This is a genomic window from Mesorhizobium sp. CO1-1-11 (assembly GCF_020164995.1).
Lineage (GTDB): Bacteria > Pseudomonadota > Alphaproteobacteria > Rhizobiales > Rhizobiaceae > Mesorhizobium > Mesorhizobium australicum.
The window spans coordinates 1-48,994 of the sequence record NZ_JAIUHE010000032.1 but is presented as its reverse complement, the minus strand read 5'-3'; the positions used below and the strand labels follow the sequence as shown (position 1 = coordinate 48,994).

The following is a 48,994-nucleotide window of genomic DNA, read 5'->3' as shown; positions in this document are numbered from 1 at the left end:
GGGCCGATGCCCTGGCAAGTCCTTACTGCGTCGGCAGCATGCCTTCGACGTCGCTTGCCGCGTCGGTGAGCGCTTCCGTGGGCGTCGCCGACTGGTCGACGATCCGCGACAGATTGTCGACGATGGTCTGCGTCACCTTCACACCGTTGGTCCCCGGAAAGGCATACCACGGAACCATCAGCGGCATCTGGCTGAGCCCGGCCTGGAACAGCGGGTTCTTCTTGTAGAAGTCGCCGAGATATTCCGGCGATTTCGCCGCGAGTTCATTGTTGGGGACATAGCCGGTGCCGGGCACGACGACCGACGCGCCATAAGGGCCGGCGGCGAATTTCGCGAATTTCCAGGCGGCGTCCTGCTTGGCGGAATCCTTGGTCAGGATGACCACGGCATTGCCGCCGGTCGGCAGATGGCCGTTGGCCGGATCGATCAGCGGGATCTTGGCCGTCCGCAGCGTGAACTTGTCGCCGACGTTCTTGATGGTGTTGACCAGCGCGCCGGTGGTCTGGAACTCGAAGCCAACCTTGCCGGCCGCGAACGCCTGCTCGCCAGCCGGCTTGGTGAAGACCGGCATGCCGCCCTCCTTCACCATCCGCTGCAGGATCTCGACTGCCTTCTCGCCCTCCGGCCCGTTGAAGGCGACCTTGCTTTCGTCCTCGTTCAGCATCTTGCCACCGGCGCCGAACAGCAGCGCCGAAAACATCCAGTCATCGCCCTGCCAGCGGAAGTCGATGCCGTCGACGCCATTGCCGAGCGCCTTGATCTTGCCGCCGAGCGCGATGACCTCGTCCCAGGTCTTGGGCGGATTGTCCGGATCACCGCCGGCGGCCTTCACCAGGTCGGCGTTGTAGTACATGATCGGGTTCGAAGTGGCGAAGGCGAGGCCGACCTGCTTGCCGTTGACCTGCGCCAGCTTCAGGATCGTGTCGGAGAAGCCGAGCTCAGCCATGTTGCCTTCCTTCTTGACCAGCGGGCCAAGATCGACGGCGACGTCGCGTTCGTTGAGCATGCGCAGACGGTTGAGACCGATGAAGGTGATGTCGGGCATTTCGTCGGTGCCGGCCTGGCGAAGGATGGTCTGGATGCCTTCCTCATAAGTGGCGGACGGGCTGGCGAACTGGATCTTGATGTCGGGATTTTCTTCCATGAACTTCTTCGAGATCGTGTCCATCACGTTCTTGAAGAAGCCGGGCATCGGATAATGGACCGTCAGCGTCGTGTCGGCATAGGCCGGAAGGGCTGTCGCCAGCGACACCGCCGCCGCGGCAAAAATCCTGGAGATATGCTTCATTGCCTCGTTGCTCCTTGTTGGCCCGGTCAGCCTTTGAGACCGGTCATGGTGATGCCTTCGACGAAGCGCTTCTGTGCGAACAGGAAGGCAACGACGAGTGGAAGGGTGATGATCAGCGTGGCGGCCATCAGCGCGCCGTAGTCGTCGCCGGCCTCGGCGGCGCGGAAATACATCAGGCCGAGTGGCGGCGTGGCGTAGGCCTGCTTGCTGACGACGATCAGCGGCCAGTAGAGATCGTTCCAGTGGGCGACCACCGAGAAGATCGCGAAGGCAGTGACCGCCGGCCACGCATTGGGGACGATGACTCGCGCGACGATCCCGAGCTCGGACATGCCGTCGAGCCTTGCCGCGTGGATGAGGTCGTCGGGCATGGCGCGGAAGAACTGCAGGAACATGAAGATCGCGAACACCGAGATGGTGAACGGCGCCACCAGCGAGGTGTAGCTGTTGAGCAGCGACATCCTGTCGAAGGCGACATAGAGCGGCAGCGCCGTGGCATGGATCGGTACCAGCAGGCCGAGCATGACCAGCACCATCATCAGCCGCGCGGCACGGAATTTCAGCTTGGCCATGGCGTAGGCGCAGGGAATCGCGACCAGCACCTGGAAGAAGAAGATCAGGCCGCACACGACGACGCCGTTCCACAGCAGCGTTGCCATCGGCACCTTGCTCAGCGCCTTGGCGAAATTCTCGGCGAAGTAGAAATGCTGGGGGACGAGCGACAGCGACGAGGTAAAGATGTCGCTCTGCGTCTTGCCCGCGGTCGAGATCATGAAGATGTAAGGCGCGAGGATCATCAACGCGCCCAGCGAAAGCAGCGCGAAACGGATGATGCGGCCGGCAGGCAGGCTGGTCATGTGTAATGCACCCGCCGGTCGAGTACGCGGTATTGGAGAAGCATCAGCACGACCAGGATCGCAAGGAAGACGACGGTCATTGCCGAGGCATAGCCGACGCGCAGGTAGACGAAGCCTTCCTGGTAGATGGTGAACAGCAGCACTTCGGAGGCCTTGTTGGGCCCGCCATCGGTCAGCATCTTCACGGTTTCGAAGACCTTCACCGCATTGGTGATGCTGATCGTGACGACGAACAGCGTCGTCGGCCCGAGCATCGGCCAGGTGACCAGGAAAAACCGGTCGAGCGCCGATTTCGCGCCATCGACGTGAGCAGCGGCGTAGAGCTCGCGCGGGATCGCCGTCAGGCCAGCCAGGAACAGCACCATGTTGAAGCCGACCGACTGCCAGACGCCGATGATCGACAGGCTGTAGAGCACGGTGCTGGAGGCGCCGAGCCAGTTCGGGCCAGGAATGCCGACCAGCGCAAGCAGCGCGTTGAGTGGCCCGATGGTCGGGTGGAAGAGATATTGCCAGACTGTCGCCATGGCGACGATCAGCGATGCGACCGGCAGGAAATAGACGGTGCGGAAGAAACCGCGCGCCCGAGGTTCGCCTTCGATCAGCAAGGCGACGCCAAGGCCAAGCACGATCGAGACCGGTGCGACGATCGCCGTATAGACCGATGTGTTCCACAGCGATTTGCGGAAGGTGCGGTCGGTCAGGAGATGCGCGTAATTCTCGAAGCCGACCAGGCGGAATTTGCCATAACCGAGTTCGAAATCGGTGAAGCCGAGGAAGATGACGGCGACCACCGGCAGCAGCACGAACAGCAGCAAGAGCACGATCGCCGGGGCCGCCAGCAGCCAGGCGGTGCGGTCCTCGCTGCGCCTGTGGAGAGCCGCGGCGCTCGGGATATTGCCAGCCAGCGCGACGCTAGACATAGGCCGGCTCCTGGCGTGCGGGCGCGGCGCTCGCCGTGCGCAGCCGCTTTCCCTCCGGCCCGAAGACCATGGCATGCTCGGGTGGAAGGAGGATACCCACCGGCATTCCCGCAATCAGGTCCCTCGCCTCGTGCGGCGCCAGCTTGGCGATGACGATGTCGCCGGTCGCATCGAGCCGGCAATGGGCAATGACTTCCGAACCGAGGAATTCGAGGCGCTCGATCCGCCCGGCAAGGCCGCTCCGCCCACTGGGAGACAGTTTGACGAATTCGGGCCTGATGCCGACGCTGACCGGGCCGTTTGCCACCTTCTCCATCAGGGCCAACCGGATGCCTTCGAAGCTGACACGGCCATTTTCGGCAAGTGCCGGTATGATGTTGATCCTGGGCTGGCCGACGAAACGGGCGACCTCGATATGGGCCGGATCGTTGTAGATCGCCTCGGGCGCGGCGAGTTGCAGCAGATTGCCGCCGATCATCACCGCCACCCGGTCGGCCATCGAAAGTGCCTCGGCCTGGTCATGCGTCACATAGAGCGTCGGCACGCCGGCGCGGCGGTGCAGTTCGACGATCTCGCCACGGGCGTGCACCCGCAGATTGGCGTCGAGGTTGGAAAGCGGCTCGTCCATCAGGAAGATCGAGGGGCGCCGCACCATGGCGCGCGCCAGGGCGACACGCTGCCGCTGCCCGCCCGACATCTGACCAGGCTTGCGGTCGAGCAGATGATCGATCTTGAGTACCGTCGCCATCTCGCGGACATCCCGCGAAATGCCAGCGCGGATTTCTTTCTGGCCCGGCAATGCGGAGCCGACCAGCGGCAGGCGCTGCGTCCGGCTCAGCCGCTTCATGGCCAAGGGAACCGCGATGTTCTGGCCGGCCGTCAGATGCGGGTAGAGCGCGTAGGACTGGAACACCATGGCGATGTTGCGATCGGCCGCGGCGACCGCCGACATGTCCTTGCCAGCAACGAATATCTCGCCGCTGTCGGCATGATCAAGCCCGGCAAGAATGCGCAGCAAGGTGCTCTTGCCGCAGCCCGAGGGGCCGACCAGGGCGATGAACTCGCCCGCTTTGACATCGAGGCTGACGCCGTTCAGGACGGCATTGCCGCCAAAGGACTTGTTCAAGCCGCGGAGCGAGAGCGCGCTCATGACGCGACTTTCCTGCGGACCTTGTGCGCCTCGTGCGGGTAGACCTCGGCAACCACGTCATCCAAATAGTGGACGGTCATACCGGGTATGGCGGCGATCTCGCTGGCGACCGTGTCGTCGAATTCATGCATGACGGCGCCGAGCAGCCGCTCGCCCGGCATGTCGCGCTCCATGTCGCCGACGACAAAGGCGGCCGACGGACCCCAGACCAGCGCGGTGTTTTCGTATTTGCCTTGCCATGCCCGGTGCAGGTGACCGCTGGCGAAAAGCGCGACGTCATGGGCACCGATCAGATCGTAGAGGCGTTGCCGCTGTGCTGGGCGGACGCTCCAGTAACCGGTGTCACCTTCGCCGGGCGCGTCGATGAAAAGCGGCTTGTGGGCGAAGAGCGCGACGCGCCGGCCGCCACGGCTTTCCAGCGCCGCACGCAGCCATTCGAACTGGGCCTCTTCCTCGGCATCATCAAAGCCCATCAGCAGGCTGTCGAGACCGATAAATCGCCAGTTTCCGGCGTCCTCCGTCCAAAAATCGGGACCAACCAGCCGGCGCCAGCGCTCGAGGCGTTCCGCATTGACCGGCTGCAAGGAGCCCGGCAGATGGCCGACATCGTGATTGCCGGGCACCAGCAGCATCGGGACCGAAATCTCCCGCATCAGCTCCATGCAGAAGCCGATGTCGGCATCCTTGTCGGCGCCATCGACGCTGAGGTCGCCGGTGTGGATGACGAGGTCAGCACCGCTTTGCGCGATCCAGGCGGCCAGCGGCTCCCAATTGCCGTTGAAATGCGGCTTGGTGGGGCTGAAATGGGTATCGGTGATCTGGACGATTTTCATGCCGGCTCCACTGCGAGAGCCGGCTGCCGGGAACCCACCGGCGCGACTTCGCGTGGGTCTCCTTAGTGCCGTTACATGTCACTTCCTTAACAGGCTGGGGACAAATGTTCCCCGCCATGCCGATAGGCTGGCTGACGGCTAGCTTTTCACCTCGAATTGCGGATCGACCGGGATCTGCATGGCCGTGACCAGATGATTGGTCTGGCCGGCGAGCCCGATGATCGACACAAGTTCGCCGTGCTGCGCGTCTGTCATGCCCTTGGCGCGCGCCGCCGCCGTGTGCGAATGCACGCAGTAGGAGCAGCCATTGGCGGTCGAAACCGCGATGTAGATCATCTCCTTGGTCAGCGGATCGATGGCACTGTCGGCGACCATCACGACCTTCAACTGCTCCCAGATCCGCTTCAGTGCCGGCGGATCATTGGCCAGCCCACGCCAGAAATTATTGACGAAATCCGATTTGCGCGTCGCCCTGATGTCGTCGAACACGGCCTTCACGGCCGGGATTATTTCCACCTCGGCATCGCTCAGGAGTTTTGTCGTGGCCATGGCGTTTCCTTTCGTTGGCTCGGTGGATCAGGTCGTTGATTCAGGTCTCGAGCAAAGGGGCTAAACCGGCTTTTCTGGTTCAGTTTTCGATGCGCAAAAGCGTTTGCAGATTTGCCGAAGCACTAAACTTCGTCATCCCTGGGCGAAGCAGGCGCGAAGCGCCGTCGCGGAGACCCTGGGATCCATTCCGTGACGTCTATCGAAGTGTGCAGCAGAGCGAAATTCCGCACCGTAGCAGCGCTTCCGAGCCCCGGCATGGATCCTCGGGTCTGCGCCGCGTCGCTGCGCTCCTTGCTCCGCCCGTGGATGACGAAATGGCGGATGAGGCGGCTAACCTCCGGTGTTCCATCCAACGGTGCGATCATCCGCCTTCCCCGCCCCCTAGTGCACCGCCGCGTACATGATCTTCTCCTCCGTGGCCTCCGCCGGAGAAAACTCCTCGACGATGCGGCCTTGCCGGCAGACGAGTATCCGATCCGACAGGTTCATGATCTCCGGCAAATAGGACGAGATCACCACCACGGCCAAGCCCTCGTCGGCCAGCCGGTTGATGATCTGGTGGATCTCCGCGATGGCGCCGACATCGACGCCGCGCGTCGGTTCGTCGAAAATGACGATGCGCGGCTGCTGCACCAGCCCCTTGCCGATCACCACCTTCTGCTGGTTGCCACCGGAGAGTTCGACCACGCGCGCATTGTCGTTGATCGCCTTGATGTTGAGCGTCTTCGTCCACTCGGCCGATAGCGCGTGCATCTCCTGCTGGTTGATCACCCAGGCCTTTTCACGGCCGGCCGCCAGCAGGCCACCAAACAGGTTCTCGGCGATGCTCATCGTCTCGAAGATGCCTTCGCTCTTGCGGTCCTCGGTGACATAGACGATGCCGTCCGCCACCGCTTCGCTCGGCACGAGATAGCGCACCGGCCTGTCGTCGAGTTCGATTGTACCGCCGCGCAAAAAATCGCGCTTGTAGATGCCCGACACGATCTTGAAGGTCTCGGTGCGGCCGGAGCCGATCAGGCCGAACACGCCGGTGATCTGGCCCTCGAAGATCGAGAAGGAGTTGTTGCGCACGACATTGCTCATCGAAATGTCCTGCACCGACAGCACTTTCCGGCCCGCCTTGCGCAGCTTGGCTTCGTGGCGCTGGCGGTAGATCTGCCCCGACAAAGTGCGCCCGACCATGGCGGCGACGATCCTGTCGCGGTCGAAGGCCGGCGTGTCGTCGGTGATGACCAGCTCGCCGTCGCGCAGGATGGTGATGCGGTCGGCAATCATCAATGCCTCTTCCAGCGCGTGGCTGATGAAGACGATCGAGACACCGTTCGCCTTCAGCCGCCGGATCAGCGCGAAGAAATGGCGTTTCTCCTCCGGCGTCAGGGTCGCCGTCGGCTCGTCGAAGATGATGATCTCGGCCTTGTGGTGCACGGCGCGCGCGATCTCGACCATCTGCCGCTTGGCCGCGCCCAGCGTCGCCACCATGGCGTTCGGATCGACCGGAAAATTCAGCGACTGCAGGAATTGCTGTGCTGAAATATACGTGCCGCGCAGCCGGTTGAGGAATTTTTCAGTACCGAGATAGAGGTTCTGCGCCACCGTCATCGACGGCACCAGGCTGGTCTCCTGGAACACCATGGCGATGCCGGCCTCGAGTGCGGCATGCGGCGAAGCGTAGGCGATCTCCCGGCCCTTGTGGAACATCCTGCCGGATGTGGCATCGACGACGCCAGCGATGATCTTGGTCAGTGTCGATTTACCCGCGCCGTTCTCGCCGAGCAGTGCGTGGATTTCGCCTTTGCGCAGTTCGAAGCTGACGTTCTTGACTGCCGGAACGCCGCGATAATTCTTGGTGACGTTTTCGAGGCGAATAATTGGTTCCATCAGAAACCTCCCGAGGCGAGGTCGACGGCCAGCACGCAATCGCCACCCCTGGAAGCGATGAACAGCTGGCCGCCCTTTTCCACCACGCTGCAAATGCCGTGGCGCGTGCCGTTGGCGCGGCTGTGCAGGCTGAATTGCGGCTGCATGTTTTGATCGAGCTTGACCACCAGCCCGTAGGAACGGCTCGGCGACCACGGCTTGTGGATGCCCATGGTTCTGATGCCGCCACATTGCAGCGGTTCGAGGAAGCTGCGGCTGGAGGCCATCGCCGGCGCGATCCAGTAAGCCGGCGGCACCTGGTCGATCATGTCCTGGCGGTAGTGCGTTTCCTGCAGCACGAATTCGATCAGCCGGTTGCGTGGCGCGAATAAGGTCAGCCACGCCCCGCCATCGCCGGCCGGCGACAGCCGAGCGGGATAGCCGGGCAGATGCGTCATCACGGTCGAGCGATTGCCGGTCGCGCCATCGAAGCGCACGAGTTGGTGACGCCAGCTCTCGCTCACCAGCACATCCCTGCCAAGGGGCTGGAGCCCGTAGGGAAAGGCGATCCCGCCGGCTATCTTGCGGAACTCGCCACCTGCCCCGTCTCGTTTCCAAAGCGAACCGGACGCGCCCTTCTTCATCAGATCGGCGGCCCATTGCGACGGCGTATGCTCGGCCGACCCGTTGGCCAGCCACAGCGCGCCGTCCTCGGCATAGGCAAGTGCTGTTATGCAGCTGATACCAGCCGGCGGCGAAACCTCCTTGCCTGATATCAAGAGCTTGCCGCTTTCGAGCCCCACCGTCAGTTGGCCCGATGGCGACAGAGCCAGCGCCGTGATTGGGGAAGGAAAGGTCTCGACAACCTTCGGTTCAGTGTCGGCGGCGAGCGAATAGATGGCGTTGCCGCTGGAGGCCAGCAGCCGCCCATCGGCAACCAGCAAATTGTCCGGCTCGGTCAGTTCAGCAAACGCAGGCGCCTCATCCAGCCGCGTGTTGGGACGGAAGGCGCCGTCGAGCGGCGGGATGGTCACCGCCTTGCCACGAAACATATCCAGGATCGGGTCGAGGATCATGGCTGCGCTCCCCAATACGAGGCGGAGCTGGTCCAGTTCGGGTCGGCGCCGGAAACCTTGTAGCGGCCGATGCGATTGTTGAGAATGCCGCCGACGAACAGATATCCCTTGTGCTCGCGCATCGAGGTGACCATCGGGTGCGCGCCGCCCGTCAAGTCGCCCATCGCCTCGACGATGCCGCCCTTCTCGTTGAATTTCACCACGCCGCCGGTGTTGATGTTGGGGAACAGCCATTCGTCCTGCGGCAGCCGGCGCGTCATGCGCTTGCGCATGTCGGGGTGGCGCAACGACAGGTCGAAGCTCGGCGTGCGCATGCCCAGCCACGCCATCCAGTAATTGCCGTCCGACGCGCGGTTGATGTTGTCGGGATAGCCCGGCATGTCGCGGATGACGCATTCGGCGGTGCCCGCCTTCGGCCCTTCCAGCCAATAGCGATGCACCCGGCAGGCCCAACTTTCGGCGAAGAACAGCGACTTGCCATCATGCGCCATGCAGACACCATTGGTGTAACGGTAGCCGTCGAGCAGCGTCCTGGTCGACCCATCCCTGGGATCGTAGACCAGGAGGCGGCCGGTGGCGCGGTTCTCGATCGAGTCCAGCGCCCAGTCATGCGCGTCATAGCGCTTGGTCGAGTCCGTAAAATAGATGCGGCCGTCCGGCGCGATATCGCAATCATTGGGATCGCGCAGCCGCGCATCGTCGACGATCGAGGTCCAGGAGCGCGACGTCTCGGCCGACAGCCTTTTGACCGCGCGATCCGGAGAGACGGAATAGAGCCCCATCGCGCCGACGCAGCTGATCAGATTGCCCCCTTTGTCAAAGGCCAAGCCCAGCGGAAAACCGCCAATATGGGCGAACACCTCCGACCTGACATAATCCGGCGCGAAGAAGCGAACGATCTCGCCATGGCGCGTGCCGCAATAGAGATTGTCGTCGCGGTCGAGGATGACGTCTTCCGGCCCTTCCAGTTCGCCGAGCCCGATATGGTCGGCCGCCGACAGCCGGTTGTCGAGCGCGTAAGGCGTGCCCGAGCCCGGCACCGCGGACTGGGTTTCGCCCATCCTGAGATAGACCGGCGCGACATAGACCTCGTTCAGCACCTTGTGGCGGTTCTTGAGCCAGCGAATGTCGATGGTCACCGCCACCGCCAGCATGATGCCGAGCACCATCTGGTTGGTACCGGTGCCATAGCCCAGCCGGATCAGCCCGTTGGTCATGGTCAGCACGATGATGGCGCCCATCAGCCCCTTGATCACCGAGCCGCGCCCGCCGCCGAGGCTGACGCCGCCGACCACCGCCGCCGTCAGCGCCATGATCTCGAGGTTGAGGCCGGTGCCTGGCCCCGCCCCGCTCAGGCGGCAGGCGATGAGAAAGCCGCCGATCGAGGCGCAGAAGCCGGAAAAGACATAGGTCATGAACACGGTACGGCGCACCCGGATGCCGGCATTGTGCGCCGAACGCCGGGAGCCGCCAACTGCCAGCACGTGCCAGCCCGGCCGCGAGCGCGTCAGCGCGATATGGGTGACGATGGCGAGGATGATCGCCAGCCACACCGAGACGGACAGGCCCCAGAAAGTGCTGTCGCCGATGAAATCGAGCACGTCTGATGTAGCGGTCGAAAGCTGCACATCGGCTGCATAGGTGGTGACCAGGATATCGAACAGCGCCCGCCCGAAGATGAAGGTCACCAGCGTGGTAAGGAAGGCACGCAGCCTGAGATAGCCGACAAGGTAGCCGTTGATCGCGCCGAACACCAACCCGGTGGCGAGCGAGGCGGCCAGCGCCAGCCAGATCGACTGTTCGAGGATGAAGAAGACATAGACGGCGGAAAAGCAGGACAGCGCGAAGATCGAACCGACCGAGAGATCGATGCCGCCGCCCAGCATCACCACCGTCATGCCGGTGACGACCATCGAAAACTCGCCGAGCTGGCGCGTCGATTCCTGCAGGGAAGAAAGCTTGAAGAAGCCCGGAATGATCGAGCCGAAGGTCGCCAACGTCACCACCAGCGCCAGGAAGGGAATGGCGTTGTCGGTCCAGCGCTTGGTCAGTATCTCGCCGACGAGGTGGTCGGGCACGAGATTGTAGCGCCAGGACTGGAGGCGTTCGCGAAAGCTCATCGGGTCACTGCTGCCAGGTCTGGGCCACAAGAGAAAGAGGTGGTCGGACGATCCGGCCACCTCGTCGATATCGGTTGCAGACGATCAGCTTACTTCGCCGCTGCTTCGGCCTGCAGCGCCTTCAGGTCCCAGCAGCTGTCGGGCTTGAGGTCGGCCTTGGTCGTCGCCTTCTCCAGCGTGTAGATGTAGGTGTGGGAGGTGCCGGCTGGCTGGCCGCTCTGCAGCAGGAATTTGATGATGGCGTTCATGTCGCCCGATTGGCGGGCAAGATCGGTCATCACCACGGCGCCGTAGGTGCCGTCGTTCAGCTTGTCGCAATCGGCCGCCTTTTCGCCGCCGCCGGTGGTGACCAAAAACACCTTGCCGTCGAGCTTGGCGTCGCGGATCGCGGCCGACGCGCCGGTGGCATCGCCATCCCAGAAGTCGATGATCGAGCAGATGTCCGGGTTCTGCTGCAGCATGGTCGTGGTCACGTTGCGCGAGGTCGTCGCATCCCAGTTGGAATCGGGCTTGGCCACGACCTTGAAGTCGGGATGCTTGTCCAGCACCTTCATGATGCCGGCATATTGGTAAAGGCTGGAGGAGTTGGCCTGGTCGCCCTGCACCAGCCCGATCTTCTTGGACGAGTTCTCGCCGCAGCCCTTGATCGCGGCTTCCGCCTCGAGCTGGCCGAGCCGGTCCCAGTCGCTGCCGACGAAAGCATCGGCGGGAAAATTCGCCGGATTGTCGACCAGGATCACATAGGTGCCGGCGGCCTGCGCCTTCTTCATAAGCTTGGAATAGGAGTTGAGGTCCGGCGCATGGATGATCAGCACATCAGGTCTGGTGTCGGACGAGATCGCGTCGGTGATCGCCTGCGCGCCGGCATCGACGACCCAGTTGGGATCGCGCGTTTCGAACGTGCCGCCCCAGGCTTCGACCTCCTTCTTCAGATAATGCGCCCAGCCCTGCGCCAGGTCGAAGCCCATCGCCAGCGGCACCAGCATGACGCGCTTGCCTTTCAGCGCTTGTGCATAGGCAGCGGGGCCTGGATCGTCGGCGGCAAAGGTCGGCGCCACGAAGGCGGTGACGGCCAGCGCCGTGGCCGCCGCCATGAGTGTTCTGATCAGTTTCATGTCTCATCCTCTGGTTCGGTTTTCATTGCCGGCCGATCGTCCCGATCGGACCGGGTACCCCAGAGCAAGATGGGCTAGCCCATCTGCTCTAAATGTCACCTTGTTGCGCGGTCTGTTCGTCGCGCGGATTGATGATGCCGTCGACGATGATGGCGCCGAGCAGGATCGCCGCCTTGATCAGGTTCTGGTAGAGCAGCGGAATGTCGATGATGGTCATGGCGTTGAGCAGGATGCCGATCAGCGCGGCGCCGACCAGCACATTGCGCACCCCGCCCCGCCCGCCCGACAGCCCGATGCCGCCGATCACCGCCACCAGCACAATGTCGTAAAGCAGCGTCGAATTGACGACACGCGTGTTGATCGAATGCAGGCTGGCCGCGGTCAAAAGGCCGGCGATCAGGGCGACGAATGCCGAGAGCACGTAACGCAGGACCAGCATCGGCCGCACCGGAATGCCGATATTGCGCGCCGCGACCGGATTGTCGCCGGCGAAATAGATGTAGCGGCCCCATTTGGTGTAGCGCAGGAACAGGAAGAACAGGAAGGCGAGCCCGGCGAAGACGAACACCTCGATCGGGACGTCGAGAAAGCGCAGACCGCCGAGCAGTTCCACCCAATGGCCCTGCGGCACTGGCACGGCGTCTTGCGTGATCAATTGCGAACGGACATAGCCGAAGACGAAGGAGCCGGTCGCCAACGTGACGAAGATCGCCGGCACATCGGCGTAGGCGACGAGAAAGCCGTTGAGCAGGCCGATGGCGAGCACGCCGGCCAGCACATAGGCGAAGGCGAGCCCGTCCGGCGTTCCGCTGTTGAGCAGTTGCAGGTACCAGGCAACCGACATGGCCATGATCGCAACCGCCGACAGGTCGATGCCGCGGCCGATGATGACGACAGCCATGCCCAGCGCCAGTATACCCAGCACCGAGACGGAGCGGATAATGGCGACCAGATTGTTGGCATCGATGAAGCCTGGCAGGCCTATAGCCGCGGCAACGAACAGCACCACCGCTATGGCAAAGACAATGCCTTCCTGATTCAGGCTTCTGAAGTTCAGCCAGCCGGCCATGTTCATTGTCTGCTTTCACCCCGGTGGCAGCGCTGCCACCCCTGGAGAGAAAGCTAATCGGCTCAACGCCGCTTCGTCAAATGAATCCGCGTTCAAAACGTGGGCTGGCGATGAGATTCGCAAAGTGGACGCATTGATTGCCGAATCTGGCGCAATGCCCGGAAACTCCTGCACTTTTGGCCATTGTTTGCGCCGCCTCGGCGCTTGGCGAAGCACAACACCAAGGCGAAAGGCGAAGACGGAATTTAACCCTGCGATCTGGCGGAAAATTCGATTTCAGTTCCCGGCAACATGGCCGGAGACCTCGGCGCCGGCACCTCTCGGCAACACCAGGAAACGAAACGACGCCACCAGCCCGATAATGCCGATCAGCAGGAAGGCTGCTCGAAAATCGACGAGGTCGAGCGCCGGCCGGTCTCTCGCGATCTGCGACAGGTTGAGGATCGCCGCCGCCACCGCGACGCCGAACAGCATCGCCACTTGCTGCAGCATCGAGGACAAGGTCGCCGCGGAGCTACGCTGCGCGGCGGCGATATCGGCGAAGGCCAGCGTGTTGAGCGCGGTGAACTGCATCGAGCGCGACAGGCCGGCGATCAGCATCAGCGCCATCACCAGCGGCTGCGGCGTCTGCGGCGAGATCGCCGCGCAGGCCATGATCGACACCGAGGCGATGATGCCGTTGACGACCATCACCGAGCGGAAGCCGAAGCGACGCAGCGTCGGCGTCGTCACCGTCTTCATGCCGAGATTGCCGAGGAAATAGGCCAGGATCATCATGCCGGCATCGACGGGCGATAGGCCGAAGCCGACCTGGAACAGCAGCGGCAAAAGGAACGGCGTGGCGTTGATCGCCACCCGGAAGATGGTGCCGGCCGCAAGCGTCGAGATGGCGAAGGTCTGCACCTTGAATGAGGAGAGGTCGAGCAGCGGATGCGGCGCGCGGCGCAGATGCCGCACCGCTAGACAGCCGACGAGGATCCCCGCCGCGATCAGCCCCACCGTAGGCAAGGCCCCATCCTCCGGATGCGCGATGCGCTCAAGGCCATAGAGCAGGCAGGCGAGCCCCAGCGACGTCAGGAAAAACCCCGGCCAGTCGAGCGGCTTGGGATCGGCTTCACGATCACCCGGTATGAAGCGGGCGACCAACACCAGCCCGATCGCGCCGAGCGGGATGTTGATGAAGAAATTCCAGTGCCAGGACAGATAGGTGGTGATGAAACCGCCAAGCACCGGGCCGACCACGGGCGCGAAGAGCGCCGGCCAGGTGATAAGCGCCGTGGCGTTGAGCAATTCGGATTTCGACGCGTTGCGCAGGACCAGGATGCGGCCGACCGGCGTCATCAAGGCGCTGCCCAGGCCCTGCACGGCACGGGCAACGACGAATTCGGTCAAATTTCCAGAGAAGCCGCAGGCGAGCGACGCCAGCGTGAACAGCGCGATGGCTGCGAGGAAGATGTTACGCGCGCCGAACCGGTCGGCGAGCCACCCCGACAGCGGCACGAACACGGCCATGGTCAGCATGTAGACGGTGATGCCGATGCTCATCGCCACCGCCGGCACGCCGAAGGAAGCGCCCATCTGCGGCAGCGACGTCGAGATGATCGTCGAATCCAGCAGTTGCATGAAGAAGGCGATGGCGACGATCAGCGCCACGCGCCGCGAATTCGTGGCTGTCTCGGGCAAGGCTTCATTTTCGGGAATGGCCGTCATGTCGGGTCGGTTTCAACAACATTTAGCCAACTGCGTCCAGAGATGGACCAACAAACTTTCGTGTCGTATCGCCGCCTGTTATGGAATGAATGGGCCTCGGTCTTAAACAACAGGAACCGTGCGCGCATGAAGCCTATCTATATCGACTACCTCAACGCCCTCGACATCGAAGCGCTTGCCATGGCCGATGGCGAGATCATCGACGCCGTCGAGGCCGGGCTCGTTGCGCAAGGCAAGGGCCAGACGGTGATCGAGCCGCGTGTCCACCTCGAACCCGACCCATCCTTCCACGGCCATTTCAATGTCTTGCGCGGCTACGTCGCGCCGCTCGATACGGCCGGCGTGAAAATCGTTGGCGACTATGTCGACAACTATCTTCACGGCCTGCCCTCGGAATTCGGCATCCTCAATTTGTTCGATCCACGCACCGGCACGCCGCGCGCCATTCTCGACGCCACGGTCATCACCGACATGCGCACCGGCGCCGTCACCGCCATCGGCGCCAAGCACCTGGCGCGCAACAACGCGAAGGTGCTCGCCCATATCGGCGCGCGCGGCACCGCGTACTGGAATGTGCGCCTGCTCGACCATCTCTTCGATTTCGATGAGATCCGCGTCCATTCGCGTCGCCCAGAAAGCCGCGATGGCTTTGCCGCAAAACTCTCCGCCGACCTCGGCAAGCCCGTCACCGCGGTCGCCGACTGGGAGAGTTGCGTCAAGGGCGCCGACATCGTAGTCGAAGCCTCGCGCCTGCCCGAGCCGCAGCCGCTGCTGAAGACAGAATGGATCAAGCCGGGCGCGCTTGTCGTTCCCTATGGCACGATGAGCGCCGTGGAGCTGTCGCTGACCGACATCATGCAGAAGATGGTCGTCGACGACTGGGGCCAGTGCAAGGGCGGCAAGTTCGGCTCGCTGCGTGCGCATGTCGAGACCGGGCGACTGAGCGAGACGACGCTGCATGCCGAACTCGGCCAGATCGCCGCTGGCCTCAGGCCGGGACGGCAGAGCGACGACGAAACCATCCTCTTCTGGCATCGCGGCCTGTCGCTGTCCGACATTGCGCTCGGCAAGGCGATGCTGGCCAAGGCGCAGGCGCAAGGCATCGGCCAAAGGCTGCGCTTCGCATGAGCGCGCTCGTCCTCACCGGGGCCGGCGTCAGTGTCGACGATGTCGCCGCCGTCGCCCGCGAGGCACGCAAGGTGGAGATCGGAGCCAATGTCATCGGCAGGCTGGAGAAGGCGCGAAAGGTGCTCGACCAGGCGGCGGCCTCCGGCCAGCAGATCTACGGCTTGAACACCGGGCTCGGCGCCAATCTTCGCACATCGGTCGAGGGTGACGCCAGCGCCTTCCAGCGCCAGCTACTCGAGGGCCGCAGCGGGGCGGTCGGCGAAGCGCTGCCCGTCGAGGCCGTGCGCGCCACCATGCTTGCCCGTCTGACAATGTTGTCGGCCGGTGGCTCCGGCCTGTCGCCCGCCGTGTTCGTTGCCTTGATCGAAGTCCTCAACGCCGGCGTCCATCCAGTGATGCCGTCGCTCGGCTCGATTGGCGCCGGCGACCTGGTGTTGATGACCGCGATCGCCCGCCTGCTGATCGGCGAAGGTGAAGCCGATTATCAGGGAAGGCGCATGCCAGCGGTCAAGGCACTGATGATGGCCCGCCTCGGCCCCATCGGCCTGGCGCCCAAGGATGGACTGTCGCTGATCAACGCTTCCGCCGTCTCCGCCGGCGGCGGCGCGCTTGCGGTCACGGACGCGCTGTCGGCTCTTGCCCAGCAGCACCAGGCCGGCGCGCTGACCATGGAAGGTTTCGGCGCCAACCGCACCATCCTGGACCCCCGCCTGCACATGGCGCGGCCCGCCGCCGGCCAGCAGGCAGCCGCCAAGGCGCTGCATGATCTTCTCGCCCGCGACGAAGCGCCCGCGCCCACCACCATACAGGACCCGCTGTCGATCCGCTGCATGCCCTCGATCCATGGCGCGCTGATCGAGGCGATCGGCCAGGCAAGACGCGCCGTCGAGACCGAACTCAATGCCGCCGCCGACAACCCGCTGGTTCTGAGCGACGACGAGCTGGTGCTGTCGACCGGCAACTTTCACACCGCTTCGCTGGCGCTCGCCTTCGAGACGCTAAGCCTGGCAATCGCTCAATGTGCGGCCGCCAGTGCCGCCCGCTTCATCCAGCTCACCGGCCCGGGCCGCAACGGCCTGCCCAAATACCTGTCGCCGGTCGGTGGCGCCTCGGCCGGTTTGGTGCCGCTGCAAAAAACGGTGACGTCGATCCTGGCTGCCATCCGCCACAAGGCCAATCCGGTGATGCTCGATTTCCTGCCGGTTTCGGAAGGCGTGGAGGATCACGCCACGCAGACGCCGCTGGTGGTTTCGAAATGCGCCGACATGATCGCGCTGTGGCGGCGGCTGATCGCCTTCGAACTGATGGCCGCCGCCCAGGCCGTGGATATGCGTCAAGGGTTGACGCCGGCGCCACGCACCGCAGCGGTTCAAACAGCCGTGCGCGGGCTCGTCCCAACCCTGAAGGAAGACAGGCCTCTCGGCATCTACGCCGAAGCACTCTACGCCGCGCTGACCGGCGGCACATGGCAGGCCTTATGCCGTTTCTGACATGCCATCAATATGCCGACGAAGGGTCATCAGAAAATTTTTTATTTGGGTAGAGATGCTTCTTCTGCCACTTCAGCCCATAAAACAGTGTTCCATGTATTCCGTTGACTTCAGTTTTCTTTTGTCGACCCTTATTTAAGGAATCCTGAAATCGTCTGCCTCTCTTACTTCCAACGCGCTTAAAGAAATCTTCAATGAATTCTATATCCTGACCGTTCGGAAACATCAATTCAAAGTCCTCATCCGACACTGCATAGATATTATACGCCGAATTGATGGCTCCATCGATCAATTGAACATTTTTCATTGACGCATTGCTCCCGAAAAATCGTGTGGCTCGGCCACAGGATACCAGCAAGCGACCTTACGACTGGCCTACCTTGTCCAGAAACAGCTTTAGCTCGGCTGGGTCCATATGCACGATGTGCCTGTCCTCGGGATAGGCGCCGCTGTTGACGTCGGCGACATATTCGGAAAATGCCGCCACCCGCTCCGCCTGAAGCCGATCGTATTCGGCGGCGAAATTGCGGTAGATCTTCGAGTGGCGCGGCATGTGGCCACGGTTCTGGCCAAGAATGTCGTCGGCGAACAGATATTGCGCGTCGCAGCCGGTACCCGCGCCCATCGACAGCATGATCAGCGAGGTGCGCTCCGAGATCGCCTTCGCCACCTCGACTGGTACCACCTCGATCTCAGCGCCGATCGCACCGGCAGCCTCCAGTTGCTTGACCGCTTCGAACACCTGCATCGCCGTATCGGCGGACTTGCCAACCGCCTTGAAGCCGCCGGTCCAGGTCGCGCGGGAAGGAATGAGGCCGACATGGCCTATGACGGGAATGGCATCGTCCGCCATCCTCTTGATGGTGGCGTAGCCCGCGCTGCAATAGACCGCGTCGGCGCCGGCCTTGTAGAGCCGGAAGGCCCAGCGCACGAAATCATCCGCGGTGCCGATCTCGAAGAAATTGTCGCCCGGCATGGTGAACAGGCTGGGCGCGGCATCGCGGTAGCGCGGGTTGAGCACCAGTTCGGGCGGCACCGAGACGATGTCGACCCCTGCCCGTTCGGCGGCCTCGGCCTCGTCCAGCGTCAGCACGCGCAGCATGGTCAGTTGACGCTTGCCCTTCATGGCGCGCAAATCGGCGACGGTCGGTCTCTTTCGGCTCATTAAAGCGTTCCCCTCTATTGCTTGCCGTCGCGGTGCCGGATCGGTTGATCATGCAGCGCTTCAGATCTGGATCATCACCTTGCCAGCTTCGATCTTCACCGGATAGGTCGCGAGATTGACGCAGACCGGCGCGCCCTTGGCCTGGCCGGTCTTATAGTTGAAGCGGCCATTGTGCTTGGGGCATTCGATGATGTCGTCCATGACAAGCCCGTCGGCCAGATGCGCCTTCTCATGCGTGCAAAAACCATCGGTGGCGAAGAACTCGTCATCCGGCGAGCGATAGATCGCGAAGGTCCGCCCACCATGGTCGAAGCGGATGACATCCTCTTCCTCGACATCGTCCACCGCGCACGCTTCAACCCAATCGGCCATCTCTATCTCCCGCGGACATTCGCGGTCGCTACTCGGCCGCCGCCGACATATCGACCTGATGGAACTCACCGCGATACGGCCTGGCCGTCGGCGGCAATTCGCGCTTGAGGTAATAGTCCTCGTATTTCAGCTGCCTGAGCAGGACCGGCCAGACCTCGCGGTAGGCGTGCCACATGGACGGATTGGGCTTCGGCAGATCGTGCTTGATCAGTTCATGCAGCCTGGGCAGCGCGTGATACGGCACCATCGGGAACATGTGGTGCTCCACATGGTAATTCATGTTCCAGTAGATGAACCGGCTGATCGGGTTCATGTAGACGGTGCGCGTGTTCAGCCGATGGTCGACGACATTGTCGGCGAGCCCGATATGCTGCAGCAGGCCAGTCGTCACCATGTGCCAGGTGCCGTAGAGGCGCGGCAGGCCGATCAGCACCAGCGGTATCCATGACCTCAGCGCGATCGCGAGGGCGATCGTCGCCACATAGATCGCGACATGCCACCGGGCCGCGACCACGGCCTTATGCTGTTCCATCTCGGGGATATAGCTCTTCTCTTCGTCGGATAGCGTGCCGAATGCCTGCCGCACCAGCGTCGGCAGCGAATAGCGAAAGTCGAGAATGCCGGTGAAGGCGAGCGCCGCCTTCAACAGGTCCGGCGGACGCATGACCGCGATCTCGGCGTCGCGGCCGACGATGATGGTGTCGGTGTGGTGGCGGGCATGGCTCCAGCGCCATTGCACGGGATTGCGCATCAGCATGAACGAGGCGATGTGGTAGACGACATCGTTCATCCAGCGCGTGCGAAAAGCCGTGCCGTGGCCGCACTCGTGCCAGCGCGAGTCGCTCGACGAGCCGTAGAGCACGCCATAGACGAACAGGAACGGCACCACCCACCACGAACCCCAGAACCAGACGATACCCACGGCCGAACCCAGGATCGCGACGATCCAGATGATGGTGTCGCGGATCGCCGGGCCGTCGGAACGCTGCATCAGTTCCTTCATCGCCTTGCGCGGCACGTCGGTGTGGTACCACTCGGCCGAGGCAAGCCCGGTCTCGATCGCCGTTCTGGTACTTTCGCCGACCAGGCTGTAGTCGCGCTTTTTCGCCATCGTCGTCAAATTGGCCTCCAATCGTCGCGCAGCGCTGGCAATCCGGTCCGCCGGCCGGAGGGCTTGCTTTGAATAAATGTCGCGCTCATGTCCTGCCGGCCAGTCTTGGAAAATTTTCTGAAGGCTGAGGATAATCCTGCTCGGGCTGCCGGGCGATATCCGCGATCCTGGCTTCGGCGCCAGCGATTTCCTCTTTGCCGTCGAGGACGCAGAACACCGCGTCATAGGCCCGGCTTTCGCCATGCTCCAGCCAGATCATCTCGCCGCGCTCGCGGGCGGCGAGATCGCCGAGCACATGGTGGGTCGATGGCTCTATCCCCAGCGCGTACTGCCCGGCCTGGAAATTCTGCCATTGGTAGGCACACGGCAACTGGTCCTTGCGGGTCGCCACTTCGAAGCCGAGACCGAGCCGGTCGTTGACGACGGCCACCGGAACCTCGCCATGGGCGTCGGCGGCCATTTCGTGCTGCCAGACCTGCTCCCTGAAGTGCCGTTGCGGTGCCGGCGCCGTGCGATAGCCGACACTCTGCGCCTCGTAGCGCTCGCCGGCATGGCTGGCCCACACGACGTCGCGGATCGGCGCCAGATAACGGGAGCCTTCGTCGAGCAAGGGATGGCTGACATTGACATGGTAGAAATACATATGCGGGGTGCGGTTGAAGCCGTGGTTGACGACACGGTCCGAAAGCCGGATCTCGTTACCCCCGACATCGGCTTCGATGCGGCGAGTGAGATGCAGATCCTCGCCAAACACCGCCGACTGCTGCACGATGCCTTCTGCCCACAGCACGCAGCGGTCGCCCTCCCAGCGCTCGCCATAGCCGGTCAGCCGCGCCGGGATGGTACCGACACGACCATGCAGCGAATGAAGCACCGTCTTCTTCCCCGGATAGTTGTAGCTCTCGGCCGGCACTTCTTCCCGCCCCAGAATGTGGTCGAGGCCGCAGGTGACGAGCAGGCCCGAGAAGGACCGCGCCCAGGCCAGCCCCGCTTCCCCTTCATAGTCGTGCAAGCCCGGATGGCGAAAGCCGCTCGGCGAATGCCAGCCGATCGCCTGGCCCTTGAAGTCGCAATCGGCGATGTCGAGCGCCCGGTCGACGAGCGCGGTGAAGCGCAGGCCCGAGCCGGTGCGGAATTCGAGCATGCGGATGCCGCGCTCCAACCCGTCGCCGAGCGTCATCAGCCGCACGCCCGCGAATTGCGACAGCTGGCCTGACCGCTCGGCCACTTGCCGGCGCGACAGCGTCTTGCCGTATAGCTCTACCATGCGACGCCCTTCACTTTGCCCTCGCCTCCTTGAGCAAGGCCGACATGTCGGCGCCGGTGATGATGCTTTCCACGGTCAGGAGGTCGGTGTCGGCGACCGTCTGTTCGGCGACGATCTCGCCGCGCCGCATCACGACGATGCGGTCGGCGACCTGGAAGACATGGTGGATGTTGTGGGTGATGAGCAGCACCGAATGGCCGGCGTCGCGTACCTCCTTGACGAAACGCAGCACACCGTGGGTTTCCTCGACGCCGAGATTGTTGGTCGGCTCGTCGAGAATGATCACCTTGGCGGCGAACTGCATGGCGCGCGAGATGGCGATCGACTGCCGCTCGCCGCCCGACAGCGTCGAGACCAGCGCATCGGCGTCGAGTTTCTTCGAGATGCCGACGCGCTTGAGGAGTTCGGAAGCGGCTTTGCGCAGCTTCGCGAGATCGAGCGGCGCGAACACGCCGAGCCAGCCGAAATTGACCGGCTCGCGGCCGAGGAAAAGATTGCGCGCGATGCTGAGATCAGGCGCCAGTGAGGTGTCCTGATGGATGGTCTCGATGCCGAGGTCCATCGCATCCCGGGTCGAGCGGATCGAAACCTTTTCGCCGCGTACAAAGATGTCGCCACGATCGACAGGGAAGACACCCGAGATCGCCTTGATCAGCGTCGATTTTCCGGCGCCGTTGTCGCCCAGCAGAGCCACCACCTCGCCTTCCCGCAGTGTCAGCGATGCGTTCTTCAGCGCGCGCACGCTGCCGAAGGACTTTTGCAGCTTCTGCAGCCGAAGTACTTCTTGCACCATCGTCAGCCCCTTGCGGCGTTCTTCTGCAGCAAAGCGTGCAGGATGAGCATGGCGAGGATGATGAGGCCGACAAAGATGTTGTAGGCGAGCCCCGGCACGCCGATCAGTACGATGCCGTTGCGGATGGCGCGCAGCATCAGCGCGCCGACGATGGTGCCGAGGATGGTGCCGCGTCCGCCGGTCAGCGCCGTGCCGCCCACCACCACCATGGCGATCACTTCCAGCTCGTAGCCGGTGCCGGCCACCGGTGAGGCGGCCGAGATGCGGAAGGCACTGATCATGCCAGCAAGGCCGGCCAGCACCGAGGTCGCGATGAACAGCCATATCTTGACCGTATCGGCCGGCACGCCTCGCGCCACCGCCGCGTTGCGATTGGAGCCGATGGCGCTGATCCAGTTGCCGAGCTTGGCGTAACGCAGGATGTAGATGGCAAACAGCGAGAGGCCGATGAACCACCACAGCGAGGTGTAGAAGCGAAACGAGCCGATGTTGAAGCTGCCGGCGAGCAGCGTCACGAAGAAGCCGGGCTGGTCCCAGGATTTCAGCGGAAAGCCTTGCGTGATGTAAAGCGCTGCCCCGCGTACGACGAGCAACATCGACAGCGTCACCAGGAAGGAGGAGATGCCGATCTTGGTGACGATCAGCCCGTTGATCGCGCCGATCGCGATACAAAGCAGCAGCCCGGCCAGAAGCGCGACACCTATATCCACCCCGCCATTTTGCACCAGCAGCATCACCACCACCGGCGCCAGCCCAAACACCGCGCCGACGGAAAGATCGAATTCGCCTGCCGTCAAAAGCAGCGTCATGCCGAGTGCGATGATGCCGAGCTCGGGCAGGAACGCCATCATGTTGGAGATGTTGAGCGGCGACAGGAAATTGGCGTCGGCGACCGCGAATACCGCCAGCAAAATGAGGAGGATGACGAAGGAGGAGAATTGCGGCGAGCGCAGCAGGCGCGATCTGCCTTTCACCCCCGGCACTTCGTCTTCTGCGGCAATTGTCATGACTGCTTGAACCATGCTTGAAAAGACGCCCGCCGCTTTTCCGGCGGGCGCTGTTTTTCTCATTTCTTGTCGTAAAGCTTCAGGATCGGGTCGACGCTGGAGGCGTCGTAGAGACCGAAAGTGTGGATGTCGTAGCCGATCGGCTCGCCTGACGCGGCAAGCCCGAGCAGCGCCACCGGCATGAAGCCTTGCGCAGAGGGATATTGCCAGGCGGCGGCATTGACGAAGCCGTCCTTGACGGCTTGTGCCGTCTCCTTCGAATTGCCCCAGCCGACGACGGGGATCTTGCCCGCCGGCACGCCGGCGCCATCGAACACGCGCTTGACGCTGGCGGCAACGGAATCGCCGAGCGCGATGATCGCCGGCGGATTGTTGGCGACCATGTAGTCGGTCATCTTGGCGATGATGCCAGCCGGATCGGTGCCGCAATCGACCACGTCATATTTGATCCCCAAGGGATCGAAAACGCTGGCGATGCCCTCGGTCTCGAGCTGCTGGTAACTGGCGCCGGGAACCTCGACCGGCAGGAAAACCTTGTCGCCCTGCTTCACCATCTTGTGGTCGACCAGATATTTGGCCCAGATGACACCCGCTTCTTTCAGGTCCGCGCCGACATAGGCCTGCCGCCCTGTCGCCGGATCGTCGGTGTTGAAGAACACGATCGGGATGCCAGCCGCCTTGGCTGCTTTCACCTCCTCCGTCCACAGGCCCGGCTGCGCCGACGTGGTGGCGATGCCGTCGGGCTTTGCGGCAAGCGCCGAGTTGAAGGCTTCCTTCTGCGCCGCCATGTCGCCGCCGCTGAAGGAAATCTTGCAGGTTACCTTGAGCTGGTCGCAGGCCTTGGTCGCACCGGCGTTCCAGTCGATCCAGAACGCATCCGACGGACCGCCATGCGACAAGAGATAGAAGGTCTTCTGGCCGTCCTGCGCCTGCGCCGCCGTGCCAAGGGCGACGCCGGCGAGCACTGTCGCGGCGGCCGCCAATTTCAATGCGAATTTCAACATTCTTTCCTCCCTTGTTTGAAGCCGCGCCGCCGTGCACTGGTGGCGCGGCTAGCCGTCACAGGCCGTTGGCGCGGAATTTCCCGTCGAGGAATGTCTTGGCGCGCGGCACGTCGTCTTCCGACAGATGCTCGATGATCACCGGTATGTTCGGATGCTTTTCGGCCAGCCGCTGGAGGTAGAGGTCGTAGTTCAGCGAGCCAAGGCCGGGCGCCGGCAGTTCGATTTCGCCAACCCCGCGGAACGTATGGCTTTCCATCGCGTCGGCATCGCCGATGTCGGCGTGCTTCTCCGACTTGTCATCGCCTGAGCGCTTGACGTCCTTGGCATGCGCTATTCTGATCTTGTCGGTCAGCGTGTCGAACACCTGGTTCAGGATCTGGTCCATCCGGTCGATGTTGTGCGTCTCGAAATAATTGGTCGGGTCCATCAGCAGGCCAAGGCCTGGATGGTCGACCTGCGCGAACATCTTCACCGTCTCCTCGACCGAGCCGACGACGTTGTTGACATAGGTTTCGAGCAGGAAGACCGCGCCATGGTCGTAAGCCGTCTGGGCAAGATCGGCGATGACCTTGCGGCATTCCTCAAAACCTTCCTCGGTCTTGTTCTTGGGGTGATGCACCCAGTCGGAGTCAGTGTTGTAGGTGCCGGTCTCCGAGATCACGTAAGGGCTGCCGAACTCGCGCGCATTGCGGATGATCTCCTTGAGATAACCGACGCGCTTGTCGCGCTCGGCCTTGTCGGGATGGATGATGTTGGTGTAGCCCGACACGCAGCAGACCGGCAAATTGTGGTCGCGGAAGACGTCGCGCACCTTCCTGGCCTTGTCCTTGGTGATCTGCCCGGCCGAGAGATCGACATCCCTGAAATGCAGGTCGAGTTGGACCGTGTTGAAACCGAGCCCGCGGATCTTCTTTGCCGTCTCTTCGAGGCCGTACGGGAAATAGCCCGTGAAAATACCTGCCTGCATCATGATCTTGAATTCCTCCCTGTAAGCGATTCAGTTGTCTGCGATTTTCAGTTGCCAGCGATTTTCAGCTGATTGCGTTTGTGGAGATTTCGGAAAGCTTGACCGTGCGGCCCGATGCCATCGAGCGATAGCCCGCCTCGACCAGCGCCATGGTCTTGACGTTGTCGGCAACGGTGAGCGCCGGCGGCGTACCGGTCTTCACGGCGTGCTGCAGCTGCTCCATCACGCCGATGAAGGCATGCGGGAACCACATCGTCTCCCAGCTTGGAGTGACCCACTCGCCGCCGGTCGTTTCGGAGGACGCATAGGTCAGCGTCGAGGCGGCACCCGTCGGCCAGCCGATCGTGCCCTTGGCAACGCCCTTGGTGCCGTCGACGCGCCAGTTGATGTGCTGGTCGTCCTTGTAGCCCTGCTGGCGCGGACCGGACCACACATCCTCCAGCGAGACAGCGAGCACACCCGACGGGAAGCGCAGCGTCGAGACGGTGATGCCGTCGGAATGGTCGAATGTCGTGCGCGGATCCTTGCGCGTCAGCGTCGTGATCTCATCGGGATCGCCAAACAGGAAGCGCAGCACGTCAAGGTGATGCACGCTCATATTGGCAAGCGTCAGCCGGTCGTAGCCCTGAAGGAAGGTCTGCCAGTGCGGAATGGCGTGCATGTCGATCTGCGCGAAGACGATGTCTCCCAGCGCGCCGCTGTCGATGATCTGCTTCAACACGCGCATCGACTGGTCGTAGCGCATGTTCTGGTTGACCGAGAGGATCTTGCCGGCCTTCGCCGCCTCGTCGCGCAGCTTGACGGCTTCCTCGACCGACAGGGCCAGCGGCTTTTGGGCCAGGATCGCCTTGATGTGCTTCTGCTTCAGCGCATGCCGGATCAGCGCCGGCTGCTGGTCCGGCGGAAACGCGAGGTCGATGATCTCGACATTGGCATCCTCGATCAGCTGTTCCGGGGTGTCGTGGACGGTCGGGATGCCCCAACGGTCGGCGACCTTTTGCGCATTCGCCTTGGTACGCGAGGCGATCGCCACGACCGGAAAACCGACCTCCTTGTAGGCGGCCAGATGGCATTCGGCCATGATCATGCCGGCGCCGACGCAGCCGATCCGATATTCCTTCGTGCGGACCTTCACGTCCGGCTCGAAGCCCTTGCCTGTCATGCCTTCCTCCCGAAATCCTGTCCTTGCGGCCGCATTCATCTTGCCAACGCGCCTCCGCCCTGTCCGAAATAATGCACGCGTGCCGGCTCGCAGGATATCGCCACCATCGCGTCCGGCCTGATGTCAGGCTGGCCGCGCAGCAAAGCCTTCAGCCGCGCTTGCCCGGCGGCGAGTGTCACCACGGTATAGCCGCCAAGCGGCTCGACCTCGAACACCCGCGCCGGGCGGCCGGGGCTCGCCTTCTCGGTGTCGCTCCAGGGTCTGACCTTGATATCCTCCGGCCTCAGCCCGATCTCGACGGCGTCGGCCGGAGCCGTGCGATCGGCGATGCTGATCGCGCCTTCGGCGGCCTCGATGCCGCCCTCGCCTTGAACGGATTTGAGGATGTTCATGACAGGCGAACCCAGCAGCCGCGCCACGTAGGTACTGGCCGGGCGATCGTAGATCTCGGCCGGCGCGCCGATCTGCCGGATCCTTCCGCTTTCCAGTATGGCGATGCGGTCGGCAATCGACATCGCCTCTTCCTGGTCGTGCGTGACATAGATCAGCGTCTTGCCGAGCTCGCGCTGGATGCGCTTCAGTTCGACGCGCGTTTCCTCGCGCAGCCGCGCGTCCAGCGCCGAGATCGGATCGTCCATCAGATAGGCGTTGGGGTCGCGCACCAGCGCGCGGGCGATCGCCACCCGCTGCCGCTCGCCGCCCGAAAGCTGTGCCGGCGGCTTGTGCAGGATATGGCCGATATGCAGCTTGGCCGCGACATCGGCGACGCGCCGTTTGATATCGACCTCGGCGACCCGGCGCTCGACCAGCGGGAAACGGACATTGTCGAGCGCGCTCATATGCGGGAACAGTGCCAGGTTCTGGAACACCATGGCGACGTTGCGCTCGGCTGGCGACACCGTGTTGACCGGCTTGCCACCGATGAGGATTTCGCCGGCATCCGGCGTCTCCAGCCCGAGCACCAGGCGCAGGATTGTCGACTTGCCCGACAGCGGCGGCCCGAAGAAGCAGAAGAACTCGTTGTCGGTGACAGTGAACGAGGCGTCGTCGACGGCGAGCGTCGTGCCGTAGCGTTTCGTGACATTGCGGAAGACGATGTCGGCCATGGCTCAACCCGCTCTCATGGCAAAGCCGCTAACGGCGTCGAAGACCCGCACTGACGACGCTGCGGGTGCGACGACCGCGGTTTGCCCTATCGACAGCCCGACATCATTGTCGAAGACCGCTTTCACGGCACCGTCGCCCTGGCCGAGGTGCACGATGGTGCGCGCGCCGATGCGCTCGACGAAAGTGACAGGCATGGCAAGCCCGCGTCCATTCTCCGCCAGGGTCACCTGTTCCGGCCGAAAGCCGTAGAGCACCTCGCCGCGTGCGCCACGCATGGCCGCCGCCAGCTCGTCCGGCAAGGGTGGCGTGATGCCCAGCGCCCCGAGATCGACGACCAGACCCCGGTCGCTCTCCGCAGGTCGGCCCTTGAGCAGGTTCATGCCCGGCGCGCCGATGAAGCGGGCGACGAAGACATTGGCCGGATTGTTGTAGACCTCGAGCGGCGTGCCGACCTGCTGCAGCACGCCGTGGTCCATGACCGCGATACGGTCGGCCATGGTCATGGCTTCCAGCTGGTCGTGCGTGACGTAGACCATGGTCTGCTTGAATTGGCGCTGCAGCTGTTTCAGCTCGGTGCGCATCACCGCGCGGAAGGCGGCATCGACATTGGACAGCGGCTCGTCGAGCAGAAAGATCGCCGGCTCCATGATTGCCGAGCGGCCGATCGCCACGCGCTGCAGTATGTTGACCGACAGCCGGTCGGCCTTGCGGTCTAGCAGCGGCGTCAGTTGCAGCAGCTCGGCAATCATGCCGACGCGACGGTCGATCTCGACCGTGGCGGCGCCACGCATCCTTGGCCCGTATGCAAGGTTCTGGCGCACCGTCATATGGGTGAAGATCGCGTAGTTCTGGAACACGAAGCCAACCCCGCGCCGGCCCATCGGCACGCCGGCCATGTCGCGCTCGCCAAACAGGATCTTGCCGCTGGTCGGCTCTTCCATTCCGGCAATCATGTTCATCGTCGTCGACTTGCCGCAGCCTGAAGGCCCCAGCAGAGCCATGAACTCGCCATCGGCGATGTCGAGGTCCATGGTCTTCAGCGCCGTGAAGTCGCCGAATGCCTTGGTGAGGTGCTTGAGTTGGATCGTGCTCATGCCGCCACCTGCCTTGCCCCCGCCATGCGCTTCATCGCGAACACGGCGACGATGGAGAGCACGACCAGAATGGCGAGCGCGATCGCCGCGACATAGCCCCAGATCAGGTCCTGCGTGGTGACCTTGTAGATATAAACGGAGATCGTTTCGGTAGCGACGCCGGGGCCGCCGCCGGTCATGATGTACAGGGTGTCGAAGATCTTGAAGTTCTCGATCACCCTTATCGCCAGCGCGATGATGATGATCGTCTTCATCTTCGGCAGCACGATGGTGGTAAAGCGTTGCCAGGGATTGGCGCCGAGCAGCGTTGCCGCCTTGATCTGGTCCTCCGGCACACCGACGAGGCCGGCGAGCAGGATCAGGAACATCAGCGGCGTCCACTGCCAGATGTCGGCGATCATCACCGCGATCAGCGCCAGTGTCGGATCCGACAGCCAGGCAATGGTGACTTGCGTGCCCGTGATTGCCGACAGGATGTCGTTCACCGGGCCGCCGGACTGGAACAGCATGAAGAACATGTAGCCGGCCACCGCCGGCACCACCATCATCGGCATCAGCAGGATCGAATAGAAGATGCGCTTGCCCGGAAAATCGTCGGCGAACAGCGTCGCCAGCGCCAAGCCTAACAGGAATTCGGCCGGCACGCAGACGACCATCACGATGACCGTGCGCTTCAGCGCGCTCCAGAAGCGCGCGTCGGCGGCAAGGTCGGTGTAATTGGCGAAGCTGTTCCACATCTCCCAGGCGTTCCACCAGCCGAGGCCCGAGAGTGGCGACCAGTCGGTGACGCTGATGTAGAGCTGCATCAAGAGCGGAAAGGCCGAGATGAACAGCACCAGGATCTGCGCCGGCAAGGTCAGGCGAAAGCCCAGCCGCGTGCCTTCGTCGCGCAGCGCCGGCTTTGCGCGGGCCGCGTCCATCTCACCCTCCGAAATCGTCGCAACCACCGCGCTCATTGCTTGAGCGCTCCGAAAGTGAGCCCGCGCACCAGATGGCGCTGGATGGCGATGCCCATGATCACCGGCGGCACCGCCGCGATCAGCCCGAGTGCGGCCTTTGCGCCATAGAGCTGGCCGGTCATCGACGATGACAGCGAGGCCATGTAGACGGGGATCGTCACCCATTCGCGCGTCGTGAGCAGCAGCGCGATCAGATAGTCCGACCAGTTGAGGATGAAGACGAAGAGGGCAGCACTCGCCAACGGAGCGCGCATCATCGGCAAGGTGATGCGGGTGAAGACGCGCAGCCGCGAGCAACCCTCGACCAAGGCGGCCTCCTCGATCTCGCGCGGCATGTCGTCGAAGAAGGTCTTCATCAGCCAGAAAGCAAACGGCAGCGTGACGATGCCGTAGATCAGCGCCAGCCCCCACCAGCTGTCGGTGAAGTTGAGGAAGGCCCACATGATCATCACAGGGATCATGACGGCCATCGGCGGAAACAGCCTGAGCTGAATCAGCGCCAGCGGCAGGTTCTGGCCGGAGCCGAAGCGCGACAGGCCATAGGCGGCGGCTGTGCCGGCCGACATGGCGATCGCGGTGCCGAACACCGCCGACAGAAGCGACGACAGGATCGGCTTCAGCGCGGTGCGGTCGAGCGCGACGATCAGATTGTTGGTGGACTCGCCGAACACGAACTGGAAATTGCTGAGCGTCGGGTTCTTCGGCCACCATGTCAGGTCCGCACCCGTCGCCGACCATTCGGCGATCGGCTTGAAGGCCATCGACACCATCCACAGGATCGGCACCAGCGTGACGGCCATCGCCGCGAGGATCGCGGCGTAGCGGAATATCTGGAAGGGGACGGAACGCTTCATCTGGCTGCTTTTGTTGGTGGCGTCGGTTGCGGAGGGGAAGAGCAGATGCTCCTCCCCTCCGGCTTTGATCCAGGGAGATGGATCAGCTGATCGGATCGAGAACGGTCGGCCATGCCTCCTTGTTGGTCCTGATGGCTTCGAGCAATTTGTCCTCGCCAATGCGCCGGGCGATCTTTTTCCACTCGGCTTCCGTGTCGGCCATCGCCTGCTCCGACGTCTTGGCCTTGGTCAGCGAGGCCATCAGGTTTTCGTCCAGCGCGTTGTGGAAAGCGGTGGCACCGGGATAGTTGATGGTCGGCACCGTGCGGGCGACCGTCTCGCGCACCACGTCCATGTGATAGGCGTGGTAGGTCTGGCGCACCAGCGGATCGGAGAAATCCGAAAGCCGGAACGGATCGAGATAGCCGCCGGGGTTGGCGCTCATCCAGGCATAGATGCGGGCCGAGCCCAGCCATTGCAGCAGGAGATAGGCGACCTCCTGGTTTTTCGACTGCGACGAGACCATGCCGGTCAGTGAGAACCACAATACCGAGCGGCTGATCAGTTTGCCGTCGATCTCGCGGCCGGGCGGCAGCATCGTGCCGATCTTGCCGGTGACCTTGGAGTCCTTGTTGCCGGCATTGTCGAGGAATTTCGGCAGGTTGGAGAAGGCACAGGTCATCGCCGCGCCGCCCTTGGCGAAATTGCCGTACTGCTCCGGCCAGCCCCACGAGATCGCGTCCGGCGAATGATGGACCAGCGATTCGACATATTCGTTGGTGGCGGCGATGCCATGCTCGGAATTGATCAGCGGCTTGCCGTCGTCGCCGAACAGAAACTGGTTGGGCGAGGCCATCGACACATAGCGCTGATACCAGTTGGTGTAGCCCCAGCCCTGGTTGCGCAGGTCGGTGGAGCCGAAAAGGCCCTTGTCCGGACGCTGGAAGAAGGCGGCGATATCGCCGTGCTGCTTCCAGGTTTTCGGCGGCGCCAGATCGTAGCCGTATTTGTCCTTGAAGGCCTTCTTCTCGGCTTCGTCACCAAACAGATCGGTCCGATAGACCCAGGTTTGGAAGTCGCCGTCCAACGACACGCCATAGTTGGAGCCGCGATATTTGTTGAGCAGCGATACACCCTTGGCGCCGTCGACATAGCCGGTCTTGGGATCGTCCCATTCGGGTTTGTACTGGGCGACGAAGTCGTCGAGCTTGGCGATGCCGCCGGTCTCGGCGAGATCGCCAAGGCGATTCCACTCGGTCGAATAGATGTCGTAGGCCCCACCCTTGGTGGAGATGTCCTGCATGGTTTTGGTGAATTCCTGGCCGTTCGGCAGGCCGACGATCTCGATCGGGATCCCGGTTTCTTTTTCCCACAGCTCCTTGATCGACGGCGCCCCGGCCGGAAAAGGCTGGGTGAGCTGGCCGATCGAGCCGTCCGACAGGCCAAGCACGATCTTGGCCGGCGCCTTGCCGGCGCCCTTCAAAGCCTTGGCGGCCTCAATGGCGCGGCCCTCCGGTGTGTCGGGACCGTATTGATAACGTTCGGCTCCATCGAAGCCCGTCGGACCGCCGATCATGCCAGGCGCGAGCGCATCGGCGGCGAAGGCGCGGCCGGGACGAATGAATTGCGGAGCGATACCTGCAGCGGCCACGAACACCGCCGCCTTTCCTCCGGACGCCAGCAACCGGCGCCGCGAGATGCGGATCAGATCAGACATTGGAATTCCTCCCTCAGGCTCAATGTTTCCTCCACGAGCCCATGAGGGATATTGACGGCAGGATCGGAAGGCTGTCAACATCATTAATAATCAAAATACATCACAACGTCGCATAGAGGCGAGGAAATGCGTCATACCGAGGTTCATAGACCGCTCCGCATGCGTCGATTTGATGGGAAATGTGATCTCCCTTTCCGACACGATCGTGCCGGACGAGTTGATTTAGCTTGGCGGCTTGCGCATCGGCCAAGGCCGGATACATCATTTCCCATCAGAATCGCGGATCGCGGGGCGTTGGGCGCAATCAACCGCCAGCCGGCACTGCGTCATTCCTGATGCATTGAGGAGATGAGACGGTGCGTTCCACCCTGACCGACATAGCCCGGGAAGCCGGCGTCTCCGCCGCCACCGTCGACCGCGTGCTCAACAATCGCCCCGGCGTGCGGGCGCGCACACGCGAGATCGTGCTCGAAATGGCGCAGCGCCTCGGCTACATCGCCGAAGGCCCGAACGGGGCGCCGCCCAGGCCGGTGCCCGGCGAGGTCATCCGGCTCGACTTCGCGCTGCCGGCCGGCACCAATTCCTTCATCAAGATGCTGCACCGCCACATCGAGGCACAAGCCCTGGCGCGCCCCGATCTCGACGTCCATATCGCCACCATAGAGGGCTTCAATCCCGACCGGCTCGCCCGCCTGCTGCAGGATTTGCGCGGCCAGACGCAAGGCGTCGGCGTCATCGCGCTCGACCATCCGACGGTGCGCGAGGCGATCCGCTCGCTATCGGCCAACGACGTCAAGGTGGTGACCATCGCCTCCGACATCCTGCATGTGCCAAGGGTTGCCTATATCGGCATCGACAACCGCGCCGCCGGGCGGCTGGCCGGCTATCTGCTCAACCGTTTTATGGGCTCAGGCAGCCCCGGCAAGGTGGCGCTGTTTGCAGGCTCGCTGTCCTATCGCGGCCACGAGGAACGCGAGATGGGCTTCCGGCACATACTGACCGAGGAATCGCCCAATCTGGAGATCGTCGAGATGCGCGAAATGCTCGACGACCGCGAAAAGGCCTATTCGGAGGCGTCAGCCCTTCTGGAACGCCACCCCGACCTTGCCGCGATCTACAATGTCGGCGCCGGCAACACCGGCATAGCGCGTGCGCTGAAGGAACGCGGCCGTGCGCAATCCATGGTTTTCCTCGGCCACGAGGCGACGGACGGCACCAAGGAACTGCTGCTCGACGGCACGCTCGACGCCGTCATCGACCAGAACCCGCGCGTCGAAGCCCGTGAGGCGCTCAACATCCTGACCCACGCCGTCCGGGGCCTCCCCTATGAATTGCACCAGCCGAGGCTGCAGGTGATCTTCAAGGAGAACATCCCGGAGATTTGAGGCGCGCGCAGCACTTGGCTCGGCACGCACAAAACAAGGATTTAGGCGGTGTCGGTTAGATCATTTGGAGTAATGACAGGCCTGATCGGCCGGTAGGTTGGCGCGTCCTAGAGGCAGGCGGCAGCCGGATGCAGCGCTCACCCTATCAGCGCGTGCTCATTTCCTGACCTTGCGGACAATCGCCCCGCCATCACCGCCCACATCGATCGCTATCCGATCACCGGAAACAATCTCCGAAATCCCGCAAACCACCAGCGGCATGCTGATCGCGTAGAGGAACTCGGCGACGATGGCGCCAACGGCAAGGATCGGGTCCGGCCGTTCCAGAAGAATGCCGGCCGGCGCCGTGCCCCTGCGGATTGCCTCGGCCAAGACAGAGGAAGAAGACGAGGACCCTCGCCCGCTCGGCATGACCAGTATCTTGCCGGAGACATTCTGGCCAAGGCCTGGGTGCGAATGATCCGTTATGTCGCCGGTCTCGGCGTCTATGCCGCCCCAGAAGCTGAGCGGTTGCGAGAACACCAGCGCCGCGCCCTCGGCGGCACCGGCCAGTTGGAATGTGCCGGCTCTTTCAACGACCTTCACTTCAATCGACCGCGTCATGAGGCGCCCCGCACGACGTGCCCTGCGGCGGCGGAGCGGATGCAGTCCTGCATCTCGGCGAAGGCGACGGTCACGCCGATATTGCCCGGCGCATAATGCGCCCATTTGCCGGAATTGGTCATCACGACGCCGTCGAGACGCTCGAGAATCGAGGTGACATAGGTGCAGGTGTCAGCGACCGGGACCAGGCCGAACGCCTCCATGCCAGCCAATGCCCCCTCCTCCTGCAATCGTGTCAGCGTCGCGCGGCCGGTGTTGACATAGATCGGGATGCCCCTGCCCGGCGCCACCGCACGCAGCAACGGCAGCAGGCGCATCCATTCCTCATGCGAGAAATGCGGGGTGCCCAGCGACACGGCCGCCAGCGGCGTCCCGTCGGGTACGCGCGACAGCCTGGCCAGCGCTTGACCGATATCGGCGCGCGTGATGCGGATCGTTGCCTCCGGCGCTTGTCCATGGAACGCCTCGTCGAGTGTTCCCGCTTCCGGCGTGATGCCGACCGCGTGGAACAGCGCCACCGCGCCCGTCGTCGCCGCCGCCGCGCCAAGCGCCTTCAGCTGGTCCTCGTCGCGTGGCCGCGGCAGGCCCGATATGACCGGAACGCGATCGCCGCTCGCTTGCCCGATGATCAGCCCGACGCCGACGAACAGGCTGTCGCTCGGCTCCCCGTCGGCAACATCCAGCTCGAACAGGATGCGGCCGCGCCGGTTCTCGCTGAGATGCAGGCCCCAGCCCGGTGCGCGACCCGTCATGGCACAGCACAGGTCGATGAAATCGCCATAGCGGTTGGTGCGAGCGCCGATCACCGAATTGGCGAAAACGATGGCATTGGACTCGCCCCAGGCGATCTGCTGGCCGAATTCAGGCCGGAACCGCGTCTGGTAGGGGGCACAGGTGAATGTGGCCTGGCAGCCAAGTTCCAGATGCGCCGTCATCAACCGCCGCGCCGGCATTTCTTCAGCCGCCGGCATCTTGACCATGCCGGGATGAATAAGGTCGAACGACCCGACATTGAGCGTCGTCGGCACCCGGACACGTCCGCTTCCCTCGACCAGCCGCTCGACGAAATCGAGCCCTGCCTTGCCGTGATAGAGACAGCCATCGATATGGGCGCCTGAGATGTCGAGCAGGCTGCCGGCCCCAACCGCGTTGGAGAAGGCGACGAGGATTTTCATGGCGGCGGCCGCGGCTGGGCCTTGCTCGCCATCGAGCATGGATTGGTCGCGGGCCGTCAGGTCAAGCGTCATCAAGGTGCTCCGGGCTTAACTTGGGCCCGGCTATGCGTTCCTCATTGTCAGCGGTCTGGCAAGAGCCGAAACGACGATCAGCCCGCCGCCGCAATCAGCACTGTGCTCTCCGGCGACCAGCGCAGCACCACATCCTGACCTTCCACCAGCCTGTCGGCGCCAGTATTTTGGACGATGACTTTCAACGTCTGGCCGGCGCAGCCGCGAGGCCGAGCGAGCGCCCGGCTTCGATCAGCGAGTCGTCGATAGCCCGTCACCTCGAGACCGAGGCGGAGTGAAGCCGGCAGCAGCGTCAGATAGAGATTCTGCGAGAAGAAGGCGGCGTAATTGCCCAGCGTGAACGCCCACGGCTTTCCCGTCAGCGGCAGGTCGGTCATGACGGAGAAAAAAGACCGTGGCCGAGAGCGGCAGAAAGACCGAAGGCAATCGCTTTGCAGAAGAACGAAAGCCCGCTCCGGGAACCGGGGCGGGCCTTGGAGGAGGATGAAGGGGTGGGACCCTCTCCTCTTGTTTCCACGGGGGGTGTGGACCGCAATCACCATACAGCCGTCCTGCGGGGCGCATGATCACAAGCCGGCCTGCTTCCATCACATTCCAGTGCACGCCGGCGCGGGTTCGCTCACGGGACCGCGACGCCGGCGACACAAGAGGAGCCGGCTAGATGCGTCCCAGGACGACAAGGATGATGACGATGATCAACACAAGTCCGAGACCGCCACCGCCATAGTAACCGGTTCCGTAGAACGGGCCACCGCCCAGACCGCTGAAGCCGCCGAGCAGCGCGAGGATTAGAATAATGATAAGTATCGTTCCGAGACCCATGGCCTTCCCTGCTCCTGAATGCGCGCTTTCGCGCTGGTTCAACATCGCGCCATTTCGGATGTCGCAAGGTATGAACGTTTTAGAGGGGCTGGCGTTCCGCTGGACTATTGCGGCTACGGAACACACAGCCCGCAACGCAGAAAGCCCGCCTGGACGGCGGGCTTTCCAACCGGCCGGAGGCCAGGAGAGTGCGGTCAGGCCTACGGCTGGTTCCGCAACCTCCCTCAGCCTCAGCGGCGTGCGATCAGCAGGCAGAGCTGCCGCAAGTCGCGGTCATAGGTCCCTTCGCTGCTGAGGACATCGACGCAGCGCTTCTTCATGCGCGTCACCTGCGAGCTTGACATCTGGGCCACGACACCCGGAACGTTGGGGTGATTGGGATTGGATGGGTTGTTCGGGTTGGACGGATTGCTGGGATTGGTGCCGTTGCCGATGCCCGCGCCGACACCAATGCCACCGGCGCCGCCAACACTGGCGCCAAGCCCCGCATTGATGCCACCCGTTCCGCCAACATTGGCACCGAGCCCGGCGTTGATGCCGCCCGAACCACCGATATTGGCGCCGGCTCCTGCATTGACGCCATTGCTGCCGCCGACCGACGCGCCGAGCCCGGCGCTGACGCCCCTCGAGCCGCCGACATTGGCGCCGGCTCCGGCATTGACGCCACCGCTGCCGCCGACCGAGGCACCGACGCCGGCATTGATGCCGCCACCGCCGCCGACCGAGGCGCCGACACCGGCATTGACACCGCCGCTACCGCCAACCGAGGCGCCGACACCGACGCCAAGACCTGCTGCGTTTGCTGGCACGGACAGAACCAAGACTATTGCACTACCCGCCAACACACTGGCGACTGTCTTGATGGTAAAGGCCATAACACTCTCCTGTTGTCGTTGCGCTAGGCAGTCGGCATGCAGCCGATTGCGATGGCAACTACGTCGAAGAGAGTTTTGAGTTTCAATTCACGCTATACATGTGAGCGGCATGGTATTAACTGTCGAAACAAGAAAGCGATGATGATAATAAAAATATAATATACTTGTAGAAAATATCCAATGGCAGACGTTTGCAATGTCTATATTTTGAGAAGTTTACGAGAAAAAACGATTTAGAGCCAGCTGTTGGAGAGCCGATGATTTGGTGCCAGGCTGCTTGCTACCGAACAGCCAGGATACAGCACCTCACCTGCGGAGCAGTTCCGGACCACTAGCCGCTAAGGAGCCCTGTTGGCCAACTCTGGATCAAACAGGACCGGCCACTCTCGCAGTCTGGCCTTCAGAATATCCGGTAAAACAGCCTATAGCGCACGCGCTCCATATAAGAGCGGTACTCCGGTTCCGCGGCAAGCAAGGCCTCCTCGCGCAGAATGCGGTACACCTGCAGATAGGTGATAACCGCATAGACGGCGAGATTGTAGAAGGAAAAGGCCGACAGCAGGTAAAGGACATGGCCGGTAAGGTAACCGGCATAGATCGGGTGCCGCACCAGGCGGTAGGCGCCGCCGGTCATCACGCCGCGATTGGCGGGCAGGATGGCAAAGGAACGACCCAGCGACAGCTTTCCCCAGATGACGAACCACAGTGCCAGGAACTGCAGCGGCGCGGCGACATAGATGGGGATGATGGGGATGCCCGGTTCCATGGTGATCAAGGCGACACCAAAACTGGCGGTCACCGAAGCGACTACCGCAAGCGGGCTCCAGTCACGCGTCACCGGCCGCCGCGACAGCAGCAGCCAGGTAAATGTGAGCGTCTCGGAAACCGCCACGAGCGCGATATTGAACCGGGTGGGATCCTGCACGAAGTGATACACGCCCCGGTACACAAACAGCGCGGCGCATGCGAGCGCACAAATGCGAAAGAAGCCTTCGCGCAAGTCGGCCAGGATCTCGCGCTTGCGCGCTTCGGATATCATCCCGCCCTGGTTGACGCGCGGAAGCGTTTCGCTTTTTGGTGCAAGCAAGGCAAGAACCCCGATGATCCCTCGGAGGGACCTTTGCACGCAACCATTGCCGTGTGGTTAACCGAGAAGATCATATCGGCATCAGAAACGGCGACGGCGCCGCCGAAAGAGACACAAGGCACGGCCGTGCAGATTGTCTCCGCTTCGAGGATCGCCAGGAATGGGTTTCGCCCGAGTTGATCCTCTCCTTAAGGGATTGGCCAGCTACCCCAGAAATGCGTTGCTGAAATACCTGGCGAAATCCGGGCTCTGCGGCAGAACCTTACCGTCGGCGTCGCGCAGAATGCCGGCGGCGAAGAGGTAGTTGCCGATCGCTTCCATCTTGGCAGGGTCCAACGTCCCGATGGCACCATTTTGCCCGCGTAGATAATTGCCCTCGAGCAGTGCCTTCAGCGAGGCGTGGACCAAGGCCGGATTCGTCAGGGCATCCTTGTTGGCGGCTATCAGCAGCGTGGCGGCCTCCCCTGGATGATCGACGGCGAATTGGTAACCGCGCCGCGTTGCCTGGATGAAGGATGACGACAATTCGGGGTTCGCCTGGAGATACGCTTCGCTCGAAGAGATAAGCGTGGTGTGCTCATCGGGGACGCCATGGTCGGCATAGACGAAACTGCGCTGCTTAACGCCCCTGAGTTCGGCTTCGACGCCCTCCCAGGTCGACACTTCCAGCGTGAAGTCGACCGAACCGTTGGCCAGCGCCTCGTAGGCGGAAGTGCCCAGCGTCACCGTCTCGAAATCGCCCTTGCCGCCGTCGTGACGGATGATGGTCGAGATCAGCGCGGTCTCCCAGGCGCTGCCGAAACCGCCATAGGTCAGGCCATCCAGATCTTTCGGGCTTTTGATTTCGCTGCGCGCGGCATTGAACACCAGCCGGCCTGTCTCGGACTGCACGACGGCATAGACGCCCTTCAGATCGGCCCCCGCGGTCTTCTGGGTGAACAGGCTGATGGTGCCGTTGATCCCGAAATCGGCGACATGGTTGGCGACAAGCGTGCCGGCACCGGTATCGCTGTACGGCAGGATGTCGACCTCGATGCCGGCTTCCCGATAAAATCCCTTATCGCGGGCGACGAACAGGCCGATGTGGTTGGTGTTGACCGTCCAGTCGAGGGCGACCGTGACCGTCCGCGTTGCCGCGAAGGAACGGCTCGATCCGGTGATCAGCGGTAGGCGGCCGGCAAGGGTGAGCAGCAGGGCTTGCCTGCGCGTCAAGTCAATCATGGTCATGTCCTTCGGATGGCTGGAGGTTGAGCAAAATGTCGAGAATCTCGGCCTCGAGTGCCCCGGCCTGCCGCGTGGCCGCGCTGGCGGAATCGCGCGGGCGCGGCAGCGGCACCTTGATCTCGCGCACGACCCGGGCAGGCCGCGCGGACAGCACATAGATGCGGTCGGACAGGAACAGGGCTTCGCGCACGTCATGAGTGATCAGCAACGCCGTCCAGTGGTGGTGCCGCCACATCTGTTCGAGCCAGCGCTGCAGGGCCGCACGGGTTAGTGCGTCGAGCGCGCCGAACGGCTCGTCGAGCAGCAACATATCGCGTTCCTGCACCACGGTACGTAAAAGCGCCGTGCGCTGGCGCATGCCGCCCGAGAGCTGCGCTGGAAAGTGCCACTCGAAGCCGGCAAGGCCGAACTCGGCAATCAGCGGAGCCACACGCTTCCGTGCCGCCTTGCGGCTGACGCCTTGCACCTCGAGTCCGAGCGTGGTGTTGTCGAGGATGCGCCGCCACGGCATCAGCGCGTCGCGCTGCGGCATGAAGGCGAAATGCCTGCCGTGATCGTCGAGCGGCACGCCGTCGAAGAACATCTCACCCTCGCCATGCTCGGCGCCGGTCAGAAGCTGGAACAGCGTCGACTTGCCGGCTCCCGAAGGTCCAAGGATCGAGACGAATTCGCCGGCATCGACACGAAGCGAAATGTCGGCGAGCACATCGAGCCCGCCAAACGCCTTGCGAACATGCCGCAATTCGAGCCGGCTCATGCTTCTGGACCTTTTCCAGCGCCTTGCCTGCCAGCGGCTCGTTCCCAGGGCATGGCAAGACGCTGCAGCAGCATCGTCAGCCCGAACAGGACAAGGGTGAGCGCTGCGCTGACGCAGACGGCGGCGAGCACCAGGTCGGGACGGAAATTGTTCTTGGCGTTGAGCATGTAGATGCCCAGCCCTTTGGCCGCGCCTGCATATTCGGCGAAAATGGCGCCGACGACGGCATAGGTGATGGATATCCTGAGGCCAGCGAAGAAATAAGGCAGCGCCGAAGGCAATCGTGCCAGCATGAAGACCCGCCAACGCCCTGCTCCCATGGCACGCAGCATCTGACCGATCTCCACCTCGGTAGCCTCGTAGCCCTGTACCAGCGCGACCAGCATCGGGAAGAAGGTGACCAGCGCCACCAGCACGATCTTGGGCGCCAGCCCGAAGCCGAACCACAGCACCACCAATGGCGCGATGGCGACCAGCGGCAAAGTCTGGCTGACTATGAAGATGGGAAACAGCGCTCGCCGCAAAGGCTGGAAGAAGTCGACCAGCATCGACAGGGCGAAGGCGGCACTGAGCGAACAGGCAAAACCGATCAGCGTGGCGCGGACCGTGGGAATGGCGTTGTCGACCAAGGCTTCCCGATTGAGCATCGCCTGTTCGAAGACGCGCGAGGGCGCCGGCAGAACCGTCGGCTTGATGCCGGAAATGTTTGCGTACAGTTCCCAGGCCACGAGCACCAAACCGATCGATATCACGGCCGGCGCTGTTTTTGCGAAGAAGCCCGCGACGTTACGCGGGTTGAATGACGATGAGACCACGAGCGGTTCAGACGGCGGTGGGACTGTTGGCCGAGACCGTGACATCGAGGGTTACATGGCCGGCGCCGGGCCCGAAGCGGCAGAAGGCTTCATCGAGGGCCGAGAAGATCGCGCCGGCATCGCCGCGCAGCTTGGTGCAGAAATTCTTGGAGCGATCGTAGACGCCGGACTGCTTCAGGAAATCTATGCAGCCATAGATTTCGTCCATGTGGTCGTCAGTGCCCATCACATAGAGCGAGAACTGCGCCGCCGCCGGCTGGCCAGTGGCCGGCGCGCCGCGCACTGCGGTGATGGCGGCTTGCTTGCGCGGGCCGAGTGGCCCGGCAGGTCCGCCGAACGTGTCGGAGCGGCAGATCGGGTCATCCGGCTCGCCTGGGCAGCCACGCGAAACGGTGGCTGACAGCACGCAATGCCTGCCGCTGCCAGACGCGGCCACGAAAAGGTCGCGCAGCGCAGGGAATAACACCTCGGGGGGCCCGACCAGCAAGGTCGAAATGTCGTCGGTCTCGATCCTGAGCTTATCGCGGTACGGATCGAGCGCGCCGAGCGCGCCCAGAATGATGCCGACGAAATCGTCGGCCATTGGATATAGGGAAACCTGTGCGCCTGAAAACATCGCCCGCCTCGCTCCGCTGGTATTACCCAGATCAGCTTCTAGGGTCTGTGGGCTTGCCGCCCCCGTCTCAGCCCCGACCGTACGGAGCACCCCTGTGGATAGGCGCGTTAAAGCATCATTCGGACGGTTGGGAAAGCTGTTTTTTTGGCAAGCCGCGCTAAAGCATTGCCCGAGCTCCAGGGCAATTGGACATCGCCGGCGCGGAAATCTGGAACCTTCGCCATTCCGAGGGGTTGTCCCACCAGTCGCTGGACGCGATTCCAGGACCAATTTTCCGTTCGGGATTGTGTCAAAACAAGAGATTGAGCGGTTCATGATTTCCGCGAAACCGTGCACCGTTCCCGGCGACGAGTTCACAGAAAATGGAGACAAATCATGTTCATGAAAATCCTCGCGGCTTCGGCCTTCACCATTGCCGTTGCAACATCCGCCATGGCGCAAAGCAATAGCGCGGCGGGCGCGGATGGGTCCGGCGGTAGCGGCAAGTCCGTCACTGTGGACCCAAGCACCCCGGCTTCACCCAGTACGATCGATCCGGGTGCGACCAACAGCACGACCACCACGCCGGGCGACATGAATTCCAATGCGGACAAGAATTGCCCGACCAACCCGCAGGGTGCACAGACGGACGCCAACGGCAACGCCACCGCGCCGACCGTGAATGACAACAACTGCGGAAAGTAGTTTGCCATCGCGATATGGGAACCGCGGACGCAGTTTCCACGGTTCCCACTATTGGGATTCAGTGTCCGCGACTACTCGCTGGCGGCTGTGGTGCCGCTTCACTGCCCACCCGGCCAAAGACCCTTAATTCAGCGTACGGTTTGCCGGCCCGGGGGCGTGGGAACGAGGCGTATATTTTCATCAGCCGTTTGAGCAGGCGCCCGTAGGTGAGGTGCCGAACCCGGCCGTTGGCAAGATCGAACTCCACCGTCCCCCATCGCCTTACCGGACCCTTTCCGGTTGGCGGACCCAGTCGCCTGACCTGGAAGGCCAGCCTGACCTGGCGGCCGGCGACATCCAGATAGATACCGGGTTTAGCGCCCAATACGTGCCACATCCGGGCAACGTGCCCGATCGACATGTCGGACAAAATCGCCATGTGGTCCCGCTCAAGTCGAGCCCAGACGAAATCACCGGCTGGCTGCCGCATCCCCGACACCCGATTCTTGCAATAGGCTGGCGCCACCTCACGCACCAACCGGCGCATCGCGCTCGCCACGCTGTCCACCATATCCCGCCGCGACCTCCAGTCTGCTTCGGTGAACGGCACTTGTCCGAGGATGTCGCCGTCGTCGAAATTGGCCGACATCTTATGCAGTGTCACGCCGCCATGGACGGCATGCTGGCCATCCGCGACAAGACGATGGAGAGGATGTGGCCCCCGGTAATTGGGCAGCAGCGCCGGATGAAAATTAAGCCCGCCCTTGGGAAAGAGGTCGAGCAGCTGCTGTGGGATCAAGGTCGGGAAAGCGAAGCAGATCAGCACATCCGCGGCGATGTCAGGCAATTGCCGGGCAAGCTCGTTCCAGTCGTAAGGCCGGCGGAATTCGATCAGCTTTACCGGCGTGTTGCCGAGATGGCGCCTGAGCAAAAGCCGGCGCCTCAGCCTGCGCCGAAAATTGCCAATGCTGAAGCCTCTGGATGGGCGTTGAAAACCAGGCACGATGATCGCACCAACACGGTTTCCCGCCTCGATCCATCCGGAAAGCAGCGGCCCGGTATAAGCAGAAACATCCAGGATGAAAATTGCATTGAGTTGCCCGGCGCGGGCCGCGGGTTCGGAAGAAATCATCTTCTCAAGCCCAGCGGGGCAAGACGTAGCCTGCCCGCGCCAGCAATTCGATCACCGTTACAACTCGGCCAGCCAGGCCCGAAAGCCGGCCTGGCCGGTCAGGCTGCCTTGGAAGAAAGCGGTCCCGCCGCAACACTTGAGAGTCTTTCCCGCTTCACCAACACCGGCTTTTCGTAGATCTTCTTCATGCTCATCCCCGATGATCGATCAACCCACACAGTTGGCCAGCAACGCAACGAACTGTCAACCGCCACGGCGGCTAACAGCCCCTATGCGTATGATCCTTGGCAATCGACGGGCGTTTATATCCCACCTGCTGCCAAAACGGCTGGTGAACCTTATGAAACCGCCTTTTCACGAACCGGCAGCTTCCAGCCTGGTCTGACGAAATGGCAGGTGTAGCCGTTGGGATATTTCTCGAGATAGTCCTGGTGCTCGGGTTCGGCCTCCCAGAACGCTCCGGCCGGCGCAAGTTCGGTGACGACCTTGCCGGGCCACAGGCCGGAGGCGTCGACATCGGTGATGGTGTCCTCCGCCACACGCTTCTGCTCCTCATCGGTGTAGTAGATTGCGGAGCGATAGCTCATGCCGACATCGTTTCCCTGGCGATTGCGCGTCGTCGGATCATGTATCTGGAAGAAGAATTCCAGAAGCTGGCGAAAGCTGATTCTCGCCGGGTCGAAGGTGATCTCGATGGCTTCGGCATGCGTGCCATGATTGCGATAGGTAGCGTTCGGCACGTCGCCGCCACTGTAGCCGACACGCGTGGCAAGGACTCCCGGGAAGCGCCGGATCAAATCCTGCATGCCCCAGAAGCAGCCGCCGGCAAGCACTGCACGTTCACTCGAAGTCGCCATGTCACGTCTCCTCAAAAGGCAATTCCGGGGAAGTGTAGCGGCTCTCCGTCGGGAATTGCGCGGCAACAAACTTGGATAGCGCCATAAATGGGCATTGTTGCCTGGTTCGTCCAGTCAGACGAGCGGCCGTCCGCTTGTATTATAGGGAATGGGATCGCACGTCGCCGCTCACCCTAGCTGCGCGGATGCCGGGTCCGGCTACTGGCGGCAGCCGGCAGATATCGCGTGCCGGGCGGAATGACGGCAAAGCTGATCACCACCGGCGGTGCCTCGCGCGACCAGTTGAAAAGAACGGTCTTGACCGGGATATTGTCCACCCATGCCAGCAGCCTTGACGGCACGTGACGACCCGACCAGACCATCAGCATGCCGTGGTCGCGCAACCGCTGCCTCGTGATCCAGGGTGCAAACCGCATATCGAGATCGGTGAAGATAGACGGCTTGTCATAGGCGTTGAGGCCAGCCAGCATGGCAAGATTGGTGTCGCCACCGACGATGTCGAGCCGGCCCGGCGCCGCCGCGTGCCAGATTGCCTCGGCCTCGTCCGAGATCGGCCGCGCCGGCCAGCAGACGGCGTCCATGCGTCCACGCACATTGCAGTCCGTCCATCGGATCGCCCCATAGGCGCCCGACATGGCGACGATGCAGATGAAGGCGCAGATCGCCAACCTTCTCATCTCGACGGCACCGAGCCGGTGACCGAGAAAGGCGAGCGCGACGACGCCGACAAGATTGTACATCGGCGCGCCCCAGGCTTCCCCGGTGCCGGTGAACAACGAGACCACCATGATCAGCGCCGCCGGCCCAAGCCCCATCCAGCAGAGATAGACGAGCGTGTCGCGCTCGACCGGCACTTGCGGGGCTGGTGAGCGCCGCAATAGCCCTGATAGCGCCAACACCAGGAGAAAGCCGGAAAGGCCGGCCATCTGGACGCCGATATAATAGAGCCGCGCCCGATGCTCGCTCACCCATGCATCGCGGCCGGCGAAATAGGTCAACGGCAGGAAATCGATGCGGTAGAGTGCGATGGCAAGCGGCGCGGCGACGGCGAGAAACACAGCCAGGCCAAGCCATGGCCAGGGTGTCGCCAGCCGGCTGCGCGCACGTGGGTCGCACAGCAGCCAGAGGCCGCCGAAGGCAAGCAGCAAGCCGGTGGAGAACTTGGCGTAGAGCCCGACGCCCGACACCAATCCGAGCGCCAGCCACCAGCCCGGCCCGCCGCCGCGGCTGGCGCGCCACAGCAACCAGCAGATCGCCGCCCAGAACGGCATCTGCGCATAGTCGTGATTGAATTGCGGCGTCGGCCAGCCGAAGAAATAGACCGACGGCATCAAAAGCACGGCGGCCAGCGCTTTGTCGCGGCCGAGCGTGTCGCGAGCCAGCAGGCAGACCAGGACGAAAGTGGCCGAGATCGTCAGCTGGGCCAGCAGATATTGCGGCCAGCGGAACGATCCGGTCAGGAGATGACTGGTCTCGAGCAGCCAGCCGGGGAGTTGCGGATGCTTGTAGGTCAAAAGCACCCATTCGCGGCCCCACATGAAGCCTTCCACGACGTCGCCGGGCGGTGCGGGATCGATGAGTGTTGGCACCAGGGTCCAGCACAGGATCTGCACCAGGCACAAAAGTGCCAGCAAACCCCAAGGGTGCCGAAGCAGCGCGGACCAGACCAATGACGAGTCCAGGCCCACGGCAGGCAGTGCTGCCGGCACCCAACGATCCATGGAGTCGTCAATTCCCGCCATGCCGCGCTTAAATCACATCGCCCGGTTTGCCGAATAGCCCCAAGGTCAAAGCTTACAAAAAAGTATACTTGTGCGCCATTGCAATACCAAGATTGAGCGGGAATCTCGGCGTTCTATTGCCCTCCCCGGCAAAACAGCCCGCACACCTGATCCCACTTCAGCATCCCGGACATTCGATGCGTCACCAGCATGCCGTCATCCACCAACGCGCGCTCGACTTCTGGCTGGCGCGCGCGGCTGTCCTCGTCATCATCTGCCTGCAGCTTCTGGTCATCAACGATCTTTCGTTCGGCCCGCGCTGGCTGGCGCCGTCGCTGGAGGCCGCCCTGCTCGTGCCCCTGTCAGTGGCCACCGCCTGGACGCAGGTCGCCACCCAGAAAGCGGTCGAGGAAGAGCACTGGTATCTCGTCGGCCGTTTTCGCGTCATGATCCGCAGAACGGCCCTGGTAATGACCGGCGTCGTCAGCGTCATGAACTGCGGTTCGCTGGTGCTGCTGGTGCGCGTGTTGCTGGCAGGACATGCCGGCAGCAGCGGCCAGACATTGCTCGTCGACGCGCTCAACATCTGGCTCACCAACATCATCGTCTTCGCCTTGTGGTTCTGGAGCACCGATCGCGGCGGGCCGCCGACCTGCGGACTGGTCAAACGCGCCCATGCCGATTTTCTGTTTCCGCAAATGACCCTGGACGATCGCGAGATCCGCGACTGGCTGCCTGGCTTCGTTGATTATTTCTTCCTCGCCTTCACCAATGCGACGGCGTTTTCACCAACCGACACCTTGCCCCTTTCCCAGCGCGCCAAGCTTTTGATGATGGCGGAAGCGATGATCTCGCTGCTCACGATCGCGCTGGTCGCGGCCCGCGCCGTCAACATCCTGGCCTGAGTACGGTTTTCCGACCTTGCGCCGAAGAGGAGCCGGGCCTCGTATCCGTGAACGATGAGCGGCCCGAAAACGCAAGAAAGCCCGCCCTGGCGTGAGCCAAGGCGGGCTTGTGGTTCGATCGAGCCGTCAGGTGCCGGTCCCAAAGCAGGGCCGGCCGTCAGTCCTCTGGGGCTGGCCCGAACTTCCGCACGATCACCTCGAACAGAATATCCGAGAGGACGTCCAATTGGTTGACGGCGACACCGAAATCCTTGGGCAGCACGGACAGCACGATCTTCAGATACTGGTCCGGCTTGTCGGTCCGCACCTCGGCGAGGACACCGGCGCCATGCGCCAGAAAATCGGCCCGCACGGCGGCCAGGAAATCGTCGCCCAATGTTTTCTTGGTCCGCTTCGGCCGGGGCGTCTTGGCGGCTACCGGACTGGCAGCAGGCTTGCGCCTTGCCGCCCTGGCCTTGCGGCGCGCCGGCCCGGTTTCATCAGTCATGGGTCCGCGCCCCGACATTGACATCATCGGCGGCGGCCTTCGGCGGCGCCTGCCTGGCCCGCTTTTTCAAGCGGGCGGATTTCTTCCTGGCCTTTCCGCGCTTCGGCTTCGCGGCCTGTGCGGGCCTCGCCACAGGCCTTGCAGCCTTGAGCCGCGCCATGGCGAGATCTACGAGCTGTGCGCCGATACCGGCCTGCGGAAAGCAGAAGCCACCGGCCGCATCGCGCACCATGCCGATCAGCACGCCGGGCGCAACCGCCTCGACACGGCCGAGGCGCGCCACAGGGCCGGCGCCCTCGAATTCGCCGATGGCGCTGACGATCTCGCGGCCGTCATCGCCGGTGATGATGCTGGCATAGCGGGGCATGGGATTCTCGCATCTCGCGGAAGCAGCGCTCTACGGCGCCACCGCATCGGCAGGCAGCCCAACCAGGGCCAGAAACAGAAAACCCGCCTCGGCGGCGGGTCGGTGGCGCAAATCAGCACCATGGATGGATTTATAGCATCGCTGCCCTCACCGGTCAATGCCAAATAGGAAAAAATTCATATTTCTCCGGGAGGCATGATCCCGGCGGCTGACGTTTATCCGGCTGTTCATGAACCGGCACCTGTGAAATCATCAGCGCCAGCTCATGGAATGATTCCCGTCGCACGGCCTTGTGGGAGAGGACGATGGACAGACCAGCCATGGCATCCGTCTTCAGGATGCGGCACGCTCCGGCCACGGTTTCCGGTGTGCGCAGCACCGGCCAGGGTCAGGCCGATCCGGTCATCCGGGTGCACTCGCTTGGCGAAGCGATCCGCTTCGTCGCCAACGCTTACCCCAATTACGACATCGGCACCGTCGCCATAGATTGCGGCGACCCTTCGATCCCACGCCTCGGCAGCCTGGAAGTCAGGGCGCTTTGGCGCGAGTATGGCGAGCGCCTGACGCAGGAGTAGCGCCTGACCGCTCACGATCGGCGCGCTGGTTCCCGCACGCCGGCCGGATCGGAAACGCCGCTGATGCGTTCCACTGCGATCAACGGAGGGAGAAATCCATGAACGTCGCCAACCTGCAACTCGAAGGCCTGTTGATGGCCGTCGCCTCGATCAACCACGTCCTGGTCAAAAAGGGGGTGCTGACGTCGGAGGAGATCGACATCGCGCTTCGCAAGGCCGAGGCGTCGGAAACCGGCGAGGAGCGATCGGACGGCATGTCGGCGTCGAACCGCGACGCCGTCAATTTTCCGATCCGGCTGCTGGAACTCGCCAACCAGTGCCAGCCGGAGGCCGACATGCCGTCTTTCTCGAAGCTGGCCCGCATGGTCGGCCAGATGAAGGAGCCCTACAACGATCAGATGTGAGATCCCTGCCCCTGGCGGACTCCTCGTGCCCTGCCCCCGGCATGCTCATTACGCCCTGCCCGGCCATCCCAGGTTCAGCGCCAGAATTCTTCCAGGTCCGTGGACCGCCGCGAACAGCAGTCCGGCCAGGAACGAAAAATGGTCGACGAAGAAACCGAACTCGGCCTGGTTGCCGGCCCAGTGGCTGGGTCCGTGGAAGGCAAAGGCAAGGAACAGCACATAGGCGGCGGCGACCAGGGCGGCTTGGGTGAAGAAGGCGCCGCTGAGGAAACACAGCACCAGGGCCACCTCCAGGATTGCCGCGCACCATGCCAGGAAGAGCGGGAACGGAAAGCCCGCGGCCGCGATATAGCCCGCCGTGGCCTCCATGCCCAGGAACTTGAAGGTCACCGCCATCAGGAAGACGGCGGCGAAGATCAGGCGGGCGACGAGAAGGGCCGCGGTCTGCCACGGCGATTGTGCGATTTGGGGCGACATGGTTGTTCTCCAGCTTCATCAGCCCCAAGGACGCACCGCCATGTGCCGATCCGACATGCCGGGCAAAAATTTTCACCGGTTCCGGTTTGACGCCCGATGCTATGGCAGCGCACCGCTCGAAGGAAGAAGCAAGACCGCTTACCGGCAGGCACAGCTTTAGAAATTCTTAATGATCCTGAAACTTGTCCGTAACCCTGATCGTGATATTGTTAGCCGGGGCTAATGCACAGCTATGTCTGGTGCACGATATGGGTG

50 protein-coding genes, 2 pseudogenes and 1 riboswitch are annotated in these 48,994 nt (G+C 63.0%); of the genes and pseudogenes, 7 read left to right on the top strand and 45 right to left on the bottom strand.

All coding sequences use genetic code 11. The features are described 5' to 3' along the window. Positions 1–22: 22 nt before the first annotated feature. The 12 genes from LB554_RS27725 to LB554_RS27670 form a co-directional block, all read right to left on the bottom strand. The gene (locus LB554_RS27725; protein WP_140615476.1) at positions 23–1,288 is read right to left on the bottom strand and encodes an ABC transporter substrate-binding protein; all 1,266 of its coding nucleotides are present in this window, start codon (positions 1,286–1,288) and stop codon (positions 23–25) included. Between the two features lie 26 nt (positions 1,289–1,314). Then, a complete protein-coding gene (locus LB554_RS27720) occupies positions 1,315–2,145 on the bottom strand; it encodes a carbohydrate ABC transporter permease (RefSeq protein WP_140615474.1) in 831 nt (276 codons plus the stop codon). Continuing rightward, entirely contained in the window at positions 2,142–3,065 is a 924-nt protein-coding gene (locus LB554_RS27715; protein WP_015317092.1) for a carbohydrate ABC transporter permease, read from the bottom strand. Before LB554_RS27715 ends, LB554_RS27720 begins: the two co-directional genes overlap by 4 nt. Next, entirely contained in the window at positions 3,058–4,215 is a 1,158-nt protein-coding gene (locus LB554_RS27710; RefSeq protein ID WP_224588003.1) for an ABC transporter ATP-binding protein, read from the bottom strand. The genes LB554_RS27715 and LB554_RS27710 overlap by 8 nt, the downstream gene beginning before the upstream one ends. After that, entirely contained in the window at positions 4,212–5,048 is an 837-nt protein-coding gene (locus tag LB554_RS27705) for a metallophosphoesterase family protein (RefSeq protein ID WP_224588002.1), read from the bottom strand. Before LB554_RS27705 ends, LB554_RS27710 begins: the two co-directional genes overlap by 4 nt. Positions 5,049–5,186: 138 nt before the next feature. Beyond that, on the bottom strand, positions 5,187–5,597 hold the full coding sequence (locus tag LB554_RS27700; protein ID WP_224588001.1) for a carboxymuconolactone decarboxylase family protein: 411 nt from the start codon (positions 5,595–5,597) through the stop codon (positions 5,187–5,189). A 381-nt stretch (positions 5,598–5,978) separates the two neighbouring features. Then, positions 5,979–7,475 carry a sugar ABC transporter ATP-binding protein gene (locus LB554_RS27695; RefSeq protein ID WP_224588000.1) on the bottom strand — a complete coding sequence of 499 codons (1,497 nt, stop codon included), beginning with the start codon at positions 7,473–7,475 and terminating at the stop codon, positions 5,979–5,981. Beyond that, entirely contained in the window at positions 7,475–8,530 is a 1,056-nt protein-coding gene (locus LB554_RS27690; protein WP_224587999.1) for a hypothetical protein, read from the bottom strand. Before LB554_RS27690 ends, LB554_RS27695 begins: the two co-directional genes overlap by 1 nt. Next, positions 8,527–10,650 (bottom strand): ABC transporter permease, encoded by a 2,124-nt coding sequence (locus tag LB554_RS27685; protein WP_015317086.1) that lies wholly within the window; start codon positions 10,648–10,650, stop codon positions 8,527–8,529. The genes LB554_RS27690 and LB554_RS27685 overlap by 4 nt, the downstream gene beginning before the upstream one ends. An 89-nt stretch (positions 10,651–10,739) precedes the next feature. Then, the gene (locus LB554_RS27680) at positions 10,740–11,765 is read right to left on the bottom strand and encodes a sugar ABC transporter substrate-binding protein (RefSeq protein ID WP_015317085.1); all 1,026 of its coding nucleotides are present in this window, start codon (positions 11,763–11,765) and stop codon (positions 10,740–10,742) included. 88 nt (positions 11,766–11,853) lie between these two features. Then, on the bottom strand, positions 11,854–12,840 hold the full coding sequence (locus LB554_RS27675; protein WP_140790364.1) for an ABC transporter permease: 987 nt from the start codon (positions 12,838–12,840) through the stop codon (positions 11,854–11,856). A gap of 270 nt (positions 12,841–13,110) precedes the next feature. Continuing rightward, positions 13,111–14,544: a DHA2 family efflux MFS transporter permease subunit gene (locus LB554_RS27670; RefSeq protein WP_140824148.1), complete on the bottom strand. Its 1,434-nt coding sequence runs from the start codon at positions 14,542–14,544 to the stop codon at positions 13,111–13,113. Between the two features lie 126 nt (positions 14,545–14,670). Here LB554_RS27670 and LB554_RS27665 point away from each other — a divergent pair, with 126 nt between their 5' ends. After that, positions 14,671–15,672 (top strand): ornithine cyclodeaminase family protein, encoded by a 1,002-nt coding sequence (locus LB554_RS27665; RefSeq protein ID WP_224587989.1) that lies wholly within the window; start codon positions 14,671–14,673, stop codon positions 15,670–15,672. Further along, a complete protein-coding gene (hutH, locus tag LB554_RS27660) occupies positions 15,669–17,162 on the top strand; it encodes a histidine ammonia-lyase (RefSeq protein ID WP_140725495.1) in 1,494 nt (497 codons plus the stop codon). The genes LB554_RS27665 and hutH overlap by 4 nt, the downstream gene beginning before the upstream one ends. Positions 17,163–17,169: 7 nt before the next feature. Here hutH and LB554_RS27655 read toward each other — a convergent pair whose 3' ends face one another. The 15 genes from LB554_RS27655 to LB554_RS27585 form a co-directional block, all read right to left on the bottom strand. Further along, entirely contained in the window at positions 17,170–17,469 is a 300-nt protein-coding gene (locus tag LB554_RS27655) for a hypothetical protein (RefSeq protein WP_140725492.1), read from the bottom strand. Between the two features lie 57 nt (positions 17,470–17,526). Further along, positions 17,527–18,327: a 3-methyl-2-oxobutanoate hydroxymethyltransferase gene (locus tag LB554_RS27650; protein ID WP_140725489.1), complete on the bottom strand. Its 801-nt coding sequence runs from the start codon at positions 18,325–18,327 to the stop codon at positions 17,527–17,529. A 60-nt stretch (positions 18,328–18,387) separates the two neighbouring features. After that, positions 18,388–18,699 (bottom strand): MocE family 2Fe-2S type ferredoxin, encoded by a 312-nt coding sequence (locus LB554_RS27645; RefSeq protein WP_023769541.1) that lies wholly within the window; start codon positions 18,697–18,699, stop codon positions 18,388–18,390. Between the two features lie 28 nt (positions 18,700–18,727). Further along, entirely contained in the window at positions 18,728–19,810 is a 1,083-nt protein-coding gene (locus tag LB554_RS27640) for a fatty acid desaturase family protein (protein ID WP_224588004.1), read from the bottom strand. Between the two features lie 85 nt (positions 19,811–19,895). Further along, a complete protein-coding gene (locus tag LB554_RS27635) occupies positions 19,896–21,077 on the bottom strand; it encodes an aldose 1-epimerase family protein (RefSeq protein ID WP_224587987.1) in 1,182 nt (393 codons plus the stop codon). 10 nt (positions 21,078–21,087) lie between these two features. Beyond that, positions 21,088–21,870 (bottom strand): ATP-binding cassette domain-containing protein, encoded by a 783-nt coding sequence (locus LB554_RS27630; RefSeq protein ID WP_015317076.1) that lies wholly within the window; start codon positions 21,868–21,870, stop codon positions 21,088–21,090. Positions 21,871–21,872: 2 nt separating this feature from the next. Continuing rightward, positions 21,873–22,892 (bottom strand): ABC transporter permease, encoded by a 1,020-nt coding sequence (locus tag LB554_RS27625; RefSeq protein WP_140725477.1) that lies wholly within the window; start codon positions 22,890–22,892, stop codon positions 21,873–21,875. A gap of 44 nt (positions 22,893–22,936) precedes the next feature. After that, complete coding sequence (locus tag LB554_RS27620; protein WP_140620622.1) at positions 22,937–23,881, bottom strand: substrate-binding domain-containing protein; 945 nt, start codon at positions 23,879–23,881, stop codon at positions 22,937–22,939. Positions 23,882–23,936: 55 nt separating this feature from the next. Then, entirely contained in the window at positions 23,937–24,851 is a 915-nt protein-coding gene (locus LB554_RS27615) for a sugar phosphate isomerase/epimerase family protein (RefSeq protein WP_224587985.1), read from the bottom strand. Between the two features lie 61 nt (positions 24,852–24,912). Next, a complete protein-coding gene (locus tag LB554_RS27610; RefSeq protein ID WP_224587983.1) occupies positions 24,913–26,010 on the bottom strand; it encodes a Gfo/Idh/MocA family protein in 1,098 nt (365 codons plus the stop codon). Positions 26,011–26,045: 35 nt separating this feature from the next. Then, on the bottom strand, positions 26,046–27,116 hold the full coding sequence (locus LB554_RS27605) for an ABC transporter ATP-binding protein (RefSeq protein WP_224587981.1): 1,071 nt from the start codon (positions 27,114–27,116) through the stop codon (positions 26,046–26,048). A 3-nt stretch (positions 27,117–27,119) separates the two neighbouring features. Further along, positions 27,120–28,211: an ABC transporter ATP-binding protein gene (locus LB554_RS27600; protein ID WP_224587979.1), complete on the bottom strand. Its 1,092-nt coding sequence runs from the start codon at positions 28,209–28,211 to the stop codon at positions 27,120–27,122. Next, positions 28,208–29,167, bottom strand: coding sequence for a carbohydrate ABC transporter permease (locus LB554_RS27595; RefSeq protein WP_224587975.1), 960 nt, complete (start codon positions 29,165–29,167; stop codon positions 28,208–28,210). The genes LB554_RS27600 and LB554_RS27595 overlap by 4 nt, the downstream gene beginning before the upstream one ends. Next, entirely contained in the window at positions 29,164–30,024 is an 861-nt protein-coding gene (locus LB554_RS27590; RefSeq protein WP_135882002.1) for a carbohydrate ABC transporter permease, read from the bottom strand. The genes LB554_RS27595 and LB554_RS27590 overlap by 4 nt, the downstream gene beginning before the upstream one ends. Positions 30,025–30,106: 82 nt before the next feature. Further along, positions 30,107–31,720 (bottom strand): extracellular solute-binding protein, encoded by a 1,614-nt coding sequence (locus LB554_RS27585; protein ID WP_140620628.1) that lies wholly within the window; start codon positions 31,718–31,720, stop codon positions 30,107–30,109. 356 nt (positions 31,721–32,076) lie between these two features. Here LB554_RS27585 and LB554_RS27580 point away from each other — a divergent pair, with 356 nt between their 5' ends. Beyond that, complete coding sequence (locus LB554_RS27580; protein WP_140876241.1) at positions 32,077–33,105, top strand: LacI family DNA-binding transcriptional regulator; 1,029 nt, start codon at positions 32,077–32,079, stop codon at positions 33,103–33,105. A 156-nt stretch (positions 33,106–33,261) separates the two neighbouring features. Here the strand turns inward: LB554_RS27580 and LB554_RS27575 are convergent, their stop codons facing one another. The 11 genes and pseudogenes from LB554_RS27575 to LB554_RS27530 form a co-directional block, all read right to left on the bottom strand. Next, the gene (locus LB554_RS27575; protein ID WP_224587974.1) at positions 33,262–33,708 is read right to left on the bottom strand and encodes an aconitase X swivel domain-containing protein; all 447 of its coding nucleotides are present in this window, start codon (positions 33,706–33,708) and stop codon (positions 33,262–33,264) included. Next, on the bottom strand, positions 33,705–34,955 hold the full coding sequence (locus tag LB554_RS27570) for an aconitase X (RefSeq protein WP_224587973.1): 1,251 nt from the start codon (positions 34,953–34,955) through the stop codon (positions 33,705–33,707). The genes LB554_RS27575 and LB554_RS27570 overlap by 4 nt, the downstream gene beginning before the upstream one ends. A gap of 77 nt (positions 34,956–35,032) precedes the next feature. Then, a pseudogene (locus LB554_RS29575) lies at positions 35,033–35,149 on the bottom strand (spermidine/putrescine ABC transporter ATP-binding protein); the annotation flags it as partial. 57 nt (positions 35,150–35,206) lie between these two features. Further along, positions 35,207–35,381: pseudogene (locus tag LB554_RS29570) on the bottom strand (ABC transporter permease); the annotation flags it as partial. Between the two features lie 231 nt (positions 35,382–35,612). Beyond that, a complete protein-coding gene (locus LB554_RS27560; protein ID WP_023769518.1) occupies positions 35,613–35,777 on the bottom strand; it encodes a DUF3309 family protein in 165 nt (54 codons plus the stop codon). Between the two features lie 230 nt (positions 35,778–36,007). After that, a complete protein-coding gene (locus LB554_RS27555) occupies positions 36,008–36,652 on the bottom strand; it encodes a hypothetical protein (protein WP_015317055.1) in 645 nt (214 codons plus the stop codon). Between the two features lie 400 nt (positions 36,653–37,052). Next, positions 37,053–37,691, bottom strand: coding sequence for a methyltransferase family protein (locus tag LB554_RS27550; protein ID WP_224587972.1), 639 nt, complete (start codon positions 37,689–37,691; stop codon positions 37,053–37,055). 252 nt (positions 37,692–37,943) lie between these two features. Beyond that, on the bottom strand, positions 37,944–38,960 hold the full coding sequence (locus tag LB554_RS27545; RefSeq protein ID WP_224587969.1) for an ABC transporter substrate-binding protein: 1,017 nt from the start codon (positions 38,958–38,960) through the stop codon (positions 37,944–37,946). Then, complete coding sequence (locus LB554_RS27540) at positions 38,953–39,720, bottom strand: ABC transporter ATP-binding protein (protein ID WP_224587967.1); 768 nt, start codon at positions 39,718–39,720, stop codon at positions 38,953–38,955. Before LB554_RS27540 ends, LB554_RS27545 begins: the two co-directional genes overlap by 8 nt. Continuing rightward, positions 39,717–40,580 carry an ABC transporter permease gene (locus LB554_RS27535; protein WP_181173088.1) on the bottom strand — a complete coding sequence of 288 codons (864 nt, stop codon included), beginning with the start codon at positions 40,578–40,580 and terminating at the stop codon, positions 39,717–39,719. Before LB554_RS27535 ends, LB554_RS27540 begins: the two co-directional genes overlap by 4 nt. After that, complete coding sequence (locus LB554_RS27530; RefSeq protein WP_224587965.1) at positions 40,543–41,151, bottom strand: Ykof family thiamine-binding protein; 609 nt, start codon at positions 41,149–41,151, stop codon at positions 40,543–40,545. Before LB554_RS27530 ends, LB554_RS27535 begins: the two co-directional genes overlap by 38 nt. Next, positions 41,142–41,255: riboswitch (TPP riboswitch) on the bottom strand. (Overlaps the previous gene by 10 nt.) A gap of 271 nt (positions 41,256–41,526) precedes the next feature. Here LB554_RS27530 and LB554_RS27525 point away from each other — a divergent pair. After that, positions 41,527–41,835, top strand: a complete 309-nt coding sequence (locus LB554_RS27525; protein ID WP_224587962.1) for a hypothetical protein — start codon at positions 41,527–41,529, stop codon at positions 41,833–41,835. A 58-nt stretch (positions 41,836–41,893) separates the two neighbouring features. Here the strand turns inward: LB554_RS27525 and LB554_RS27520 are convergent, their stop codons facing one another. The 3 genes from LB554_RS27520 to LB554_RS27505 form a co-directional block, all read right to left on the bottom strand. Continuing rightward, a complete protein-coding gene (locus tag LB554_RS27520) occupies positions 41,894–42,946 on the bottom strand; it encodes a formyltransferase family protein (protein WP_224587960.1) in 1,053 nt (350 codons plus the stop codon). 338 nt (positions 42,947–43,284) lie between these two features. Further along, positions 43,285–43,803 (bottom strand): peptide-methionine (S)-S-oxide reductase MsrA, encoded by a 519-nt coding sequence (gene msrA / locus LB554_RS27510; RefSeq protein ID WP_224587959.1) that lies wholly within the window; start codon positions 43,801–43,803, stop codon positions 43,285–43,287. Positions 43,804–43,976: 173 nt separating this feature from the next. Next, positions 43,977–45,524 (bottom strand): glycosyltransferase family 39 protein, encoded by a 1,548-nt coding sequence (locus LB554_RS27505; RefSeq protein WP_224587957.1) that lies wholly within the window; start codon positions 45,522–45,524, stop codon positions 43,977–43,979. Positions 45,525–45,721: 197 nt separating this feature from the next. Here LB554_RS27505 and LB554_RS27500 point away from each other — a divergent pair, with 197 nt between their 5' ends. Then, complete coding sequence (locus LB554_RS27500; RefSeq protein WP_224587955.1) at positions 45,722–46,429, top strand: hypothetical protein; 708 nt, start codon at positions 45,722–45,724, stop codon at positions 46,427–46,429. A gap of 157 nt (positions 46,430–46,586) precedes the next feature. Here the strand turns inward: LB554_RS27500 and LB554_RS27495 are convergent, their stop codons facing one another. The 3 genes from LB554_RS27495 to LB554_RS27485 form a co-directional block, all read right to left on the bottom strand. Then, a complete protein-coding gene (locus tag LB554_RS27495) occupies positions 46,587–46,916 on the bottom strand; it encodes a hypothetical protein (protein WP_224587952.1) in 330 nt (109 codons plus the stop codon). Then, on the bottom strand, positions 46,909–47,283 hold the full coding sequence (locus LB554_RS27490) for a hypothetical protein (RefSeq protein ID WP_224587951.1): 375 nt from the start codon (positions 47,281–47,283) through the stop codon (positions 46,909–46,911). The genes LB554_RS27495 and LB554_RS27490 overlap by 8 nt, the downstream gene beginning before the upstream one ends. A gap of 154 nt (positions 47,284–47,437) precedes the next feature. Further along, a complete protein-coding gene (locus LB554_RS27485; RefSeq protein WP_181174002.1) occupies positions 47,438–47,605 on the bottom strand; it encodes a hypothetical protein in 168 nt (55 codons plus the stop codon). On the opposite strand from LB554_RS27485, the gene LB554_RS27480 reads away from it, so the two are divergent. Then, the gene (locus LB554_RS27480; protein ID WP_224531690.1) at positions 47,604–47,858 is read left to right on the top strand and encodes a hypothetical protein; all 255 of its coding nucleotides are present in this window, start codon (positions 47,604–47,606) and stop codon (positions 47,856–47,858) included. The two genes, LB554_RS27485 and LB554_RS27480, sit on opposite strands and share 2 nt — an antisense overlap. Before the next feature lie 98 nt (positions 47,859–47,956). Continuing rightward, positions 47,957–48,262 (top strand): hypothetical protein, encoded by a 306-nt coding sequence (locus LB554_RS27475; protein ID WP_015317041.1) that lies wholly within the window; start codon positions 47,957–47,959, stop codon positions 48,260–48,262. 48 nt (positions 48,263–48,310) lie between these two features. On the opposite strand, the gene LB554_RS27470 is transcribed toward LB554_RS27475, so the two are convergent. Beyond that, positions 48,311–48,739, bottom strand: a complete 429-nt coding sequence (locus tag LB554_RS27470; RefSeq protein ID WP_140620672.1) for a DoxX family protein — start codon at positions 48,737–48,739, stop codon at positions 48,311–48,313. Positions 48,740–48,994: the final 255 nt, after the last annotated feature.

Excerpts from the sequence above, each read along its gene's own strand:
- LB554_RS27725 (WP_140615476.1), bottom strand. The coding sequence starts at position 1,288 with ATGAAGCATATCTCCAGGATTTTTGCCGCGGCGGCGGTGTCGCTGGCG.
- LB554_RS27720 (WP_140615474.1), bottom strand. The coding sequence starts at position 2,145 with ATGACCAGCCTGCCTGCCGGCCGCATCATCCGTTTCGCGCTGCTTTCG.
- LB554_RS27715 (WP_015317092.1), bottom strand. The coding sequence starts at position 3,065 with ATGTCTAGCGTCGCGCTGGCTGGCAATATCCCGAGCGCCGCGGCTCTC.
- LB554_RS27710 (WP_224588003.1), bottom strand. The coding sequence starts at position 4,215 with ATGAGCGCGCTCTCGCTCCGCGGCTTGAACAAGTCCTTTGGCGGCAAT.
- LB554_RS27705 (WP_224588002.1), bottom strand. The coding sequence starts at position 5,048 with ATGAAAATCGTCCAGATCACCGATACCCATTTCAGCCCCACCAAGCCG.
- LB554_RS27700 (WP_224588001.1), bottom strand. The coding sequence starts at position 5,597 with ATGGCCACGACAAAACTCCTGAGCGATGCCGAGGTGGAAATAATCCCG.
- LB554_RS27695 (WP_224588000.1), bottom strand. The coding sequence starts at position 7,475 with ATGGAACCAATTATTCGCCTCGAAAACGTCACCAAGAATTATCGCGGC.
- LB554_RS27690 (WP_224587999.1), bottom strand. The coding sequence starts at position 8,530 with ATGATCCTCGACCCGATCCTGGATATGTTTCGTGGCAAGGCGGTGACC.
- LB554_RS27685 (WP_015317086.1), bottom strand. The coding sequence starts at position 10,650 with ATGAGCTTTCGCGAACGCCTCCAGTCCTGGCGCTACAATCTCGTGCCC.
- LB554_RS27680 (WP_015317085.1), bottom strand. The coding sequence starts at position 11,765 with ATGAAACTGATCAGAACACTCATGGCGGCGGCCACGGCGCTGGCCGTC.
- LB554_RS27675 (WP_140790364.1), bottom strand. The coding sequence starts at position 12,840 with ATGAACATGGCCGGCTGGCTGAACTTCAGAAGCCTGAATCAGGAAGGC.
- LB554_RS27670 (WP_140824148.1), bottom strand. The coding sequence starts at position 14,544 with ATGACGGCCATTCCCGAAAATGAAGCCTTGCCCGAGACAGCCACGAAT.
- LB554_RS27665 (WP_224587989.1), top strand. The coding sequence starts at position 14,671 with ATGAAGCCTATCTATATCGACTACCTCAACGCCCTCGACATCGAAGCG.
- hutH (WP_140725495.1), top strand. The coding sequence starts at position 15,669 with ATGAGCGCGCTCGTCCTCACCGGGGCCGGCGTCAGTGTCGACGATGTC.
- LB554_RS27655 (WP_140725492.1), bottom strand. The coding sequence starts at position 17,469 with ATGAAAAATGTTCAATTGATCGATGGAGCCATCAATTCGGCGTATAAT.
- LB554_RS27650 (WP_140725489.1), bottom strand. The coding sequence starts at position 18,327 with ATGAGCCGAAAGAGACCGACCGTCGCCGATTTGCGCGCCATGAAGGGC.
- LB554_RS27645 (WP_023769541.1), bottom strand. The coding sequence starts at position 18,699 with ATGGCCGATTGGGTTGAAGCGTGCGCGGTGGACGATGTCGAGGAAGAG.
- LB554_RS27640 (WP_224588004.1), bottom strand. The coding sequence starts at position 19,810 with ATGGCGAAAAAGCGCGACTACAGCCTGGTCGGCGAAAGTACCAGAACG.
- LB554_RS27635 (WP_224587987.1), bottom strand. The coding sequence starts at position 21,077 with ATGGTAGAGCTATACGGCAAGACGCTGTCGCGCCGGCAAGTGGCCGAG.
- LB554_RS27630 (WP_015317076.1), bottom strand. The coding sequence starts at position 21,870 with ATGGTGCAAGAAGTACTTCGGCTGCAGAAGCTGCAAAAGTCCTTCGGC.
- LB554_RS27625 (WP_140725477.1), bottom strand. The coding sequence starts at position 22,892 with ATGGTTCAAGCAGTCATGACAATTGCCGCAGAAGACGAAGTGCCGGGG.
- LB554_RS27620 (WP_140620622.1), bottom strand. The coding sequence starts at position 23,881 with ATGTTGAAATTCGCATTGAAATTGGCGGCCGCCGCGACAGTGCTCGCC.
- LB554_RS27615 (WP_224587985.1), bottom strand. The coding sequence starts at position 24,851 with ATGATGCAGGCAGGTATTTTCACGGGCTATTTCCCGTACGGCCTCGAA.
- LB554_RS27610 (WP_224587983.1), bottom strand. The coding sequence starts at position 26,010 with ATGACAGGCAAGGGCTTCGAGCCGGACGTGAAGGTCCGCACGAAGGAA.
- LB554_RS27605 (WP_224587981.1), bottom strand. The coding sequence starts at position 27,116 with ATGGCCGACATCGTCTTCCGCAATGTCACGAAACGCTACGGCACGACG.
- LB554_RS27600 (WP_224587979.1), bottom strand. The coding sequence starts at position 28,211 with ATGAGCACGATCCAACTCAAGCACCTCACCAAGGCATTCGGCGACTTC.
- LB554_RS27595 (WP_224587975.1), bottom strand. The coding sequence starts at position 29,167 with ATGAGCGCGGTGGTTGCGACGATTTCGGAGGGTGAGATGGACGCGGCC.
- LB554_RS27590 (WP_135882002.1), bottom strand. The coding sequence starts at position 30,024 with ATGAAGCGTTCCGTCCCCTTCCAGATATTCCGCTACGCCGCGATCCTC.
- LB554_RS27585 (WP_140620628.1), bottom strand. The coding sequence starts at position 31,720 with ATGTCTGATCTGATCCGCATCTCGCGGCGCCGGTTGCTGGCGTCCGGA.
- LB554_RS27575 (WP_224587974.1), bottom strand. The coding sequence starts at position 33,708 with ATGACGCGGTCGATTGAAGTGAAGGTCGTTGAAAGAGCCGGCACATTC.
- LB554_RS27570 (WP_224587973.1), bottom strand. The coding sequence starts at position 34,955 with ATGACGCTTGACCTGACGGCCCGCGACCAATCCATGCTCGATGGCGAG.
- LB554_RS27560 (WP_023769518.1), bottom strand. The coding sequence starts at position 35,777 with ATGGGTCTCGGAACGATACTTATCATTATTCTAATCCTCGCGCTGCTC.
- LB554_RS27555 (WP_015317055.1), bottom strand. The coding sequence starts at position 36,652 with ATGGCCTTTACCATCAAGACAGTCGCCAGTGTGTTGGCGGGTAGTGCA.
- LB554_RS27550 (WP_224587972.1), bottom strand. The coding sequence starts at position 37,691 with ATGATATCCGAAGCGCGCAAGCGCGAGATCCTGGCCGACTTGCGCGAA.
- LB554_RS27545 (WP_224587969.1), bottom strand. The coding sequence starts at position 38,960 with ATGATTGACTTGACGCGCAGGCAAGCCCTGCTGCTCACCCTTGCCGGC.
- LB554_RS27540 (WP_224587967.1), bottom strand. The coding sequence starts at position 39,720 with ATGAGCCGGCTCGAATTGCGGCATGTTCGCAAGGCGTTTGGCGGGCTC.
- LB554_RS27535 (WP_181173088.1), bottom strand. The coding sequence starts at position 40,580 with ATGTCACGGTCTCGGCCAACAGTCCCACCGCCGTCTGAACCGCTCGTG.
- LB554_RS27530 (WP_224587965.1), bottom strand. The coding sequence starts at position 41,151 with ATGTTTTCAGGCGCACAGGTTTCCCTATATCCAATGGCCGACGATTTC.
- LB554_RS27525 (WP_224587962.1), top strand. The coding sequence starts at position 41,527 with ATGTTCATGAAAATCCTCGCGGCTTCGGCCTTCACCATTGCCGTTGCA.
- LB554_RS27520 (WP_224587960.1), bottom strand. The coding sequence starts at position 42,946 with ATGATTTCTTCCGAACCCGCGGCCCGCGCCGGGCAACTCAATGCAATT.
- msrA (WP_224587959.1), bottom strand. The coding sequence starts at position 43,803 with ATGGCGACTTCGAGTGAACGTGCAGTGCTTGCCGGCGGCTGCTTCTGG.
- LB554_RS27505 (WP_224587957.1), bottom strand. The coding sequence starts at position 45,524 with ATGGATCGTTGGGTGCCGGCAGCACTGCCTGCCGTGGGCCTGGACTCG.
- LB554_RS27500 (WP_224587955.1), top strand. The coding sequence starts at position 45,722 with ATGCGTCACCAGCATGCCGTCATCCACCAACGCGCGCTCGACTTCTGG.
- LB554_RS27495 (WP_224587952.1), bottom strand. The coding sequence starts at position 46,916 with ATGACTGATGAAACCGGGCCGGCGCGCCGCAAGGCCAGGGCGGCAAGG.
- LB554_RS27490 (WP_224587951.1), bottom strand. The coding sequence starts at position 47,283 with ATGCCCCGCTATGCCAGCATCATCACCGGCGATGACGGCCGCGAGATC.
- LB554_RS27480 (WP_224531690.1), top strand. The coding sequence starts at position 47,604 with ATGGCATCCGTCTTCAGGATGCGGCACGCTCCGGCCACGGTTTCCGGT.
- LB554_RS27485 (WP_181174002.1), bottom strand. The coding sequence starts at position 47,605 with ATGGCTGGTCTGTCCATCGTCCTCTCCCACAAGGCCGTGCGACGGGAA.
- LB554_RS27475 (WP_015317041.1), top strand. The coding sequence starts at position 47,957 with ATGAACGTCGCCAACCTGCAACTCGAAGGCCTGTTGATGGCCGTCGCC.
- LB554_RS27470 (WP_140620672.1), bottom strand. The coding sequence starts at position 48,739 with ATGTCGCCCCAAATCGCACAATCGCCGTGGCAGACCGCGGCCCTTCTC.